At 60.7% G+C, this 57,671-nt stretch carries 44 protein-coding genes (2 of these 44 cut by a window edge); 14 read left to right on the top strand and 30 right to left on the bottom strand.

Annotated elements, in window-relative coordinates; all coding sequences use genetic code 11:
- From glpK to panB, 3 genes are all read right to left on the bottom strand, one after another.
- Positions 1-1,416: the 5' portion of a glycerol kinase GlpK gene (glpK, locus tag L1069_RS09410; protein WP_237455484.1), read on the bottom strand. 75 nt of this gene lie to the left of the window's left edge; the window shows 1,416 of its 1,491 coding nt (coding positions 1-1,416); its start codon is at positions 1,414-1,416; its stop codon lies off the left edge, out of view.
- Positions 1,417-1,483: 67 nt separating this feature from the next.
- A complete protein-coding gene (gene panC, locus L1069_RS09405; RefSeq protein ID WP_237455483.1) occupies positions 1,484-2,344 on the bottom strand; it encodes a pantoate--beta-alanine ligase in 861 nt (286 codons plus the stop codon).
- 8 nt (positions 2,345-2,352) lie between these two features.
- A complete protein-coding gene (gene panB, locus L1069_RS09400; protein ID WP_237455482.1) occupies positions 2,353-3,183 on the bottom strand; it encodes a 3-methyl-2-oxobutanoate hydroxymethyltransferase in 831 nt (276 codons plus the stop codon).
- A 163-nt stretch (positions 3,184-3,346) separates the two neighbouring features.
- Here panB and L1069_RS09395 point away from each other — a divergent pair, with 163 nt between their 5' ends.
- On the top strand, positions 3,347-4,825 hold the full coding sequence (locus tag L1069_RS09395; protein WP_237455481.1) for an ABC transporter substrate-binding protein: 1,479 nt from the start codon (positions 3,347-3,349) through the stop codon (positions 4,823-4,825).
- Positions 4,826-4,871: 46 nt separating this feature from the next.
- Here the strand turns inward: L1069_RS09395 and L1069_RS09390 are convergent, their stop codons facing one another.
- The gene (locus L1069_RS09390; RefSeq protein WP_237455480.1) at positions 4,872-5,990 is read right to left on the bottom strand and encodes an acetoin utilization protein AcuC; all 1,119 of its coding nucleotides are present in this window, start codon (positions 5,988-5,990) and stop codon (positions 4,872-4,874) included.
- Between the two features lie 195 nt (positions 5,991-6,185).
- Between L1069_RS09390 and L1069_RS09385 the strand changes: the two genes are divergently transcribed.
- The 5 genes from L1069_RS09385 to L1069_RS09365 are packed head-to-tail and all read left to right on the top strand — an operon-like array spanning position 6,186 to position 11,454.
- On the top strand, positions 6,186-7,133 hold the full coding sequence (locus L1069_RS09385; RefSeq protein WP_237455479.1) for an ABC transporter permease: 948 nt from the start codon (positions 6,186-6,188) through the stop codon (positions 7,131-7,133).
- A complete protein-coding gene (locus L1069_RS09380) occupies positions 7,130-7,945 on the top strand; it encodes an ABC transporter permease (protein ID WP_237455478.1) in 816 nt (271 codons plus the stop codon). Before L1069_RS09385 ends, L1069_RS09380 begins: the two co-directional genes overlap by 4 nt.
- Positions 7,942-9,534, top strand: coding sequence for a dipeptide ABC transporter ATP-binding protein (locus L1069_RS09375; RefSeq protein WP_237455477.1), 1,593 nt, complete (start codon positions 7,942-7,944; stop codon positions 9,532-9,534). Before L1069_RS09380 ends, L1069_RS09375 begins: the two co-directional genes overlap by 4 nt.
- On the top strand, positions 9,531-10,004 hold the full coding sequence (locus L1069_RS09370; protein WP_134831176.1) for a GNAT family N-acetyltransferase: 474 nt from the start codon (positions 9,531-9,533) through the stop codon (positions 10,002-10,004). Before L1069_RS09375 ends, L1069_RS09370 begins: the two co-directional genes overlap by 4 nt.
- Positions 9,997-11,454, top strand: a complete 1,458-nt coding sequence (locus L1069_RS09365) for an aldehyde dehydrogenase family protein (protein WP_237455476.1) — start codon at positions 9,997-9,999, stop codon at positions 11,452-11,454. Before L1069_RS09370 ends, L1069_RS09365 begins: the two co-directional genes overlap by 8 nt.
- 155 nt (positions 11,455-11,609) lie before the next feature.
- On the opposite strand, the gene pncB is transcribed toward L1069_RS09365, so the two are convergent.
- From pncB to pncA, 3 genes are all read right to left on the bottom strand, one after another.
- Entirely contained in the window at positions 11,610-12,899 is a 1,290-nt protein-coding gene (gene pncB, locus L1069_RS09360) for a nicotinate phosphoribosyltransferase (protein ID WP_237455475.1), read from the bottom strand.
- A 62-nt stretch (positions 12,900-12,961) separates the two neighbouring features.
- Complete coding sequence (locus tag L1069_RS09355) at positions 12,962-15,229, bottom strand: PAS domain-containing hybrid sensor histidine kinase/response regulator (RefSeq protein WP_237455474.1); 2,268 nt, start codon at positions 15,227-15,229, stop codon at positions 12,962-12,964.
- 74 nt (positions 15,230-15,303) lie between these two features.
- The gene (gene pncA / locus L1069_RS09350) at positions 15,304-15,900 is read right to left on the bottom strand and encodes a bifunctional nicotinamidase/pyrazinamidase (protein ID WP_237455473.1); all 597 of its coding nucleotides are present in this window, start codon (positions 15,898-15,900) and stop codon (positions 15,304-15,306) included.
- A 178-nt stretch (positions 15,901-16,078) separates the two neighbouring features.
- Here pncA and L1069_RS09345 point away from each other — a divergent pair, with 178 nt between their 5' ends.
- A complete protein-coding gene (locus L1069_RS09345; protein ID WP_237455472.1) occupies positions 16,079-16,990 on the top strand; it encodes a rhodanese-related sulfurtransferase in 912 nt (303 codons plus the stop codon).
- Positions 16,991-17,071: 81 nt separating this feature from the next.
- Here the strand turns inward: L1069_RS09345 and L1069_RS09340 are convergent, their stop codons facing one another.
- The 10 genes from L1069_RS09340 to L1069_RS09295 form a co-directional block, all read right to left on the bottom strand.
- Positions 17,072-17,740: a NapC/NirT family cytochrome c gene (locus tag L1069_RS09340; protein ID WP_237455471.1), complete on the bottom strand. Its 669-nt coding sequence runs from the start codon at positions 17,738-17,740 to the stop codon at positions 17,072-17,074.
- Entirely contained in the window at positions 17,740-18,225 is a 486-nt protein-coding gene (locus L1069_RS09335; RefSeq protein ID WP_129372418.1) for a nitrate reductase cytochrome c-type subunit, read from the bottom strand. Before L1069_RS09335 ends, L1069_RS09340 begins: the two co-directional genes overlap by 1 nt.
- Before the next feature lie 8 nt (positions 18,226-18,233).
- Positions 18,234-20,732, bottom strand: a complete 2,499-nt coding sequence (gene napA / locus L1069_RS09330) for a nitrate reductase catalytic subunit NapA (RefSeq protein ID WP_129372419.1) — start codon at positions 20,730-20,732, stop codon at positions 18,234-18,236.
- A complete protein-coding gene (locus L1069_RS09325) occupies positions 20,729-21,007 on the bottom strand; it encodes a chaperone NapD (RefSeq protein ID WP_129372420.1) in 279 nt (92 codons plus the stop codon). Before L1069_RS09325 ends, napA begins: the two co-directional genes overlap by 4 nt.
- Entirely contained in the window at positions 21,004-21,519 is a 516-nt protein-coding gene (locus tag L1069_RS09320; RefSeq protein WP_237455470.1) for a ferredoxin-type protein NapF, read from the bottom strand. Before L1069_RS09320 ends, L1069_RS09325 begins: the two co-directional genes overlap by 4 nt.
- A gap of 12 nt (positions 21,520-21,531) precedes the next feature.
- A complete protein-coding gene (gene napE, locus L1069_RS09315; RefSeq protein ID WP_237455469.1) occupies positions 21,532-21,681 on the bottom strand; it encodes a periplasmic nitrate reductase, NapE protein in 150 nt (49 codons plus the stop codon).
- Positions 21,682-22,441: 760 nt separating this feature from the next.
- Positions 22,442-24,223 (bottom strand): TniQ family protein, encoded by a 1,782-nt coding sequence (locus L1069_RS09310; RefSeq protein WP_237455468.1) that lies wholly within the window; start codon positions 24,221-24,223, stop codon positions 22,442-22,444.
- Entirely contained in the window at positions 24,220-25,206 is a 987-nt protein-coding gene (locus L1069_RS09305; protein ID WP_237455467.1) for a TniB family NTP-binding protein, read from the bottom strand. The genes L1069_RS09310 and L1069_RS09305 overlap by 4 nt, the downstream gene beginning before the upstream one ends.
- A 6-nt stretch (positions 25,207-25,212) precedes the next feature.
- The gene (locus tag L1069_RS09300; RefSeq protein WP_237455466.1) at positions 25,213-27,147 is read right to left on the bottom strand and encodes a Mu transposase C-terminal domain-containing protein; all 1,935 of its coding nucleotides are present in this window, start codon (positions 27,145-27,147) and stop codon (positions 25,213-25,215) included.
- Positions 27,144-27,854: a hypothetical protein gene (locus L1069_RS09295; RefSeq protein WP_237455465.1), complete on the bottom strand. Its 711-nt coding sequence runs from the start codon at positions 27,852-27,854 to the stop codon at positions 27,144-27,146. The genes L1069_RS09300 and L1069_RS09295 overlap by 4 nt, the downstream gene beginning before the upstream one ends.
- 459 nt (positions 27,855-28,313) lie before the next feature.
- Between L1069_RS09295 and L1069_RS09290 the strand changes: the two genes are divergently transcribed.
- Positions 28,314-28,721: a helix-turn-helix transcriptional regulator gene (locus L1069_RS09290; RefSeq protein WP_237455464.1), complete on the top strand. Its 408-nt coding sequence runs from the start codon at positions 28,314-28,316 to the stop codon at positions 28,719-28,721.
- Between the two features lie 1,358 nt (positions 28,722-30,079).
- On the opposite strand, the gene trpS is transcribed toward L1069_RS09290, so the two are convergent.
- Complete coding sequence (gene trpS / locus L1069_RS09285; RefSeq protein ID WP_237455463.1) at positions 30,080-31,081, bottom strand: tryptophan--tRNA ligase; 1,002 nt, start codon at positions 31,079-31,081, stop codon at positions 30,080-30,082.
- 462 nt (positions 31,082-31,543) lie between these two features.
- On the opposite strand from trpS, the gene L1069_RS09280 reads away from it, so the two are divergent.
- A complete protein-coding gene (locus tag L1069_RS09280; RefSeq protein WP_237455462.1) occupies positions 31,544-32,485 on the top strand; it encodes a toll/interleukin-1 receptor domain-containing protein in 942 nt (313 codons plus the stop codon).
- Between the two features lie 524 nt (positions 32,486-33,009).
- Here the strand turns inward: L1069_RS09280 and L1069_RS09275 are convergent.
- The 3 genes from L1069_RS09275 to L1069_RS09265 form a co-directional block, all read right to left on the bottom strand.
- Positions 33,010-33,387, bottom strand: a complete 378-nt coding sequence (locus tag L1069_RS09275) for a YhaI family protein (RefSeq protein ID WP_237455461.1) — start codon at positions 33,385-33,387, stop codon at positions 33,010-33,012.
- Positions 33,384-33,872 carry a hypothetical protein gene (locus L1069_RS09270; RefSeq protein WP_237455460.1) on the bottom strand — a complete coding sequence of 163 codons (489 nt, stop codon included), beginning with the start codon at positions 33,870-33,872 and terminating at the stop codon, positions 33,384-33,386. Before L1069_RS09270 ends, L1069_RS09275 begins: the two co-directional genes overlap by 4 nt.
- A gap of 535 nt (positions 33,873-34,407) precedes the next feature.
- Complete coding sequence (locus L1069_RS09265) at positions 34,408-35,724, bottom strand: hypothetical protein (RefSeq protein ID WP_237455459.1); 1,317 nt, start codon at positions 35,722-35,724, stop codon at positions 34,408-34,410.
- A 716-nt stretch (positions 35,725-36,440) separates the two neighbouring features.
- Between L1069_RS09265 and L1069_RS09260 the strand changes: the two genes are divergently transcribed.
- From L1069_RS09260 to L1069_RS09245, 4 genes are read left to right on the top strand one after another with little or no spacing between them, the layout of a single operon-like run.
- Positions 36,441-38,882: a type I restriction-modification system subunit M gene (locus L1069_RS09260; RefSeq protein ID WP_237455458.1), complete on the top strand. Its 2,442-nt coding sequence runs from the start codon at positions 36,441-36,443 to the stop codon at positions 38,880-38,882.
- Entirely contained in the window at positions 38,882-40,153 is a 1,272-nt protein-coding gene (locus L1069_RS09255) for a restriction endonuclease subunit S (RefSeq protein ID WP_237455457.1), read from the top strand. Before L1069_RS09260 ends, L1069_RS09255 begins: the two co-directional genes overlap by 1 nt.
- Before the next feature lie 41 nt (positions 40,154-40,194).
- Entirely contained in the window at positions 40,195-43,263 is a 3,069-nt protein-coding gene (locus L1069_RS09250) for an HsdR family type I site-specific deoxyribonuclease (RefSeq protein WP_237455456.1), read from the top strand.
- Positions 43,253-43,972 (top strand): SprT family zinc-dependent metalloprotease, encoded by a 720-nt coding sequence (locus L1069_RS09245; protein WP_237455455.1) that lies wholly within the window; start codon positions 43,253-43,255, stop codon positions 43,970-43,972. Before L1069_RS09250 ends, L1069_RS09245 begins: the two co-directional genes overlap by 11 nt.
- 96 nt (positions 43,973-44,068) lie before the next feature.
- On the opposite strand, the gene gyrB is transcribed toward L1069_RS09245, so the two are convergent.
- Together gyrB and L1069_RS09235 are read right to left on the bottom strand one after the other, a co-directional pair.
- Positions 44,069-46,486: a DNA topoisomerase (ATP-hydrolyzing) subunit B gene (gyrB, locus tag L1069_RS09240; protein ID WP_129372423.1), complete on the bottom strand. Its 2,418-nt coding sequence runs from the start codon at positions 46,484-46,486 to the stop codon at positions 44,069-44,071.
- 93 nt (positions 46,487-46,579) lie between these two features.
- The gene (locus tag L1069_RS09235; protein WP_129372424.1) at positions 46,580-47,170 is read right to left on the bottom strand and encodes an NAD(P)H-dependent oxidoreductase; all 591 of its coding nucleotides are present in this window, start codon (positions 47,168-47,170) and stop codon (positions 46,580-46,582) included.
- 109 nt (positions 47,171-47,279) lie between these two features.
- Here L1069_RS09235 and L1069_RS09230 point away from each other — a divergent pair, with 109 nt between their 5' ends.
- A complete protein-coding gene (locus L1069_RS09230) occupies positions 47,280-47,873 on the top strand; it encodes a TetR/AcrR family transcriptional regulator (protein WP_129372425.1) in 594 nt (197 codons plus the stop codon).
- On the opposite strand, the gene L1069_RS09225 is transcribed toward L1069_RS09230, so the two are convergent.
- From L1069_RS09225 to L1069_RS09195, 7 genes are all read right to left on the bottom strand, one after another.
- Positions 47,870-48,490: a LysE family translocator gene (locus tag L1069_RS09225; RefSeq protein ID WP_237455454.1), complete on the bottom strand. Its 621-nt coding sequence runs from the start codon at positions 48,488-48,490 to the stop codon at positions 47,870-47,872. The genes L1069_RS09230 and L1069_RS09225 overlap by 4 nt on opposite strands.
- A complete protein-coding gene (gene recF / locus L1069_RS09220) occupies positions 48,487-49,584 on the bottom strand; it encodes a DNA replication/repair protein RecF (protein WP_237455453.1) in 1,098 nt (365 codons plus the stop codon). Before recF ends, L1069_RS09225 begins: the two co-directional genes overlap by 4 nt.
- A gap of 78 nt (positions 49,585-49,662) precedes the next feature.
- Entirely contained in the window at positions 49,663-50,781 is a 1,119-nt protein-coding gene (gene dnaN / locus L1069_RS09215) for a DNA polymerase III subunit beta (protein ID WP_129372428.1), read from the bottom strand.
- Between the two features lie 294 nt (positions 50,782-51,075).
- On the bottom strand, positions 51,076-53,526 hold the full coding sequence (locus tag L1069_RS09210) for an FAD-dependent oxidoreductase (RefSeq protein ID WP_237455452.1): 2,451 nt from the start codon (positions 53,524-53,526) through the stop codon (positions 51,076-51,078).
- An 83-nt stretch (positions 53,527-53,609) separates the two neighbouring features.
- The gene (locus L1069_RS09205; protein WP_129372430.1) at positions 53,610-54,623 is read right to left on the bottom strand and encodes a helix-turn-helix domain-containing protein; all 1,014 of its coding nucleotides are present in this window, start codon (positions 54,621-54,623) and stop codon (positions 53,610-53,612) included.
- Positions 54,624-54,646: 23 nt separating this feature from the next.
- Positions 54,647-55,543 carry a homocysteine S-methyltransferase family protein gene (locus L1069_RS09200; protein ID WP_237455451.1) on the bottom strand — a complete coding sequence of 299 codons (897 nt, stop codon included), beginning with the start codon at positions 55,541-55,543 and terminating at the stop codon, positions 54,647-54,649.
- Positions 55,544-55,666: 123 nt separating this feature from the next.
- A protein-coding gene (locus L1069_RS09195; protein ID WP_237455450.1) for an FAD-dependent oxidoreductase crosses the window boundary here: on the bottom strand, positions 55,667-57,671 show its 3' portion. It continues 443 nt past the right edge of the window; the window shows 2,005 of its 2,448 coding nt (coding positions 444-2,448); the start codon falls outside the window, past its right edge; it ends in the stop codon at positions 55,667-55,669.

Genomic DNA, 57,671 nt, shown 5'->3' with positions numbered 1-57,671 from the left:
CGGCGCAAACTGGCGGTCTAGCTTCCAGGTGTCGGCGAACCCCGTCTGATCCGGATAGATCCCGGCCCGCATCCCCGCCAGCCAGGCGGCGCCAAGTGCTGTGGTTTCCTGCATCACCGGGCGGTCGACGGCGGCACCCAGGATGTCCGACAGGCTCTGCATCGCCCAGTCGCTGGCGCTCATGCCGCCATCGACGCGCAGGGTCACGGTGTGGTGGCTGTCGTCCTCCCAGTCGGCACGCATCGCCTCATAGAGATCGCGGGTCTGGTAGGCGACGCTTTGCAGCGCGGCGCGGGCAAATTCCGCCGGGCCGGAGTTGCGGCTGAGGCCGAACATGCCGCCACGGCATTCCGGCTCCCAGTAAGGGGCGCCAAGACCGGTGAAGGCGGGCACCAGGATCACGTCCTGTCCCGGATCGGCCCGCAGCGCCAGCTCGCCCGACTGTGACGCCTCTTCAATGATCCCCAGCCCGTCGCGCAGCCATTGCACCGCGGCGCCGGCGATGAAGATCGAACCTTCCAGCGCATAGGTCGGCTTGCCATCGAGCTGATAGGCGATGGTGGTCAGCATCCGGTTCTTCGACACCACCGGTTCGTCGCCGGTGTTCAAAAGGGCAAAGCAGCCGGTGCCATAGGTGGATTTCATCATTCCCGGCTGGAAACAGGCCTGGCCGATGGTGGCTGCCTGCTGGTCGCCGGCCACGCCCAGGATCGGCACAGCGCCGCCCAGGATCTCCGGGTCGGTGGTGCCGAAATCTGCGGCGCTGTCCTTGACCTCCGGCAGCATCTGCTGCGGCACATCCAGCAGATCGCTGATGGTGCGGCTCCAGCGGCCCTTGCGGATGTCATACATCAGCGTCCTCGCGGCGTTGGTGGCGTCGGTGACGTGCGAGGCACCGCCGGTCAGCCGCCAGATCAGAAAGGTATCCACCGTGCCGAACAGCAGATCGCCCGCCGCCGCCCGCTCGCGCGCGCCGGGCACCATGTCGAGGATCCACTTCACCTTGGTGCCGGAGAAATAGGGATCGAGCAGCAGCCCGGTGCGGTCGGCCACCATCTCAGCCTGGCCATCCTGGCGCAGCTGCTCGCAAATGGCGGCAGTGCGGCGGTCCTGCCAGACAATGGCGTTGTGAATGGCTTTGCCGCTGGTCTTATCCCAGACCACGGTGGTTTCGCGCTGGTTGGTGATGCCAATGCCCGCAATGTCCGCGGCAGACACATCCAGCTCCGCCATCACCTTGCGGCAGACGGCGATAGTGGTCTCCCAGATCTCTTCCGGGTCATGCTCCACCCAGCCTGCCTGCGGGTAGTGCTGGGTGAACTCCTGCTGCGCGCTGCCCGCGACCTGCATTCCCGCATCAAACAGGATTGCCCGGGTCGACGTGGTGCCCTGATCAATTGCCAGAATATAGGTCATCGGCTGCCCTCCAGTCTCCTCTGACCGGGGAGCATAAACGCAAAAGTGTTACCGCTGCCAGCCCCTACTAAGAATTTAGTTGAGGAACTTCGATATTATCGATCAGCCGGACGCCATCCATCCAGGCGGCGGCCAGCAGACGGGCGGGACGGGAGGGGCTGTCCAGCGCCTCCAGCGTCTGAGCGCAGCGCAGGTCGAAGTATTCCACGTCGCCGAATCCTGCCTCTGCCAGTGTCTGGCGCGCAGCAGTCTCCAGCGGCGCCCAGGCTCCGCCTGCTGATGCCTTGGCGGCGGCTACCCGCATCGCGGCATTCAGCGCTGCCGCCTTGGCAAGCCTGTCCTTTGGCAGCAGCAGATTGCGCGAGGACATGGCAAGGCCCGACGCCTCGCGCACGGTTTCGCAGCCGATGACCTCGATCGGGATATCCAGATCGCGTGCCATGCGGGTCACCACCATCAGCTGCTGGTAATCCTTCTGGCCGAAAAACGCCTTATCCGCGCTGGTTTGCAAAAACAGCTTGGCCACAACCGTTGCCACCCCGTCGAAATGACCGGGGCGGAATGGGCCTTCCATCACGTCCGTAATGCTGCCGGCGACCGAGACATTGGTGGCGTAACCCTCCGGGTAGATCTGGTCCGGGTCCGGGACATAGATCAGATCCACCCCCAGATGTGCGAGCTTTTGCGCGTCGTCAGCTTCAGTCCGGGGGTAGTTCTCCAGGTCTTCCGGCTTGTTGAACTGCTTGGGGTTCACGAAGATGGTCACGATCACCCGGTCGCAGGACTGTTTGGCTGCTGCGGCCAGTGACAGATGGCCGGCGTGCAGCGCGCCCATGGTCGGCACCAGGCCGATGGTTTCGCCGGCACGGCGCCATGCGGCTGTCTTGGCGCGCAGATCAGACAGGCGGCGCAGGATCAGAGCAGTCATGTCGGCAGTCATCCTTTGGAGGGCGCCTGATCGGCAAACACATGCTCAGCCGCCGGGAAGCTGCGGGCACGGACCTCGGCGGCGTATTCGGCAATACCAGCCTCGGCCAGCGGTCCAAGATCGGCATAGCGTTTCACGAACTTCGGCTTGAAGGCGGTGAAAAAGCCCAGCATGTCGTCGACCACCAGGATCTGCCCGTCGCAGCCGGCACTGGCGCCGATGCCGATGGTGGGGATTGCCACTTCGGCGGTGATCTTGTCAGCCAGCTTCTGCGGTACCTTTTCAAGCACCACGGAAAACGCGCCGGCATCGGCCACCGCACGGGCATCAGCCAGCACTGCGTCAGCTTGCGTATCGCGGCCCTGCACCTTGTAGCCGCCCAGCGTATTGATCGACTGCGGTGTAAGACCGATATGCGCCATTACCGGAATGCCGCGCCTGACCAGAAAGCGGATGGTTTCGGCCATCCCGACGCCGCCCTCCAGCTTGACCGCGGCGCAGCCGGTTTCCGCCATCAGCCGGGCGGCATTGCGGAATGCCTGCTGCGGGCTTTCTTCATAAGACCCGAAGGGCATGTCGATCACCAGCATCGCCTGTTCCAGACCACGCGCCACCGCCTGGCCGTGCAGGATCATCATCTCCATCGTCACGCCCAGGGTGGAGGTCAGCCCGTGCAGCACCATGCCGACGCTGTCGCCGACCAGCACGAAATCGCAGTGTTTGTCCATCAACCGCGCCATCGGCGTGGTATAGGCTGTCAGGCTCACCAAAGGTGTGCCGCCCTTGCGGGCCCGGAGGTCTTCGGCGTTGGGCGCCTGTTTCTTGGCTGTTGCGCTCATGGCTTCCTGTCCGCAGTTCGAATAGCGCCCGGATTACCAATTAACGCCGCGTGCTTCCAGTGCGCGAAATGCCACCCGCCCTTGATTACGCTCGGGAAACAGGGAAACTCGTTTCCAATAGGCGCCATTAAAGGCCCGTATTTTGCACACAGGGAGATTTCAGATGGCCTTCAAGTCCTTTGTAGTTGCTGCCAGTTCCGCGCTGGCCTTGATGGCGGGCGCCGCCTGGGCCAAGGACAGCGTCACCATCGGTCTGCAGCTGGAACCGCCGCATCTGGACCCGACCAGCGCCGCCGCACAGGCCATCGATTCGGTAGTTTACAGCAACATTTTCGAAGGGCTGACCCGGTTCATGGGCGATGGATCCGTGGTGCCGGGCCTCGCCGAAAACTGGGAAATCTCTGAGGACGGCACCGTCTATACCTTCCGCTTGCGTGCGGGCGTCACCTTTCACGACGGCAGCGCGATGGATGCGGAGGACGTGAAATTCTCGCTTGACCGCGCCCGCGCCGAAGACAGCACCAACGCGCAGAAAACGCTGTTTGAGGGGATCGTGTCGGTGGATGCGGTGAACCCGCAGACCGTCAAAGTCACTCTGGACGCGCCGAACGGCAGTTTCCTGTTCAATCTGGCTTGGGGCGATGCGGTGATTGTGGCACCGGAGAGCATCGAGGATATCAAGACCAGCCCGGTCGGCACCGGCGCCTTTACCTTTCAAGAATGGGTGCAGGGCGACCGGATCAGCCTGGCGCGCAATCCGGAGTATTGGGGCGAACAGCCCGCGCTGGCCTCGGCCACCTTTAAATTCATCTCCGATCCCACCGCTGCCTTTGCCGCGATGATGGCCGAGGATATCGACGCCTTTGACAACTTCCCGGCGCCGGAGAACCTGCCGCAATTCGAGGCTGATCCGCGGTTCCAGGTGCTGGTGGGATCGACCGAGGGCGAGACGATCCTGTCCACCAACAACAAACAGCCGCCATTCGACGACGCGCGCGTACGCCAGGCTGTGGCCTATGCCATCGACCGGCAGTCCATCATTGACGGCGCGATGTTCGGCTATGGCACCCCCATCGGCACCCATTTTGCACCGCATAACCCGGCCTATAAAGATCTGACCGGCACGTCATCCTTTGATCCTGAGAAGGCCAAGGCGCTGCTGGCGGAGGCTGGTCTGCCTGACGGGTTTGAGACCACATTGCATCTGCCGCCGCCCTCTTATGCCCGCCGCGGCGGCGAAATTGTTGCGGCGCAGCTGGCCCAGGTGGGGATCAAGGCGGAGATCATCAACGTGGAATGGGCGCAGTGGCTGGAATCTGTCTTTCGCGGCAAAAGCTTTGGCCTGACGATCATCAGCCATACCGAGCCGATGGACATCGGCATCTATGCCCGGCCCGAGTATTACTTTCAGTATGACAGCAAGCCATTCCAGGAGCTTATGGCGAAGCTGAACGCCACCACCGATCCGGACGCCCGCACCGCGCTGCTGCAAGAGGCGCAAGAGATTATCGCGGCGGATTACGTCAATGGCTACCTGTTCCAGCTGGCCAAGCTGGGGGTGGCCAAAGCCGGGTTGCAGGGGCTGTGGGAGAACGCGCCCACCGCCGCCGTCGACCTCAGCGCGCTTAGCTGGGCGGAGTAGCAGCAGGCATACTTTTGCCCGGCGGCACCGCCGGGCCCTCACCACGCTACAAACTCTGTCTAGCCCGCAAGTAAGCCACCCTCTCCCGGATTTCCCTCCGGACCTCCCCGCCCCGCGGCTGGTCGCGCAGCGTGGTGAACCAATGCTCCGGCGGGTTACGGCCCAGACGGTTGCCGTTGAACTGCAGCCCGCGCAGCACATCCTGGCCGGCCCCCGGCAGCCTCTTCGGAACATCAAACCCGTTCAGCGTGGCCCAGACCCCGGTCCAGAGCCGCCCGACCGACCACGGATTATAGCCGCCGCCGCCCAGCACCAGCAATCGCGGCGCCATCCCCATCAGCGCCCGCACCACCGCCCAATGCGCATTGTTCGACAGGTCCAGATGCGGCAGCGGATCCTCTGTCACCGCATCCGCCCCGCATTGCAGCACGATGGCATCCGGTGCGAAATCCTCCACCGCGGGCAGAATCAGCGCGTCGCGGATATGGGCCATCTCATCATCGTTAAAACCACGCGGCACTGGCATGTTCAGGGCCGAGCCGCCCGCGTCCTCAACCAGCGTGCCTGTCTTGGGCCAGAGGTTCTCCTCATGCACCGAGATCATCAGCACGTCCCTGTCGCCGGCAAAGCCATGCTCCACCCCGTCGGAATGATGCGCGTCGATGTCCACATAGGCGATCCGCCGGGCACCGTGATGGCGCAGGGACAGCATCGCCAGCACCGGATCGTTCAGATAGCAAAAGCCGTTGGCCCGGTCCGGCATCCCGTGGTGGGTGCCGCCCGCCGGGTTGTAGACGATGCCGCCCCCTGCCAGCAGCTCACCCGCCAGGATCGATCCGCCCGCGGCAGTGGCCGGGCGGCGGAACATCTCCGGAAACACCGGGTTGGAAATGCTGCCCAAATGGTGCCGCACCCGAACGTCTTCGCTTACAGACTGCGCCGCCTCTGCCGCTTGCAGCGCCGCAACATATTCGGGCGTGTGCCAAACAGTCAGCGCTGCCGGTTTCGCCCGGGGCGAATTCACATAGGCCTGATCCGGCAGCCAGCCCAGCGCCCGGGACAGATCCATCACGGTTGAGACCCGTGGCACCCGCAACGGATGCGTGCCGCCATAAGACGATCCGCGATAGATTTCCGATCCAATGAACAGGGGGCGCGTCAGCATAAGGCAGTGGTAGCCGGTTTCCGCCCGCAGCCAAAGCACATCGCACCGGGGCGGGCAGCCGCTTGCCCGGCGCGGTGCGCCTGTTGCCGGCGGGTCCGGTACAACTTCTTGACGTTGCGCGCTTTTATGCTCTGCCGCGCGTTTCTCTTCGCTGCCCACTGGACCGGACCGCCCGGCGCTCCTAACGTGGCGGGCATGTTGCGTTACGCCCTGAAACGCCTGTTGTCGCTGATTGCCAGCCTGGCCGTGGCCTCGCTGGTGATTTTTCTTGTGGTGGAGGTGGCGCCGGGCGATCCGGCCTCCTTCATGCTGGGGGTCAATGCACAGCCCGATACAGTCGCTGCGCTGCGCACCGAACTGGGGCTGGATCAGGGCAAGGCCGCCCGTTACCTTAGCTGGGCCGCCGGCATGCTGCGCGGCGACTTCGGCACCTCCTACACGTACCGCACGCCAGTTGCCGGCATGATTGCAGACCGGCTGTGGGTGTCGCTGCCGCTGGCGCTTTATGCGCTGACGCTCTCCACGCTCATCGCCTTTCCGGCCGGCATCTACGCTGCTGCCCGCCGCGGCAAGCCCGGGGACATGGCCGTGATCGGGGCTACCCAGCTGGGTGTCGCCGTGCCGAACTTCTGGTTTGCGATGATGCTCGTGCTGATCTTTGCCATCAACCTGCGCTGGTTCGGAGCCGGCGGCTTTCCGGGCTGGGATGCCGGGCTTTGGACCGGCGTCCATGCGCTCACCCTGCCCGCGATTGCACTGGCGCTGCCGCAGGCTGCGATCCTGACACGGGTGATGCGCTCGGCGCTGCTCGACATCCTGGCCGAGGATTTCATGCGCACCGCCCGCGCCAAGGGGCTCTCGCGCCGCCAGGCTCTTTGGCGGCATGGGGTCAGGAATGCCCTGATCCCGGTGCTGACCATCATCGGCCTGCAGTTTTCGTTCCTGCTCGCGGGCGCCATCATCATTGAGCAGGTGTTCTACCTGCCCGGCCTCGGGCGACTGGTGTTCCAGGCCATTTCCTCCCGCGATCTGATCGTGGTGGAGTCGGTGGTGATGCTGCTGGTCTTTGCCGTCATTACGGTGAATTTCCTGGTCGATCTCGCCTATGCGCTGGTCGACCCGCGCCTCAGGAGCCGGACATGACCCGCAACCTGATCCTTGGCGGCGTGCTGTCCTCGCTGGTGCTGCTGGCGGCGCTGGTGTCGTTTCTGTGGACGCCGTTCGACCACGCGGCAATGAACATCCCAGCCAAACTGCAAACGCCTAATGCGCAGCACTGGCTGGGCACCGATCATTTCGGGCGCGACCTGATGTCGATGATCATGGTCGGCGCCCGCACCTCCATCGCCGTGGCGCTGGTGGCTGTCGGCATAGGCATGGGCGCGGGTGTGCCGCTGGGGCTGGCCGCCGCCGCGCGCAACGGGACGTGGCTGGATGAGGGGATCATGCGCGGCAATGATCTGGTCTTTGCCTTCCCCTCGCTGGTGATCGCCATCCTGATTACAGCCGTCCTTGGCGCCGGCGCTGTCAACGCCATCATCGCCATCGGCATCTTCAACATCCCCGTCTTTGCCCGCATCACCCGCGCCGCCGCGCTGAGCCTGTGGGAACGCGAATTCATCCTGGCCGCCCGCGTCGCCGGCAAGGGCGCGGCACGGATCTCGGCTGAGCATATCCTGCCCAATGTGATGAACCTGCTGATCGTGCAGGGCACCATCCAGTTCTCGCTGGGTATCCTAGCGGAAGCGGGTCTCAGCTATGTCGGCCTCGGCGCCCAGCCGCCCACCCCTAGCTGGGGCCGGATGCTGGCCGACGCTCAGACAATGGTCAGCTTTGCCCCGCATCTGGCACTTGTGCCGGGCATGGCCATCATCCTGACCGTGCTGGGACTGAACCTGCTGGGCGACGGGTTACGCGATTTCCTGGACCCGAAACTAAGGTTGGCACGCGCATGACGCTACTGGATGTCACCAGCCTGTCGGTCAGGATCGGCGCTTTTCAAGTGCTGAAGGATGTCTGCTTCCACATCGAGCCGGGCGAGATCGTGGCGGTCACCGGCGAAAGCGGGTCGGGCAAGTCGATGACCGCACTCGCCATCCTGCAGCTGCTGCCGGACCTTGCGGAGGCCAAGGGGTACATCACGCTGAGCGGCACCCAGTTGCTGGAGCAGTCCGAGACGCAAATGTGCGCCCTGCGCGGCCAGTCCATCGGCATGGTGTTCCAGGAGCCGATGACCGCGCTGAACCCGGTCAAAACCATCGGTGCGCAGGTGATGGAGACGATCCTGATCCACAAGGCGATGCCCCGCAGGCAAGCCGAAGCCCGCGCCCGCGAGGTGCTGGAGCGGGTAGGCCTGCCGGCGGACCGTTTCCCCCTGTCGCGCTTTCCGCATGAGCTGTCGGGCGGCCAGCGCCAGCGGGTGGTGATCGCAATGGCCATTGCTTTGCGCCCCAAGCTGCTGATCGCGGATGAGCCCACCACCGCGCTGGATGTCACCACCCAGGCGCAGATTCTGGAGCTGCTGAAGGACCTGGTTCAGGACTATGGCATGGGGTTGATGATCATCAGCCATGACCTGGCCGTCGTCGCGGACCTGGCCGACCGGATCGTCGTCATGCGGAACGGCGGAGTGGTGGAAACCGGTCACACCACCTGGCTTTTGCGCAACATGCGGCATCCCTACACGCGGATGCTGTTTAAAGCCTCCAGCCATCAGGTGGCGCTGCCGGACCCGCCCGCCCCCGCGCCGCTGCTGGAGGTCAGGAATGCGGTCCGCGACTACAGAACTCCGCGCGAATCACTGTTTTCCAGACCCGGCACATTCCGCGCCGTGAACAATGTCTCCTTTACCCTGAACCGCGGCGAACGGCTGGGACTGGTGGGTGAGTCGGGGTGCGGAAAATCGACCCTGACACGGGCGATTCTAGGGCTGGAACCACTGCAGGGCGGGGAAATCCGCCTCGATGGAGAGCCTGTTGCGACTCACCTCAACCCGACGATTCGACGGAAAGTCCAGGTTGTGTTCCAGGACCCCTATGGCAGTTTCAACCCGCGTCACCGGGTGGAGCGGCTGATCACCGAACCTTTCCATTTGCTGCCTGATCCGCCAAGCGGAGCGGCGCGCGCCGGGCTTATTTCCGAAACCCTCGCCGCTGTCGGGTTGAACCCCGAAGATGCCGGCAAATACATCCACCAGTTCTCCGGCGGCCAGCGCCAGCGTATTGCAATTGCCCGCGCATTGATCACCCGTCCAGAGTTGATCATCTTTGACGAGGCGGTCTCCGCTCTCGACGTCTCGGTCCGGGCCCGGATCCTTGATCTGCTGGCGGAGCTGTGCGAGGCCTATGCCCTCACCTATCTGTTCATCAGCCATGACCTGAGCGTGGTGCGGACGATCACCGACCGCTGCCTGGTGATGCAAAAAGGCGAGATCGTCGAGCAGGGCGCAACCGGGGCCATGTTCAGCAATCCGCAGCATCCCTATACCCGGCAGCTGATTGCCGCCGCGCCGGTTCTTCCCGATCTGAATTCGGGGGCTGCATGACCCTGTCGCTGGCGCTGATCATGCCGCGGGAACAGGCCTTGCTGGCCGCAGCGATGGCTCCCTATTTCAAGGAGACAGCGCCGCACGCGGCGATCGATCCTACCGAGCGTGCAGGCCAGATGCTGCACCGCAAAGATGTGACCGCCTTCTGGCTGCGCAAGGACAGCACCCGCATCGGCTTTGCCATCGTGCTGAACCTGCCCGATGACCGGCGCGAATTGTCGGAGTTCTGCATTCTGCCGCAGCACCGCCGCCAGGGCTGGGGCCAGGAAGCCGCTTGCCTTATCCTGCAGGAGTTTCCAGGGCGCTGGCGCATGGGATTGTCAAAATCCTCGCGCCAGGCAGTGGCGTTCTGGGGCACATGCCTCAGTCTCCTGCCTGGCATCCGGGACTTGCGCGAGGGCGCGCCCTTCACCGGACATCAGATCAAAAGCTACACATTCGACGTTGCAGGAGCCCATGATGACTGACGCCTCCCCTCTCTGGTTCGATCCCGCGCTGTGCCTCATCGGCGGCGCTTGGCTTCCTGCCGCCAGCGGCGGAACCCTGCCTTTGGTGAACCCCTCGGATGGCAGCGAAATCTGCCGGATCCCCCGCGGCGGTGCAGCGGATATAGAGGCTGCGGTGCAGGCCGCAGATGCTGCCTTGGAGGGGGAATGGGGCGCGATGACAGCGCTGGAGCGCGGCCGCATCCTGACACGGATCGGACAGCTGGTGCTGGAACGGGTGGAGCAACTGACCGCGCTGGAAGCGATGGACGTGGGCAAGCCGCTGACTCAGGCGCGGGCCGATGCGCTGGCGCTGGCGCGCTACTGCGAATTCTACGGCGGCGCAGCGGATAAGGTGATGGGAGAGACCATCCCTTATTTGGACGGTTTCACCGTCTATACGCTGCGCGAACCGCATGGGGTGACGGGGCATATCGTGCCCTGGAACTACCCGATGCAGATCATCGGGCGTTCGGTGGGTGCGGCGCTGGCAATGGGCAATGCCTGCGTTCTGAAACCGGCCGAAGAAGCCTGCCTGACGGCACTGGCTTTTGCCCGTATCGCGGTCGAGGCCGGGCTGCCCGCCGGCGCGCTGAATGTGGTGCCGGGTCTGGGAGGGGAAGCCGGCGCGGCGCTGGCAGGGCATCCAAATGTGCAGCATCTTTCCTTTACCGGCTCGGTGCGCACGGGCGCACTGGTGCAGCAGGCCGCAGGCGCCAATGTGGTTCCGGTGACGCTGGAGCTGGGCGGCAAGTCTCCGCAGCTTGTGTTCGACGATGCGGATCTGGACGCCGCATTGCCGTTTCTTGTGAATGCAGGCATCCAGAATGCAGGCCAGACCTGTTCGGCCTCCTCGCGTATTCTGGTGCAGCGCGGGGTCTACGGCGAGGTGAAGGCGCGGATGGCAGATGCCTACCGTGACCTGAAGGCGGGGCCGGCAAAGGACGACCTGCAGCTGGGACCGCTGATCTCTGCCCGGCAAAAACAGATTGTCGAGAGCTATCTGGAGCAGGGCGCGAATCTGCCGGTTGCGGCCCAAGGCACCATTTCCCCGCAGGCGCCGGAAGCGGGTGCCTATGTCCGGCCCACTCTGTTTGCAGACGTGCCGTCGGATCATGCGCTGGCCCGCGAGGAGGTCTTTGGCCCGGTGCAGGTGCTGATCCCGTTTGAGACCGAAGAAGACGCCGTGCGGATTGCCAACAGCACCGATTACGGTCTGGTGGCCAGCGTCTGGACCCGAGACGGCGCACGGCAGATGCGGCTGGCAAAGCGTCTTCGGGCCGGGCAGGTGTTCCTTAACAATTACGGCGCCGGCGGCGGCGTTGAACTGCCCTTTGGCGGTGTCGGGAAATCCGGCCATGGGCGGGAAAAGGGGTTTGAAGCGCTCTATGGGTTCTCGCAGCTCAAGACCGTGGCCGCCCATCACGGTTAGGCCCCGCTGCCGCAAGAGGTTTTGCGCCGTGCGTTGCACAATGCCCGGCAGGCCGCGCGTCCAGCGCGGTCTGCCGGGCCCAAGGGGCGCCCTTGCTCTTCAAAGCAGGGGCAACGCGCGGGAGCCAGCCCGTTCTTTGCAGCGCAGGAAGAGAGTCAAACAATAACGTCCAGCCGTTCCTGAGAACCGACTCCGAACACTTGCTTGTAGCGCGCAATCTCCTTTGCAGGCCCCATTGCCTTTTCCGGATTGTCCGACAGTTTCACGGTCGGGCGGCCATTGGCGGCAACCGCCTTGCAGACCAGCGAAAACGGCGCCAGCGCGTTATCCTTCACCAGCCCGCGGAAGTCGTTGGTCAGCAGCGTGCCCCAACCAAAGGACACCTTGGTGCGGTTCGAGAACTGCGCGTGCAGGTCCTGGATCTGCTGCACATCGAGCCCGTCGGAAAAGATCACCCGTTTCTCCGCCGGATCCTCGCCGCGGTCCTGCCACCAATTGATCGCAACCTCCGCGCCCTTGGCCGGATCGCCGCTGTCGATACGGATGCCGGTCCAGCCGGCCAGCCAATCGGGCGCACGGTCCAGGAAGCCTTGGGTGCCGTAGGTGTCGGGCAGGATGATGCGCAGGTTTCCCTCGTGCTCGTCATGCCAGTCGGACAGAACGTCATAGGGCGCTTGGGCCAGCTTCGCGTCATCTTCAGCCAGCGCGGAATAGACCATCGGCAGCTCATGGGCATTGGTGCCGATCGCCTCCACTTCTCGGCGCATCGCGATGAGACAGTTGGAGGTGCCGGTGAATTTGCCGCCCAGCCCCTCGTGCATCGCCTGCACGCACCAGTCCTGCCACAGGAACGAGTGCCGCCGCCGGGTGCCGAAATCGGCGATGGTCAGCCCGTCCACGTCCCGCAGGCGATCGATCTTTTCCCAGACCTTGGTCATGGCGCGGGCATAGAGCACTTGCAGCTCAAACCGGCCCATGCTGTTGATCACCGCACGGCTGCGCAGCTCCATCAGCACCGCCAGCGCCGGGATTTCCCACAGCATCACTTCGTGCCATTTGCCCTCGAAGGTCAGCTCATACTGATCGCCCCTGCGCTCTAGATGATAGGGCGGCAGGCGCAGGCCTTCGAACCATTCCATGAAGTCAGGGCGGAACATCTGCCGCTTGCCGTAAAAGGTATTGCCGCGCAGCCAAGTGCTTTCACCGCGGCTGAGCGACAGCGAGCGGATGTGGTCGAGCTGTTCGCGCAGCTCGCCCTCGTCGATCAGCCGGGCCAGCGGCACCTGCGCGGAACGGTTGATCAAGGAGAAGGTCACTGTCGTGTCCGGCTTGTTGCGAAACACCGACTGGCACATCAGAAGCTTGTAAAAATCCGTATCAATCAGCGATCGGACAATCGGATCGATTTTCCATTTGTGATTGTAGACGCGGGTTGCAATATCCACCGGCAGCCTCGTGCATAAGGGTCACTGATTGATAGGATAGCGCGCCTGCAGGAGCAAGGAAATCAACCCGCGCGGCGGGCTTGTGCTTGCGGTGCCAATTGGCCCAGCACCTCCAAAAGCACACCCCGGTTGATCGGCTTGCTCATAAAGTTATCCATGCCGGCATCCAGGCAGGCCTTACGGTCAGACTCAAAGGCGTTGGCGGTCAGGGCCACAATGGCCGGCTGCGGGCGGGCCCTGGCCCGGATCATCCGGGTGGCCTCCAGCCCATCCATTTCCGGCATCGACATATCCATCAGAATGATATCGGGCGCAAAATCCTCAAAACGCGCCACTGCCTCGCGGCCATCCTTGGCAAAGGCCAGCTCTACCGGGACGGATTGCAAGAATTTTTCAATCAGCACCCGGTTCACCGCGTTGTCCTCGGCCACCAGAACCCGCAGGCCGTCCAGTGCGGGGGAACCGTCCGGATAGGCCGGTGCCGCGGGCGCCTTTTCGGGTTCGGGCTGAGGTGTTTGCAACTGCAGCCGCACCGTAAAACAGGACCCCAAGCCCGGTTCCGACGTGACCGTGATACTGCCGTCCATCGCTTCCGCAATGCGGCGGGAAATGGCCAGCCCAAGCCCAGTACCGCCAAAACGGCGGCTGATTGCAGCATCCGCCTGAGAAAAACGCTCAAACACCGTGCCAAGCTTTTCCGCGGCGATGCCAATTCCGGTATCTGCAACCGAGAACACCAGGTCGCGGCCTGTCCCTGACGCCGCCGGTTCGGCATCTAGTGTCACCAGCACCCGTCCCTGATCCGTGAATTTGATCGCATTGCCGGTGAGATTCATCAGAACCTGCCGGATCCGCCGGTCATCCCCCCGCAGCAGGCTGGGCACACGACCGGTGATTTTCAGTACCAGCTCCAACTCTTTGGCGTCTGCCTGGGCCTGCAGCAGGCGGATGGTTTCCTCAAAACAGGCGTGCGGATCAAAATTGACCCGGCTGAGGTTAAGCTCCTCGGCATCCATTTGCGAAAAATCGAGCACATCATTTATCAGCGCCAGCAGGGTATCCGCCGAACTGAGGATGGTGTCTGTGTAAAGCGTTTGCTCTTCGTCCATGCTGCTTTCGCGCAGCAACTGGGCCATGCCGATCACACCATTCATCGGTGTACGGATTTCGTGGCTCATCGTGGCCAGAAAATCAGCCTTGGCCCGGGCGCCTTCCTCGGCAGCGATACGGGCCTGCTCCAGTTGCTGGGCATGTTCCTTGGCGGCGGTGATGTCCCGCTCCACTGCGATCAAGGTCTCCAGTTCGCCGGCAGCGTTCAGCATCGGCACCTGGCTGGTCTCGATCCAGACCAGCCGGCCGTCCTTGCAGCGGTTGCGGACTTCCACCCGCAGAGGGCGCGCATGGAGAACACTGTCTTGCAGCTGGCGGATTGTCTCAGCGTCCGTCTCGCCGCTGTTCAGCAGATCGCCGGGCAACTGACCCTGCGCTTCGTCAAAGCTGTAACCGGTGATGCGGGTGAAACTGTCGTTCACCCAGGTGATGCGCCCGTCGCGGTCCATCAGCATCACGCTGTCGTTGGCGCTTTCAGCAACCAGCGCCAGACGCTTGGCCTCCATCTTCTGGTCGGAAAGCCGGACATAGGCGGCTTCCAGTTCCTCCTGCTGGAGCGCCTGAGACAGCAAAGCGCTGCGGGTCCGGCTGAAATTGCGCCTGACATAGGTCAGAAACCAGAAAAAGGAGGCATAAAGAACTGCCAGCCCTGCCAGATGAAGGAAATACTCAGGTGCCAGAACCGGGGTTCCAACGATCTCCACGGCCAGAAAGGCAACCGGCAGTACCGCATAGGTGACAAGTCTGGTTATGACTGCAAGCGGATGATACGGCAGCACCAGCCCGGCATTGATCGCCATCCCGGTAAGCAGACCGATTGTAAAAAGCGGCTCATTATGGGCGTGCGGCACCAATCCCGGCATTTCGACCCAGAACGGCACCGACGCGGCCGCGCCGAGCGCCAAGGCGTGCAAAAAGGCGGTCAGCGCCGTCAGCAGCCGCAGCCCCCCTTCGCTCATCCCGCGGCGGACCAGATGGTCTGCCTGGCGCAGCAGAAGGCAGTCCGCAACATCCCCGGCAAGCGCAATCGCAAACGCCAGCAGCGTATAGAGCGGCGGCACGACCAGCCCAAGAACGGCAAAAGCAAAAAGCATGAACAACAGGCGGGCCCCGAACGCGCGGACACGGCCGCGGCAATAGCGCAACAGCAGCTCAAGCGAGCCGTATCGTTTTCTAAAGTTGGCCAGCGGTCCATTGCCGGTCCAGTCCGAAGTGTCCATCAATCAGCCTTGGCGTCTATCGGGGTGCCCGCACAGCATAGCAACGCCTTTATTAATATTTCGCCCCAATCTCCTTAAGATTGCAGGATTATGTTATTGCTCTCCATTCTCTCCAGCGCCGCCTGCAGCGATCCGTCCAGATCAATAGCGCGGCAGGCCGCCAGCTCAACCGTTACGGAAAAGCCTAGCCGCGCCGCATCCAGAGCAGTGAAGGCAACACAGAAATCAGTGGCCAGTCCAGCCAGGGTCAGCGCAGTGATGCCGCGGCTGCGCAAATACCCCTCCAGCCCGGTGGGGGTGGAGTGATCGTTCTCAAAGAACCCCGAATAGCTGTCAATCCCTGGCCGGAAGCCCTTGCGGATGATCAGGTCGCCATCGGTGCGCAAACCCTTGCGAAATGCGGCACCATCGCTGCCCTGCACGCAGTGATCCGGCCACAAAACCTGGGTGCCATAAGGCATATTGGTCGTTTCAAACGAGTTCTTTTCCGGATGTGAAGACGCAAAGGAGGAATGCCCCGCCGGGTGCCAGTCCTGGGTCAGGATCACGGCATCGAACCGGTCCATCATGGCGTTTACGGGGGCCACCACCTCATCCCCTCCGGGCACGGCCAGCGCGCCCCCGGGGCAGAAATCATTCTGTACATCCACGACAATCAGAGCCTGGGTCATCGGCAATTCCTTTGCTGGGCACACAATATGTAGCGGCGGCGGCGGATCTTGGAAACTCCCGCCGGGCAGTCGCGAACCGGTGCAGCAATTAACATGCATCCAAAGCCCTTATTTTACTGGCTCATCGGCGGCGGCTCTTTCTCTTGAATTACCCGCGCCATGGTTCTAAGGGCGGGGTATGTACACAATTGCTGCCCTCTATCACTTCACCCGTTTCCCCGATCCCGCCGCGATCCGTCCGGCGCTGCTGGAGCTATGCCAGGCGCAAGACGTCAAAGGCTCGCTGCTGCTGGCGCAGGAGGGGATCAATGGCACCATCGCCGGACCGCGCGCAGGTATCGATGCGGTGCTGGCCCATATCAAGGGCTTGCCCGGCTGCGCGGATCTGGACTGGAAAGAAGCCACCGCCGCTGAGCCGCCCTTTGGCAGGATGAAGGTGCGGCTGAAGAAAGAGATCGTGACGATGGGCCAGCCGAACGTGGATCCGCTGGCATCTGTTGGCCATTACGTTGAGCCGGAGGAATGGAACGATCTGATCCGGCAGGACGATGTTGTCCTGATCGACACCCGCAACGATTACGAAGTGGCGATCGGCACCTTTGAAGGCGCGATTGATCCCATGACCGAGTCGTTCCGCGACTTTCCGGCCTGGTGGGAAAAGAACAAGGACCGCTTTCACAACAAGCGGGTTGCGATGTTCTGCACCGGCGGCATCCGCTGTGAGAAATCGACCAACTACCTGCTGGGCCAGGGGGTAGAGGACGTCTATCACCTGAAGGGCGGCATCCTGCGCTATCTGGAGGAAATGCCAGCGGAAAACAGCACCTGGGAAGGTGAATGTTTTGTCTTCGACAACCGGGTGTCGGTCGGCCACGGGCTGGTGGAAGGCCCGCATGAGCTGTGCCACGGCTGCCGCCGCCCGATCCTGCCCGAGGACAAGGCGCGCCCCGGGTTTGAGCAGGGCGTCACCTGCCATCAGTGCATCGATCAGACCTCGGAAGAAGACAAGGCGCGGTTCCGTGAGCGGCAGAAGCAGATGATGCTGGCCCGCAAACGCGGCGCGGATCATCTGGGCAGCATCCCTCTGTAAACCGCCGGACAACAGACACCAAAAAAGGCCGCTGCCCATCGAGGCAGCGGCCTTTTTAGTTGTTTGCGGGGGCTGGCAGCGTCAGTCGCTGCTCAGCCCCAGATAGCTGCGGGTGCTGGCCAGCAGGCCTTCACCGTGGACCGGGGCCAGTAGACCGGCATGATCTTCGCCTTCGGCGGCGCTCATGTCGGGCAGCTGGTGGGCGATGCCTTTGTGGCAGCTGATGCAGGTTTTTTCACCGGTGAACAGGAAGCGTTCATGCGCATCCGCAGCCCGTTTGGACTGGCGGGTGATGTCCATCGACTCGTCCGAGTGGCAGTTGCGGCATTCCAGCGAGTCGTTGGCCTCAAGCCGCGCCCATTCGTGCTGCGCCAGTTCCAGCCGGTGCTCCAGGAATTTCTCGCGCGTGTTGATGGTACCGAAGATCTTGCCCCAGACCTCCTTGGAGGCCTGCATTTTGCGGGCGATCTTGTTGGACCATTGATGCGGCACGTGGCAGTCCGGGCAGGACGCCCGCACGCCGGAGCGGTTGGAATAGTGGATCGTCGGCTTCAGCTCCTCAAACACGTTGTCGCGCATCTCGTGGCAGCTGGTGCAGAAGGCCTCGGTATTGGTGACCTCAAGCGCGGTGTTGAAACCGCCCCAGAAGATGATCCCCATCACAAAGCCGCCCATGGTCAAGAAGCCAAGCGAGAAGAAGGCGCTGGGGCGGGTGATGATCCACCACAGACGTTTTAAGAAACCCCACATCAGTCAGACCCGCCCTGTTTCGAGTGCACGTAGTCCAGTACCTGATCGACATCGACAAACTCGTTTTCAACCAGCGGCCGGGCATTGGTCTGCACGACGTGGCACTGGGTGCAGAAATACCGCCGCGGGCTGATCGCGCCCAGCGTCTGGCCCTCGCGGTTCATGAAGTGGGTGACCGAGATCATCGGCGCCTGGCTGACCTCAACCGCGGTGCGGCTGTGGCAGGTCAGGCATTTGTTGGAATTGAGATCCACCTGATAATTGTCGGTCTTGTGCGGGATCAGCGGCGGCTGATCCGGGTAATTGCGCACCTGGCGGATGTCGGTGTTGACGATGCCGGGGATCTGGGTGGCTTCGCCCTGTTCACCCAGCGGCGCGTTGTTGCGCAGCGTGGCGACCTGATTCTGGGCAAAAGCTGGTGAAGCCATAAAGACCGGGGCCAGCAGGATCGGAGCGGCCAGGATGGCGAGACGGAGATGTTTCATGACGGGCCTCACACTGCTTCGATACGGACTGCGCATTTCTTGTAGTCCGTCTGTTTCGAGATCGGATCGGTGGCATCCAGCGTGACCTTGTTGATCAGCCGGCGCGCATCGAACCAGGGCACAAACACCAGACCTTTGGGCGGCTTATTGCGGCCGCGGGTTTCAACCCGGGTGCGGATTTCACCGCGCCGCGAGATGATCCGCACTTCGGTGCCGCGCCGGAACCCCTGGGCCTTGGCATCGTCCGGGTGCATGTAGCACAGCGCGTCGGGGACGGCCTGATACAGCTCTGGCACCCGCTGGGTCATCGAGCCGGAGTGCCAATGTTCCAGCACGCGGCCAGTGGCCAGCCATATCGGGTATTCCGCGTCCGGGCTTTCCGCCGGCGGCTCGTAGGGCAGCGCAAAGATCACCGCTTTGCCGTCGGGCTTGCCATAGAACTCGTAGTCCGAGCCCGGGGTCACATAGGGGTCTGAGCCTTCCTTGAAGCGCCAGCGGGTTTCCTTGCCGTCGACCACTGGCCAGCGCAGCCCGCGTTCCTCGTGGTAGCGGTCAAAAGGTGCCAGATCGTGGCCGTGGCCGCGGCCGAACTCTGCATATTCCTCGAACAGACCCTTTTGGAGATAGAAACCAAAGTCTTCGGATTCGTGGTTGCCGTACTCTTTGGCTTTCTCGGTCAGTTCAAACTGGTCAACCTTGCCGTTGGCAAACAGCACGTCGAACAGGGTCTTGCCTTTATACTCCGGGTTGGCGTCCAGCAGCTCGGCCGGCCAGACCTCATCGGTGGTGAAGCGTTTGGAGAACTCGGCCAGCTGCCACAGGTCGGACCTGGATTCACCCGGTGCATTGACCAGCTGGTACCAGAACTGAGTGCGGCGCTCGGCGTTGCCATAGGCACCTTCTTTCTCCACCCACATCGCGGCGGGCAGGATCAGATCGGCGGCCTCTGCGGTCACCGTCGGATAGGCATCCGACACCACGATAAAGTTGTCGGGGTTGCGGTAGCCCGGCAGCCCTTCCTCCATCATGTTGGGGGCGGCCTGCATGTTGTTGTTCACCTGCACCCAGTAGCAGTTGATCTTGCCGTCCTTCAGGTCGCGGTTCTGTTTCACCGCGTGGGAGCCGACCCAGCCGGGCACGGTGCCTTCAGGCAGATTCCAGATTTTTTCAGCAAAGGCGCGGTGTTCGGGGTTCTTCACCACCAGATCCGCAGGCAGGCGGTGCGAGAAAGTCCCCACTTCGCGCGCAGTGCCGCAGGCCGACGGCTGGCCGGTCAGCGAGAACGGCGAGTTGCCGGGGGTGGAGATTTTGCCGGTCAGCAGGTGGATGTTGTAAAGCAGGTTATTGGTCCAGACACCGCGGGTGTGCTGGTTAACGCCCATGGTCCACAGCGACATGACCTTGGTGTCGGGATCCGCATAAAGCTTGGCGATCTTCTCCAGAGTCTCGGCCGGAACACCGGACATTTCCTCAGCTTTTTCAAGCGTGTATTCGGAGACGAATTCGGCGAACTCCTCAAAGCTCATCGGCTCGGAGCCGCCTGCCTTGTCGTTGTTCTCGGCGGCCTGCTCCAGCGGGTGTTCAGGGCGCAGGCCATAGCCGATGTCCTGATTGCCACGGCGGAAGTTCACGTGTTTGCCGACAAAGTCCTTATGCACCGCATCATTCTGGATGATGTAGTTGGCGATGTAGTTCAGGATCACCATGTCGGTCTGCGGGGTGAACACCGCCGGGATGTCGGCCAGGTCGAAGCTGCGGTGGGTAAAGGTCGACAGAACCGCCACCTTCACATGCGGATGGCTGAACCGGCGGTCGGTGATGCGGGTCCACAGGATCGGGTGCATCTCGGCCATGTTCGAGCCCCACAGCACAAAGGCGTCGGCGTTCTCGAAGTCGTCATAGCAGCCCATCGGCTCGTCGATGCCGAAGGTGCGCATGAAACCGCCCACAGCGCTGGCCATGCAATGGCGCGCGTTGGGGTCGATGTTGTTGGAGCGAAAGCCCGCCTTCATCAGCTTGGACGCGGCATAGCCCTCCCAGACTGTCCACTGGCCGGAGCCGAACATGCCAATGCCCTCGGGGCCTTTTTCGGCCAGGGTCTTCTTCCACTTCTCGGCCATGATATCAAAGGCTTCATCCCAGGAAACCGGGGTGAATTCGCCTTCTTTGTCATATTCGCCATTGGTCTTGCGCAGCAGCGGCTGGGTCAGACGGTCGGCGCCATACATGATCTTCGAGAGGAAGTAGCCCTTGACGCAGTTCAACCCGCGGTTCACCTCGGCCTGGGTGTCGCCATGGGTGGCAACCACGCGGCCGGCCTTGGTGGCGACCATGATCGAACAGCCGGTACCGCAGAAACGGCAGGCCGCCTTGGACCATTTCAGCTCGGTCACATTGGCGTCGGTGACAAGGTTCTGTGCTGCCGCAGGGATCGGCAGGCCGGCGGCAAGTGCCGCAGCTGCGGCTGCCTGCGCCTTGATGGCGTCGCGGCGGGTAAGTCCGGTCATTGGGGGACTCCTTCTTCAATAGCGAGATCCTGCGCATCGCAGGTTTGATGAAAGACAAGCGCCGCGCTGGCGACACCGTCGAGAAGCTGAATTCTGGCCAAGGCATCGCCGATGACCCGGTCGCTTTCGGCCTCGAACAGGACGACGATCTTGCCCGAGGGGTCGGCTTGCGAAATCTCGGCGCCTGCCATGGATTTGATGTCGGCAAGGACGGCCTCCATGTGTACAGGGTTGCTGCGCACCAGCAGGCTGGAAATATGGATCTCTTCTGTCACGCGGGCGTCCTTTGCTGGCGGGGATCGCAGAGTGCGATGGCATTGTTGGGACAGGTGGACAGGCAGGCACCGCAGCCGGTGCAGGCGCCGGGATCCACCTGAATGGCGCCGACCGGGCGGACCGACAGGTCCATCCGAAGGGCACGAGGGTCGCAAATGTCGGTGCACAGCTGGCAGGCGATTCCGGCGGCATTCAGGCAACTGCTGGTGATCTCCACCGTCACCGGCCAGGGCGCTGGCTGTGCCAGATCGAACACCGCTTGCGGGCAGGCTTCGGCACAGGCGCCGCAAAATGTGCATTCGCCGCCGTGGAAACTGATCCGCGGGCGGCTGCGGCTGTCGAATTCGATGATGTTCTCCGGGCAGCTATCCACGCAGGCATTGCAGCCGGTGCACTGCGCCTGCACCCGGGCCTCATCCGTCCAGGGCGGACGGAATTCCGGATCCGGGCGGGCCACTTTCCCGGTCAGGAAGGCGCGCCGCGAGGGGGCTGTGCTGGCATGTGCTGGCATTGGCCTGGCCTCTTACCCGGCCGGCGGTCCCAGGAAGATCTGGGAGATCCAGATGACCAGGCCGTATCCGCCGACCAGTCCCACCGCCAGTACCGGCGCCAGAACCACGGCAAGGAACAGGAAGGTGTTCCGCTCTTCGGCTTTGCTTGGCTGTTCGGACATTTTTTGTCCTCCTTGGCTCGTACAAATGTAGCGCAGCAAGCCGGCCGGAAAAGGCCGCATCTGATTCCGGTTTTCTGAACAGTGCCGCGTCGCTGGCAGGAGAATGCGCAGGACGGCCGTACTGCACTTTGATCTGAATCATTTCCCGGGCGGTAGATTTGGCAAAACCAAACATTCAAACAATCGAAATTAACGATATCAATATTTCCAGAGCGCTTCCAACCGCGAACATCGCAATCCTATTTGGGACACGCCTATGTCTCGGGAATTGTTTGGGAAGTGCCGCCAGCCAGCCTCGTGCCGCTTGGCATGTGAAGGCGTACTGAATTTGATCATCACAATTGAGATGCCATTCGGCCGCAGGTACCGGGGCCAGAAAAACGCCTGCCGCGACGTGGCAGGTGAAGTCCTCGCAGCAGCGCTTATGCGCAAACCTTTGGGCCAATCGCGCAAAGTTATGGGGATCGCGCACGGCTGCACGCGATCCTACACCTGATGTAGGACACCGCGTAACCGTGCGCACCCTGCCCTAAATCATTGAAGGAAATCGTCGGTTCAGGCCCAATAGTTTGCGCACTATTCGCCCAAAGATTTGCGCGTTTTGCCGACAATATTGCGCATCACATGTGCCGCTCAGCGTCGGCAACCGACTGACATTTTGATACGCCGATTCAGGGCGGCAGTCCAGCGTTCAGAAACGCCGAAAGCCGCCAAGGCATTCCTTGGCGGCTTAGATATAGTGCGCGAGCAGGCGTGTCGGTCAGGTTGGTGGAGACGCAATCATCCGTGCGATGTCACCGGTCCGTATCAGATGTCCGCGGGATGATGTCCCTACCGGCTGCGACCCTACTGAGGAAATTCCGCGATCAGCGAAGGAAGCGAGTATCTTTCGTGAGGTTGTTTTGGCTTCCTTCGCCAGGTCAGAGACCACCTGGAATTCACAATGGAATCGCGAGAGTCCCTCCTCGGTAATCTGCCAGACGTCGAACGAACCTCGCTTCCCTCTGGTCGCTTGAAGCAAGCCCTGCTCGCACCATCCGGTGACGCATTCGGGTTTCCATCCCGAGAATCTCGCAACATCTCCGGCCGTCCATGACCGTGTGCCGCCGTGTTCTTGCAAGACACGGTCGATCTCCGCCGCGCTGAAGAGAGCGTCCCCGAGGCTATCATCTTCACCGAACTTCGCCGCTCGCAGCTCTTGGTCAGCGATGAGACGATAGATCTTCAGGATTGCGGTCCGATCTGTCGTCCTACGCAGGTTGATCTTTCGAAACGCCACCAACCCGCCGGGTCCGGCATTTTCGTCGCGGCTCACCTGGCGGACTCGGTCCACCGCAGCACAGATGTATTCGAGGTCAAAATCACCGTCTAAGCATGGGTGTGCCGGCATCCTACAACCTTCATCGAAGAACATCGCCTTCTCCATAAGCTCGAACTGTTTCCTCGAAACGCCGAGGGTGTTCCGAACCCTCTCCTTGGTCGCGGAACGTGCTCGTAGCTCACCAACCACCTCGACGTCTTCGATCCTGACGATCGTATGAAGGTGGCCGGTGCCCGATCTTCCTTGGGAGCCCACCAACGTTCCGTCCCGGACAGCCTCGACAATCCTCTCGCCCCGAATGCCCAGCAAATCTCCAGCCTGGGCCGCACTCACCCACGTCGAGCCATCCTGGTGTCGATTGGTCTTGTATGCATCTCCACACACTGTGCCGACGACGATGAGGCAACGAGAGAGCAATGCCTCAGCCAGGTCGCCTTTCTGCTTGAGAAGACCGCGATACCAGGCGCCCAAGCGTATAGCGGCCGTCAGGCCGTCCGCACCCGGGGCGTTCCATCTCTGCACTACGTAATCGTCGTATGCCTTCGGCCAATCAAGCAGAAGAGGTTCGACACGCGCCAGCCGCTCGCGTGCCTCTGCAATAGTCTTTGGGTAAGTTGCTTTGCCTTCCTTCCCGGTTCGCGCTCGTGTCATGTACGCGCAAAGAAACCACACGGTGCGAGCCGTGTGCAGACCCTCTTCAGGGCTGAGGTCAATGCCGGCAATGAGACCCGAGCGCCCCGCTATCATTTGCGCGAATACGACCTCGAGAGCGCTGCCCGGCATAGCATTCGCCTCACCATAGGAAGCGCCGCACAGGCAGCCCGCATACCCGTCACCGAGCAAGGTTAGAGCGTCACCGCAACCAGGACATTCATCAATTAGCTGGCATCCGTGCTCGGCACATGCCGTGACCATGGCGTGTCGCCACTCTTTCCGCCGAGGTTGTTGAGCGGCAATACACGCTGGGCAAACCGGGTCGCGGTGCATTCGATGGAACGACCAATCGAGGGCTGCGTCTTCTGGCTGCGTGGCAGGCAGGATCTGTTCCAGAGTGGCCAAGTCGAGATCGAGATCCGCAGCCAGTCGCTCAGGCTCCTCGACTGTCGCGCGCCCGTAGGTCTGCCCGAGCATCGTCAAGAAGCCGCCTGCCTCAGGGAATCCTTCCGCATCTGAGCGCCGTTTGATGTAGCCGAGGAGGCTTTCATTTGTGTCAGGGATCATGCCGCCAGCGCTCCTTCGTCCGCGGCCCGGAAGGCGTCGAGTTCAAGCGATGAATTCGGGTCGGGTAGCTGCAATCCCGCGTCCCTCATGACCTTCGCGTAAGACCGAAGAAGGACGTCATCCTGCGGAGGATCGGGATCGAAGATCGGCGCAAGACGAGAGAGCCCCTGAAGCCTCACGCCGGCCGCCTTGCACATATCCGAAAACGCCAAGACGCTGTTCCTCGTGGAGGATCGAACGGCGACCTCGAGCAGTTCGATCACCATGCCGATACGCCCTCCCGACGCCGCGAACAGGCGCCGAGACATGTCGATCCAATCGAATTCGAGTGAGATACCGTGCTCTTCCAGGTAATCGAAGATACTGTAGATCACCGTCGTAAAATCATCCCGGTCGTCCGGATTCGTCCAGCGGTAAGGATGGAGCTCGATCGTGGCCATTGACCGCGCTGCAAACTGCTCATTCTCGTCGATCAAGCGCTGGAACTTCGGCAGGCCCATCAGGATGAGAATGACACCCGACCGATCGACAATGGTCTTGAAATGATCAGCAGCAGCGCGTCGAGTGAGGTTCGCGCCTGGCTCGGCGCAGTGGCTACACTCATCGAGGGCCACGATCCGAACGTCACGCTGTTCGAGTAGATCATACATCCTGTCTTGCAAGAGTGAGAGCTTGGGGTTCGCTCCGACCCGCCCCATCGTTCGAATGACCGATGCGTAGATCTCCGCATCGTTCGGTTTGGGCGATACTACGCCGGAAAGAAAATCCGGGGTTGGGATCATGTATCCGGGACCGGACCGATCCTTCGCTACCTGGCTTTTGACAGCTGACATGAGGTCGGATTTTCCGTCGCGGCTCGGGCCAAGAAACGGGATACATGTGCCATCCGAGCCGGCCAGCTCGATTGCCTCAAGCATCTGGTTCAGCGCCACGTCGTATCGGGCATGTGAGATCCGTAGATCCCTTAGTGAAATATCATTCATGATTTATCATCCTCGTGCGGAAATCCGATTGCGCCGCTTTGGAGCACACACCGGCATCATGGGGCGGGAAGCATCGTATCGAGGCACTGGGCCGCTCGAGCCGCTACTGCGCTCGGTGATCTCGGCATCGCGACGCTTACGCTGAACCGCATGGCGGTCTTTGCGCGCCTTGGTCGTTGCCTTAGATGGCTTGTGGTGCTTACCCGCCACCAGGGCCGCGAGGACCTCAGATGCAGGAAGATAATCGTCTGGATCACGCCGATTGAGGGCAAGGATACGGTCCCGTTCCGCGACGGAAATCGCGGGCATGTCGGGGTCTTTGCATGGAACGTAAAATGCCTCGCCAGATTTTGGATGAGACACGATTACCTCTCGGATGTCGGCCGGATTGATGCGGACCTCGACCTCCAGTTTGCCCTTCGTATTTTTCTTCAGCTCCCGCAGCTCCCAAGCGGAATACTGAACGTATCCCACTTCGATTCCGTAATTGTGGACGGTTCTCTTCTCCACGTGGTGGAAGAACAGCTGCGCAAGATGTTGTTTACTGGGCGGCTCGGGAACGTAGGCTTCCGCTGACAGGCGCTGCCAGCTTTCGATCGGGCTTTCGCGGCGCTTCAGCGGCGATTGCACACGTCGGCGCGGCAGGCCACCATATACGTCGTAACGCCAGACTTGAACCTTCTGAACGAACTCGTCGAAGGTCCAGCATGCCTCCGCCTTTGCCCGCTCATAGCGATCCTTGGTAGACATTTCCCGGGTTTGCGTGGCGCCGTCGAGCTTCGTCACGAACGTCTTGAGGGTCGACATGGCGCGTTCGACGAACGGTTTCTTCTCGGGATGTCCTGGAATGTTCTTTTGCAGCTCGATGGCGGTCATCGATAGAAGGCGATTGATAATGCTGCCCGAGTTCTCGGAGCCTTGGTCCGCCACAACGGTCAAGGGATGGCCTGCCACAAGCACCCGGTTCGTGATGCCGAAGCGATCAAAAAATGCTTCATCATTGCCTGTCATGGCCTCGTAGAGCGTGGTTGCGGTGGTCAGCCCGGTGGGGTTCTCCAGAGAAACCACAAGTCCGACGATGAAACCGGTCGCCGCATCTACCACCAGCGTAACCCATGGCCTGATCAGCTTGCCATCGTAGATCACGAAAATATCGGCCTGCGTGGAATCGACCTCAAGCCGATCGTAGGCGTGATCAATTTTCTGAAAGCTGCCAGCCTGGAGCAGGGCCTTTCGCGCAGCCCTTTTTCCGCGGCGCTTTTTGATGACGTCAGAATGAGGAATGTAGCTTTCAAGTATCGATTCCACAGCCTTTCGACCGCGGTTTCCAGGCTCTTCGTCTGGCCGATCTTCAGAGAAACGCTTCAGATACTTGATCTGCGCTTGCCGAACCAGGTCCGTCATCGTCATGCGATCCGATGCGAGATATGATTCCTCAAGAAGATCAAGGACGACCTCGAGAAAGATATCGTCGTAGCGGACCGTGTAATTTCCGGACTGATCTCGCTTATCTACCAAGGCAAGCCTGCCCATCGCACAGTATTCTGTCCGATACTTCTGGATCGTGCGGACAGCAGGGAGCTTTGAAGCACGCGAAGCGAAACGCGAATCTTTCTGTAACTCGATGCCGATTGCGCTCCTTATCTCATTCCACGTGAGGCCCAATTCTTGGTAGCGGTCAACCAATTCAAGGATGCGCTTGCGGTAAGCTGCTTCCGACGTCTCCTCGTCGGTCATAATCCGGTCACAGAACACCGGCTCTTGGCCCTCTGACACATTTCCGAGTGCAATCTGCCGATGAAAATCCTCAAGAGGAATAGAGGTTTGCGACCCGTTCAGATCAAGGACCACGGCCGGCTTCCCCTGGACGCGCCCAATCACCCGGTAGAGGGTCTCGCCGTTCCGGAGATGACGGCCGTCATATGCTTGTAGCTGGTTCATAGCGGCAGAACCTCAAGGTGTGCTACAGCGCCATTGACGCGGACGAACGTCGTCCGATCAGCGAAGGGAGCGAGCGAAAGGTCCGTTGCGAGGAGCCCTTCGAAAAGTGCTGCATAGACCTCCGAACGCGTCACACCGAAAGCCCGTTGCGCATGGCCAAACGACAAGCTGCATGGGAACTGCGCTTTGATCCACGCACGCCTTGCAGTATCCAGCTGCCGGTCCGGAAGTGCTCGGAGAGTTCGGAGATTACGGTGATGCGCCCGGGTGAATATTGTCTCTGGCACCACAACCAGCCGATGGCCGAGTTCTTCCATGGCCACGGGCACGCGGCCGAACTCGGGATTGCTGCGAAGCCACCGGCTGTGCTTCCCTTCGACGAAAACGCTTCGGCCGCTCACAAGCTCGAACAGGAAGTCTGGTGTGTAGACCCAGGGCTTATAGCGCGTCCCGTGAAGTGCTTCTGTCAGTGCGGCCTTCGTCGGGTAAGCTTCGCCAGTATTCAGGTCAAAGGTGACCGGTTGGGGGACGATCCGGCGAACCCTCGGGTCGACCTCTGCTGCCACAAGTAAGATGGATTCACCGAGGCTCTCAGTGTCGACGATACCCGTCGCCTTGCGAGAGGCTTGACGGTTCACCTTCTTTTGCAAGCCACGCTTGTAGATCGTGCGAGCGGGATCATTGTCAGTGATGTTTTCGAGCTGCATCCCTTGGACCTTTTCTTGGGTCTTAATTTCCTGCGAGAAGAGTGGGGCGACCCGGTGGCATCGAAAAACTGATAGGCCGGCTCGAGATCAAGAATCTTTCAAGGCACTGTTTTTAATTGATTCTTTTCTTGCATGCCGGGGCCGACACAGGGATTTGAGCGAATTTTCGTTTCGGGCCGCCAAATTCCTGACAAAAAGAATTAGTCCTATAGGGCTATTCGAGGAAAAGCGCGTTCGGTGAAGGAAGCGGACGTGATTCGGTCAGAGAAAAGAATCGTCGACTGAATCCAGCGAAGATTTCGCTGCTTCGAGGCAGCCCAGCAAAGAGAACTCCATGCGATGCAGACGCTTCAGGATGAAGTGGATTTGGCCAAATCCGTTGGTGCGAGTCAGTGAAATGCCTCTCTGAAGAGCATAGCAAATGTGCTATACTGGGTTTCCATGCTGGAGGTCCTCGTCATGACTGAGAAATGCCCGTCCCTTCGAAGCGAGCTTTGCCGTGCGCGCCCGGAGCTCGCGGAGCACCAAGCCAAGAACGTCCGTAAGCGCGGGATCGCTGTGAGGCTACGCGCTCTGCGCGATGCGCGGGGACTGACACAGGACGAAGTGGCTGCGGCAGCCGGAATGACGCAATCGATGATTGCAAGGCTGGAAGCCCTGTCCGGGCCGGTGCCGAGCCTCGAGTCGATCGAGCGCTACGTTGATGCGTGCGGGGGTCATCTGGCACTACTTATCTCGGACAAGCAGATCGATAGCGAAGATGCGTTCAAAGATGCTTTCGCGAAGGCGAAGGGCCGCATCTCTACGGATATCGAACTCGGTATCGAAGACCGCCAGCCGCATCACAACTCCCGGACGAAGGCATGAGAGATTGGAGCCAGTGTCCTCTCGGCTTGATGCAGCCGTTCGCATTCGGCCGTCTTGTCAGACATACGAACAAATAATGAACTGCATCCAGGACAATTGGCGATGTCAGACAGCAACTTTCCCGGGGCGGACCCTCTGCCTGCCACCTCGCGGAGAGCGCATCGGCGTCATCTCCGATACTCACGGGCGAAGGGCTCAGAGGAGATGAAGCCCAAACTCGGTGCTGATCTCCTCCATCAACAACCTGCGATTGGGGCCGCGGCCCGGGAGCACCGGGAAGACGAACCTGATGCTGCGGTAGAAGCGCTAAATAAGAGTTTGGGTGAAGGTCACTCTCGAATAGGATCTGGCCCCTTTGATTTGACAAGTTTACCTGGTCAGTTCTTGGGGCCAGGGTCATCCTGCCAATTTCGTGGCTTCAAAACCCCTTGCCATCGACCGCGCGGGCTGCGCGATACGCAGATCATTTTTCCCTCATATTTCAATCACTTACGGAACTATGAGCGATGATAACATATTGCACCTTACGGTTCCAACAATTCGGTGATGTCGAAACACCCAAAAAACTCGTCTCTGTTTTGATGGCTCTTTCCGAGGTCTGGAACATGTGGGCGAGGAAAAAACTGCTTTCCAGCCCTCAACATTCGGATCATGTGATTTCTCGGCCTGTCCGCCGGCGCGGTGGGGCAGCTGCCGTCCGGCACGGAAGAACCGCCCGTAAAAATGGGTCACCGCTGTCAAAATTCGCTCACTTCTCTTTGCAATCGTCAAAAAGTAGTCACCGCAGAATGTGGTCGAACGTCCTTCAGTTCATCGCGCGCCATTTGATTACTCAGGGTTCCCGCCGTCTCTGCTATCCGAAACGGTGAACCTCGCGATCCAGGGGCTGCACGTTCACACGATTCACGACCGCAAAGGATAACTGGCCGATCCGGAAGCTGAGGGGTGGGCCGTCGTGATCTCGGAGCATTTGCACGAACAGCATTGACGACAACGGCTCCCCCCGCTGGCTGCCCCCGGAGCAGCCGACCCACGGCTTTTCCGCCCACCGATCACGCTGGCTTTCCTTTGGGCGGAGGCAGGCCGCCCACACGCCGTGATCCATCCCTTGCCTGTTTAGCGCACTACTGCCTGTTCATCGCAAACTGGATGCCCCTCGCCTGCTGGATGCTGGCCATATGGCCTTCTGCCCCGTCAAAGTGCAGACGGCCCATTGCGGTCACTCGCCACAGTAACCGGGCGCTGTGGTGCGACCCGTCAGAGGGGACATTCGCTGCTCCCGCGAGATCGTACGACATGCGAACTCAAACAGTGCCGGACGAAACGGACCTTGATCCGGATCGTCCGACGCCGCTCACTTACATCTGGAACAAACCCAAGGCATTCACCACCTCACGCTTTGTCGCCTCGGTGCGCTCACGCGCCCGTTCCGTGCCCTCTTTGATTACCTCAAGAACGTATCCCCGGTTTTCGGAGAGCTGCGCCCTGCGCTCACGAATTGGGGAAAGAAGGTCCTGGAGAATGCCTTCCAGACGCGCCTTGATCTTGCTATCGCCAAGCCCGCCGCGCTGATACTGTGTCTTGAGTTCGGCAAGCCCGTCCTGGTCCTGATCGAAGGCGTCGAGATAAGTAAAGACGACATTGCCCTCGATGCAGCCCGGGTCTTCGACACGCAGGTGGTTCGGATCGGTGAACATCGCCCTGACAGCATTTCGGATCTCCTCGGACGACGCAGACAGCGCAATGGCGTTGCCACCGGATTTCGACATCTTGGCCTTACCGTCGATACCGGGCAACCGGCCCGCCCTGGGGATGATCGCCCGAGCCTCGGGTAACACGGCGCGACCTGCCGTTGCGTTGATGCGACGCACGATCTCGTTCGTTTGCTCGATCAGCGGGGCCTGATCCTCGCCGACCGGAACGACAGTCGCCTTGAAGGCGGTGATGTCCGCCGCCTGTGCCGCCGGATAACAGAGAAATCCGGCGGGAATATCGCGTCCGAACCCGCGCGCGCGGATTTCATCCTTGATCGTCGGGTTCCGTTCAAGCCGCGCGACCGTGACAAAGTTCAGGTAGAGCATCGACAGCTCGGCCAGCGCCGGAAGATGCGATTGAAGGCAGATGACCGTTCGACCGGGATCAATGCCGACGGCCAGATAATCCAGCGCGACCTCGATCACGCTGCGCCACACTTTCTCTGGATCATGTGCGTTGTCGGTCAGGGCCTGATTATCGGCCAGCAGAAGGAATTGTTCATGGCTGTCCTGGTAGCGCAGTCGGTTTGCAAGTGAGCCTGCGTAGTGCCCGATGTGAAGCGGCCCCGTGGTGCGGTCGCCTGTCAGAATGGTCTGTCTGTTCATTTGCGTCTTCTCATGAAACGAGAGGCCGCGCATCGGGAAGCTTGGAAAACAAAAGGCCGCCCATGCGGCGGCCTCGGAATACGTTTGGTCATCCGGCCACCTTGTCAGGAGGCCAGCCACCAAGTCATTGCGATGATCGTAGTGATTTCCATGAAATACTTCATATCGTCGGCACGATCGCGCGTCAATCGAATGGTAGAAAGGGCTCACAACCGACCTCGGATACGACGCAGAATTGGGGCCATGACGAAGAGATGCGCTGGTATAAACGGCCCATTCCGGACATTGGCAGACTGGGAACAGTACGTTGCCGCTACTCCAAAGCAGCCGTTGGCGCCCCACCTACAAGATGTGAAATTCGAACGACGCTTTGACGGCACGAACAAACACTTGCAGCTGTTGCGGCTTATCAGAGACATGACTACAATGCGAACAAACGAGCAACATTTTCGAGGTAAGCTAATGCGGGCATTCATTTCCTATTCCCACCATGACAAAGCCGCGCTTGACCGGCTGCACGTACATCTCAAGAACCTTACAAGGGATGGACAAATTGAAACGTGGTATGACCGCGACATCTTGGCTGGCAGCGAACTCGACGCCGAGATCGAACGGGAAATGGAAGCAGCCAACCTATTCCTGCTCATGATCAGCCCAGACTTCATCGCGTCTGATTACTGTGTAGAGCGCGAAATGAAACGGGCGCTTGAACGCCATGCAGCCGGGAGTGCCCGCGTGGTGCCTATCATCGTGGAGGAGTGCGACTGGAAGGCAATGGGTGAATTGCGCCTGCTCAAGGCGGTGCCCACTGACGGAAAAGCGATCAGCGGATGGGCCAACCCGAATACGGCCTACCTTAATGTGGTGCAGGAATTGCGCCGGATCATCGAAGCGGAAAACGCACCTGCGCCCATAGGTAAGGCCTCGCCTGAACCAGTAGCCCCGCGACCAGCGACGGCACGCTATCGTGCGAAACGGGAGTTTGACGAGATCGACCGAGGCGACTTCCGCGATGCTGCGTTCGCCATCATCAAGGATTACTTCCAACGCGCGACCGAGGAGATTGACTCAATTGACGGATTGCGTGGCCGCTTCGCAGATAGAGGAGCGACCTCCTTCGGAGCGACGGTCGTGAACGCCGGGAAGCGGAACGGGACGGCCCACATCACAGTACATTGCCGCAACTCGCACGTTTCCCTGGGTGACGTCTACTATTCGTTCAACGAAAACGCTGGTGACAATACCGCGAACGGCGGGTTTAATATCTCGTCGGACGACTACGAGCAGTTCCTGATCCAGACAATGAACATCTTCGGCAACGCCGATAAGCGGCTGACGCCAGAGCAAGCGGCGGAGGCGCTCTGGAACGAGTTTATCGGCAACGCGGGCATCACCTATGACTGAGCGCATCCGTTTCCGTTGCAAAAACTGCGGCCACCGCTTCGAAACAGAGGTGCTTGACGAAGACGAGCGCCGGGAGGCCCGCCGCGAAAGTCGACCGACCAACGCCGTGCATTGCCCAGTGTGCAACCGCACTGACATTCGCAGAGGGTGGGATTGACGGCCCGGACCTGCCACTCGAAACGCACGCCGCGAACGGCCGGTCCTCAGCCTTCCACAGCACGCGTCCTTGGCGCTGCATCAGCCGGATCTCATGCTCGCGGCGAGGGAACCAGACCTTCTCCTCGGTCCATGTGAGTAGTAGATTTGATGGAACAGGGTTGCCGTCAAATAGAGCCCACCTTGGAGAGACTGCGAACCGGCCCTACGCATCTTTTTTCTAAACAATAATTGTTGCCGGTGACGGTAAGTTTTTGCCGCAGCGCATTCAGTCAAGCTACCGCGAAAGCAGCCATCATTAAATTAAGATCCTGACAGATGATGCTACCAATGTAGAGTTACACCGCCACCGTCATTTGACTGCGGCATCAACGCTCCCGCCGCGCGATCATTTTGAGTTCCACTGACGGGCTTTTTCCAAAACTATCAACGTAAGCCTCACACACGTTGGTCCATTGATCGTTTTTATAGAAGGCCAAAATAATTAATTTCAACCCTTGATAGCTTACTCCAAGTTTTTCGTCGAAATCACGCTCAAACGATCCGCTGTTCATCGTACCGCCTTGTTCGAGGCGCTTATCCCAGTCCTCAAAAATATCATGAGCCTGACTGATATCAGCTGGGCCCCAATCATTCCCAAGTATGAGGGCTTCGACAGGATGCTTGTCGAAGTCGATAGACTCGCCAAGGAGCTTCACATGGTAGCGCAGCTTTTCGATGGCTTCGATGATTTCGGCTTCGGTCATTGTTGCTCACCAGTTCTGATAGCTTTCGATTTTAGCTCAGAAATAGCATCTTGAACAAAGATTTGAAGGTTTTGCCACTCCGAACTGTTCGGTTCTGCGGGTAAGGAGGAATGGTAGCTGTTAAGATGGCCCTGCGCCGCAACTAATAGCTCTCGCCCTCGGCTCCCCACTCCAACTTTTGGCAAAGCGCTTAGGGCTGTATCAAACTCCTGTCGCATCGAGTCTATTTTAGGCGCAAACTTGTATCCCCGAAGGGAGACTTTATCGGGAGACACATCTCGGATGTGTTCTTGTGCTGTTTTTAAGCGCTCCGCCACAGCTGCTAATTGTACTGTAGCCATCGCTGCCTTCGCATTTTGGCTTGATGCATACGCTTTTTTAGCCTGAGCGATGGCAACGATCATACTGATAATTGATGCAAGGGTGCCGACCACTGTAATCCAGAGTGACCAATTCAACGTTATAATCCAGCTCGGCAGACCCATATGAGTAGCTCTAATGCTTGTGTGGGATCGAATTCAACCCTGGATACAGCTGTAAGACAGGAAGAGCAAAGGAAGTTCTCTGTCTTCTCGGAGTTCCAGAAGACGGGCCCGATCCTGACCTCGCCGCGAAAATCATGAAGGTCGTCTCTGATCCAGGTGCAACTGGTTGGCCGCCGACGTTTCGCAACTTGGCAAAGCCCGCTTCCTGCGCACCGCGGTCATTCATGATTGGCGCAGCGGACGTCGGCTCACTGCCCGACCTGCATACGAACTCGTCGTGGCTACGGGCCCCGCCAGGGCTGCCTGCGGTGTGCTGAAAGCGGTCATCGGCGGCTGCGCGCAGCATCGGTCATTTTGCGGACCTCAGCTATGCGGAATAGAGCGGAAGCCCGGTGAATAGCAGCTCTCGACGACGAACGGAAACGGTCAATTTCGGGCGCCGATCACCCCCCCACGGCGTCAGTTTTCGATGCTGGTTCACAGTGTGCGAGCGACGCGAAGACGGCAGCGGCCCGGAAGAACCGCGAATGTTATGCTAAGCGGGTGACGTCAGCGCGGACTCGATCGCGACGACAGCAGCATGTCCGCCGGATAGTGTGCGCTCGATTAGGGCTTGCAGATGCGCGGTCGTCGCACCGCGCGTTCCGACATAGCCGGACTGCACAAGTTCGGCGAACCCTCCCGACCGCAGATAGTGGCCGTCGAGTTCGCGGTAGCTGAGCCGTATGCCGCCCCTCGGACCTGCGAGCTTGTTTTCGGCACGTAGCCTCTCGAAATGGTCGAGACTGACCAAAAAACCAGCAGACTTGGCCTCGGCGTTCCGGCGCATGAACTTCAAAAAAAAGGCACCGGCGTTCAAACGGTAGGGCCCGCTTGGCGACATATCACGATCAAAGCGCTTCATCCGCGCAATCTCGTCTTCAAGCTGCTCATCGACCCGCAACAGCCAATCGTGGCCATCATCGACCTGGACGGTGGACGATCCGGACTTCACGGATCGCTTCCGCGATGTCCCTCGCTCAAGCATCTTATATTGCACCATGACTATCGAGCCGCGCCGACGGTTCAGATAGATCAGATCGACCCCGAACAGCTCTTCGAGCGGCCTCTTGTTTGCGGTCAGAACCTCGAGGGCGCGATCCCGCCCCTCAAACCTCGCACGCCCAGTCAGGTCGCTGTCGGCGAGCCGAAGGCCTGAGATCGAGCGCGCATCGTGCTCTATTACGGCATCTTCGAGCAGTCGCACTGTGCCGAGAGCCGTCGCGCCGCCCTCGTTCAGCGCAAGATGGGATGCTTCGTTCGAGCCACCAAAGGCCTTGATTGCCAAGCGGACCGCGTCGTCCTGTAGCGCGCGGGCATCGGTGATCCGCCCCGGTCTTTGTATGAGCGTCGCGATGCTCCTGAGAGCGCCAAGGGCCTCTTCTGACGCGGCGAGCTGCATGAGGAACGCCAAGCCCAACTTGGGCGAGAAACTATGAAGCCCAGGCTCGAGATCCCGCATGTCATCGCGCCTTCGACGCAGGGAAGGAGCATTAATAGCGTTGAGAAGGCGATTATAGCGCGGTCCGACAACCGACTTCACATGATCGAACACCACGCGGGTTTCAAAGGTCGACGTGGCGCTCTTCGAGCTAATCAATCCGACCGCCAGAGTCGGCGCGTTCTCGGTCAGAATGATGGCGAGCGCATTCTTTGCGACTTCACCGACCTCATCATGCGGAAAATTCTTCGAGAACCGACGACCGCCTCGCCGACTCTTATCAAGTGCGGTCGCGTCGGCCTCATCGAGACTGAGGACTACGATCCGCTTTTTCGAAAGCTCCTTGAGGTCCGGTGGCAGCCCCCCGGTCATGAATGCGTCTCGACGCTAATTCCCGCCTCCAAGTCGGCGATCTCCTCCACCATCGTTTTGAACTCCATGGGTTTTTCGAAGAACTTCTTCTCGCATGGCTCGGTAGTTGGTCGCAAGCTTTGACCGCAGCGGTTCCGCTGGCGTCAGGACGAAGCCGCCCTGCCGGGCGTTGCCATACTGCGCGCAGAAGCCGTAAGAGCCGTAACTTGTTGCTGGACCACCGACTCGCGGCGCGAGCGGAGGTGGGGCTGATAACGTGCCCATCCCGTCGGCCGATGGCGGCGGCGACATCGGCCTGCGCGATCGGAAACAATGTCCCGATTGCCATGCATTATCCCGATGGCGTCACCAGCCCGTCATCGTGACAGAGCCGGAAAAATCCAGTTTCCGGCGATCCAGGGTTGGGAAGCAGTGCACCGGGGTCCTCGGCATCACTGAAGATGAGAGATCCGGTGACGCGCGTAAATGCCTCGGCAACTGACGCAACGCGCAGGCACCATAGCCGCCGTGGGTGCCGTGTGCAGCGAACAGCCGCTTTCCGCCATACCGGAAGATAAGTAGTCCAGTGACTGAAACCCGAATGAAGAATAGTTGGGTCGTCGCTGGAGTTGATAATGCATTCGGCGTCGCCTTGCAGGTAAGCTCCGGCTCGGTTCATAGTGCCCGAAATCACAGTTCGTCCGGCCCCGCCCGGCGCCAACAAACCAAGGCAATAAATGGCTATCAAGAAAAGCGACATCTACCGCTCCCTATGGGACAGCTGCGACCAGCTCCGCGGCGGCATGGATGCGTCTCTCTATAAGGATTACATACTTACGCTCCTCTTCCTGAAGTATGTCTCGGATCGGGTCGGGAAGCCGGATGCTCTCATCGAGGTCCCCGACGGCTGCTCCTTCGAGGACATCCGGAAGCTTCGCGGCACCAAGGATATCGGTGAGCGGATCGACATTGCCATCGCAGGAATCGCAGAGGCCAACGACCTCAAGAATGTCATCGACCGCGCCTATTTCAACGACACCGAGAAGTTCGGGCGCGGGGCCAAGATGGTCACGACCCTCACCGCGCTGATCAACATTTTCAGCCGGGACGAGCTTAACTTCAGCCGAAACCGGGCCGACGGCGACGATATCCTGGGTGATGCCTACGAATACCTGATGCGGAACTTCGCAACGGAGTCCGGCAAGAGCAAGGGGCAGTTCTATACCCCCGCCGAAGTCTCGCGAATAGTGGCTGCCGTCGCAGGGGTAAACCGTGCGAACAGCCCCCAGCAGACCGTCTACGACCCGACATGCGGGTCCGGCTCCCTGCTTCTGAAGGCGGCCGACGCCGCCGATGTCCCCCTGACGATCTACGGGCAGGAGTTCGACATCACGACCCGCGGCCTTGCCAAGATGAACATGATCATGCACGGGCGGGAGGATGCAGAGATCGCCCAAGGGGATGTCATCGGTGAGCCCCAGTTCAAAGCATCCGAGACCGAAATCCAGACTTTCGACTTCGTCGTCGCCAACCCGCCGTTCTCTGCCAAGGCGTGGGGCTCCGGCCTAACGAACGACACCAAGTTCGGACGCTTCGAGCTCGGCATGCCGCCCGAAAAGAACGGCGACTTCGCGTTCCTGCTGCACATCCTTGCGTCCATGAAGGCCACCGGTTCGGGCGCGGTCATCCTGCCTCATGGTGTCCTCTTCCGCGGCAACAAGGAAGCCGAACTGCGCGAGAAGATCCTCAAGCGCGGCTATATCAAGGCGATCATCGGCCTGCCTACGAACCTCTTCTACGGCACCGGCATCCCCGCCTCGATCATCGTGCTCGATAAGTCTCAGGCCAGCGTCGAGCGGCCGGTCTTCATGATCGACGCCTCCAAGGGCTTCATCAAGGACGGAAACAAGAACCGTCTGCGAGAGCGGGACATCCACAAGATCACCGACGCCTACACCAAGCAGGCCGAGATTGCCGGTTATTCTCGTCTCGTCCCCTACGAAGAGATCGTGCGCAACGACTTCAACCTGAACATCCCGCGCTACATCGACGGCTCCGATCCGGAAGATCTCCAGGACATCGAAGCCCACCTGAAGGGCGGCGTTCCGAACCGGGACATCGACCTGCTGTCAGAGTTCTGGGAGGTCATGCCGGGCGTCCGCGCCACGCTCTTCGGACCGAACCCGCGCGATGGCTACTCTGACCCGCTGGTCGAGCCGGAGGAGGTCCGCACGACCATCCGCAACCATCCCGAGTTCGCGGCCTTCAGGGACCGGGTGCATGCGATCCTGGATGGGTGGGCCGGGCAAAATGCTCCGCTTCTGGACGGCATCCAGATGGGCGACAAACCCAAGGCGCTGATCCACACGATTGCTGAGGACATGCTGAACCGCTTCACCGGGGCGCCGCTGATCGACCCATACGAGGCCTATCAGCGGCTCATGTCCTACTGGGCCGACACCATGCAGGACGATGTTTTCATCATTGCGCACGACGGCTGGGATGCGGCGAAGGAGTTGCGCATCGCGCGGCATGAGAAATCCGAGGACGGCAAGAAGACCAAGTGGCTGGAAGAGGCTGATCTGACCGTAAATGGTCAAAGGCTCGTCGCCGATGTGATCCCGCCGAAGCTGGTGGTCGCCCGCTTCTTTCCGGAGATGCAGAAGACGCTCGACATACGCCAGGCGAAGGTCGATGAGCTGGGGGCTGAGCTTGCCGAGCTTGTCGAGGAGCATGCTGTGGAGGGCGGCCTCCTTGAGTTTGCCCTGTCCAGCTCCGGGAAGCTGACGGCAGCTTCCATCAAGGACCGCCGCCGGTATGGTCAGCCGGACCCGGAAGAGGATGCCCTTCTCACCCGCGCTAATAAGCTCCTGAAACAGGAGAAAGATGCGAAGAAGTTGGTCACGGCGGCTGAAGCAGCCCTGACAAAGGCGATCCTGGAGAAATACCCTGAGCTGACCGACGAAGAGATCCGGTCTCTGGTCGTGGATGACAAATGGCTGACTGACGTCGCCGAGCTGATCGAGGCTGAGATCGAGGCGCGGACCGAGCATATGACGGCTCGCGTTCGAGTGCTTACGGAGCGATATGGACAGACGCTTTCAGATCTGGCGGATGCCACACAATCACTGTCTCTCACAGTGATGGATCATCTGGCGAACATGGGGCTTGAGGTCTGATGGATGGCACGGTGTTGAGTAGTCCCTTCAAAAAAAGTGAAGTCGGATTCATTCCCAATAACTGGAATCTCGAGAACTTGGCATCGCTTGTCGATCCCGACCGTGGAATTCGGTATGGTATCGTGCAACCAGGGAAGTTTGATCCAAATGGCCGCTTTCTGATTAGAGGCCAAGATTACTCGCGAGGCTGGGTAGACTCTTCGGAGTTCTTTCGTGTCTCGGACGCAGTGGAACGGCGCTATAGAAATGCCCGTGTCGCAACTGGCGATTTGATCATCACAATCGTGGGGGCAAGCACCGGCGAGGTAGCGAAAGTTCCCGCTTGGTTAAATGGTGCAAATCTTACTCAGACCACTGCGCGAGTAGCGATCGACGAGAAAAGGGCCCACCCTGACTTCGTTTTTCACATGTTGCGAAGCCAAGTCGGCGCAACGAATGTTTCAAGCTATGTAAAAGGTGGAGCTCAGCCAGGGCTCAACTGCGGCGATGTCGAAAGATTTCTTTTACCAGTTCCGGAGAGCCGCGCAGAACAGGAAGCCATCGCCGAGGCGCTTTCTGATGCGGATGCGCTGATCGAGGGGCTGGAGCGGCTGATCGCCAAGAAGCGGCTCATCAAGCAGGGCGCGATGCAGGACCTCCTGACCGCCATGCGCCGCCTTCCGGGGTTCTCGGGTGAATGGGTGGAGACCAACCTCCGCAAACTACTCAAGAGCGCGCCTTCCTATGGGATCAATTCGGCCGCCTGCGCACTTGGGTCAGGTGGATACGACTATCTGCGTATCACTGACATCAACGAGCATGGTCAATTGCGCCAAGACGGGCGAGCGGAGGTCTTGCACCCCGCTGCCGCGCACTACTTTCTCGAGCCCGATGAAATCGTTGTCGCGCGAACCGGCGCAAGCACTGGCAAGTCACACCGGTATACTGGCCCGAGGGAGCGAACGGTTTACGCCGGTTTCCTTATCAAATTGGCCCCTGCGACAATCGAAATCGTCTCCGCTTATCTGTTTCAGTTCATGCAAACAGACGCCTACTGGACATGGATTGGGGAAAACTCTGCGCGCAGTGGACAACCGGGCATCAACGGCCAGCAGTTGGCAGGGATGACCTTGGTCATTCCGCAAGACACCGATGAACAGCAGGCAATTGCCGACGTCTTGAACGACATGGACGCCGAAATCCAAGCTCTCGAAACCCGGCTCGAAAAAGCGCGGCAGGTGAAGGAGGGCATGATGCAAAACCTTTTGACCGGTCGGATCAGGCTGGTCTGACGACATTTTTCAAAAAGTGATTTTAGAGTGGAGGCAGGGACATGAGCACCATCGGCGAGGCGGAACGCAGGGCGCAGACCCGGGTGATCGACCTGCTCTCGGACAAGCAGACGGATGCCACCGGCGGCCTTGGCTGGCGCTACCTCGGCGATTGGCAAAAACGTGACGGCAACGCCAACATCGAGGAGGAGCTGCTGCGCCCTTGGCTCCTGTCCCGTGGCTATACACCCGAGGTGGCGGCCCAGGCCATCACCCTGCTGAAACGCGAGGCGCGGATGGAGGGCACGAAGCTCTATGAGGCGAACCAGAGTTTCTACGAGATGCTCCGCTACGGCGTCCCCGTCACCCCGGGGCCGGGCGAGGCCCCGGTCACCGTCCGCTTTGTCGACTGGACCGATCCAGCCGCAAACGACCTGGGCGTCGCCGAAGAGGTCGCCATCAAGGGCAAGGACCCGAAGGCCTGGAACAAGCGGCCGGACCTGGTGCTCTATGTCAACGGCATCGCGCTCGGCGTGGTGGAGTTGAAAAAATCCACCGTTGGTGTGGGCGAAGGCATCCGCCAGACCCTCGACAACCAGCGACCGGAGTTCATCCGCCATTTCTTCACCACCGTTCAGATCACATTTTCCGGGAATGACAGCGAGGGGCTGCGCTACGCCCCGATCCAGACTCCTCAGCCTTACTGGCTGGCCTGGAAGGAGGAGAGTGACATCTCTGCCCGCCTTGACCGCGATGTGACCCTGATGATCGCCCCCGCGCGGTTCCTTGAGTTGATCCACGACTTCACGCTGTTTGACGGCGGTATCAAGAAGATCGCCCGCCCCAACCAGTATTTCGCAGTGAAGGCCGCTCAGGAGCGCGTGAGAGCCAAGGAGGGGGGCATCATCTGGCAGACCCAAGGGTCCGGCAAAAGCCTCATCATGGTGATGCTGGCGCGCTGGATACGGGAAGCCTTTCCCGACGGTCGTATCCTGGTTGTGACCGACCGCAAGGAGCTGGACGGCCAGATCGAAGAGGTGTTCGGCAACACCGGCGACAAGGTGCGCCGCGCCCGCAGCGGCAACGACCTCATGGCTGCTCTCGCCGATCCGAAGGATCGTGTCATCTGCTCGCTCGTCCACAAGTTTGGCAAGCGGGAAGAGAACGAAATGGAGTCGCTGATCTCCGATATCCAGACCGCCAATATAGGGGCGCCTGTCGGCGAGTTCTTCGTCTTCATCGACGAGGCCCACCGCACGCAGTCCGGAAAACTTGCCAAGGCCATGCGGAAGATCCTGCCCGAGGCGATGTTCATCGGCTTCACCGGCACGCCTCTGCTTCGGTCGGACAAGGGCACTTCGCTGGAGACCTTCGGGCCCTACATCGGCAAGCCATACCGGTTTGATGAGGCCGTCGAAGACGGCGTGGTGCTCGACCTCCGCTACGAAGCCAGAGATATCGACCAGAGGATCAGCGCGCCTGAGAAGATCGACGCTTGGTTCGAGGCGAAGACGAAAGGCCTGACGCCCGTCGCGAAGGCCACGCTGAAGCAGCGCTGGGGCACCTTGCAGCGCGTTCTGTCGAGCCGCGACCGGCTTGAAGAGATCGCCAAGGACATCATGGTGGACATGGAGATGAAGCCGCGCCTTCAGGCGAACATGGGGAATGCCATGCTCGTCGCGGGTTCTATTCCTGAAGCCTGTAAGTTCTTCGAGATCTTCCGGAAGTGCGGGTCTGCCCTCGCCGACAAGTGTGCGATCGTCACCTCCTACAAGCGTGCCGCCCCCGAGCTGACCGGGGAAGAGACCGGGATGGGCGAAACCGACAAGCAATATGTCCACCGCGTCTATACCGACCTACTGGGCGAAACATCGGAGGAGGATTACGAAGAGGAGGCCCTGAGGCTCTTCAAAAAAGAGCCGGGGCGGATGAAGCTCCTGATCGTCGTCAGCCGCCTCCTGACCGGCTTTGACGCGCCTACCGCTACCTACATCTACATCGACAAGCAGATGCGCGACCATGGGCTATTTCAAGCCATCTGCCGCGTGAACCGGCTGGACGGTGACGACAAGGACTTCGGCTACATCGTCGACTACAAGGACCTTTTCCGGAACATCGAGAGCGCAGTTGATGACTATACCTCCGAAGCTTTCGATGCCTTCGATAAAGAGGATGTCGACGGGCTGATAACCGATCGTTCAGAGCAAGCAGATCTGGACTTGCGAGCCGCACGGGATGCTTGGCTCGGCCTCATGGACCGTGTGGAACAGCCGAAAACAGACGACGAAATCTACGCGTATTTCTCCAGCCCGGATGGGATCGACACTGATCCGGACGCGGAAGAAAAAGCGCGGCGCCGGCAAGCTCTCTATAAAATCGCAGGCAGCTTCGCGCGCGCCTACGCCAATGTCGCAGCCGAACCCGCAGGTTCGGGTTTCAATGATCTGGAGCTTGCCGAGTGCCGAAAGGAAGTCGAATACGCCATCGGAATCCGTGATGCCGTTCGGCTGCACAGTGGCGATGCTGTCGATATGAAGCTCTACGAGCCCGCCATGAGGCACCTGATCGACAACTACATCCGGGCAGAGGATTCGGAGGTCGTATCGCACCTGGATGACATCAGCTTGATTGACCTTGTCGAGAGCAAGGGTGCTGCGATGGAAGATGAACTTCCGGCAGCTTCAAAGCGCAAACGCGAGAACATTGCGGAAGCGATCGAGAACAATGTCCGAAAGCTCATCATCGAAGAAACCCCGGTCAACCCTCGCTTCTACGAGAAGATGTCCGATTTGCTTTCCGACCTCGTAATCCAGAGGCGAAACGACGCCATCGAATACGCCGAGTATCTTGAGCGCATCAAAGAGATGGTAACGCAGGCGAAAGCCGGCCATGGCAATGTGTATCCGGAGAGCATGTCGACGGCGGGGAAGAAGGCACTCTATGACAATCTCGACAGCGATGAGGATTTGGCGATCAAGGTCGACCAAGTTGTCCGAGACACAGCGCCTTATGGGTGGCGGGGCAACGCCATGAAGGAACGAAAGGTCCGCCGTAGTTTGGAGCCATTCTTCGACGACATCGCGAAAAGGGAGCGGATCTTCGAGATCTTGAAGAACCAGAATGAGTATTGAGATCGCTGAGATCGGCGGCGTTGATGTTGAAATCGTCCGCAAGAACATCAAGAACCTGCATATAGGGTGCTACCCTCCCGCCGGCAGAGTGCGGGTTGCAGCCCCCGAACGGGTAAGTGGCGAAGCCATTCGCGTCGCCGTGCTAACGAGAATGTCCTGGATTCGCAGGAAGCAGGCTCAGTTCCTGGGCCAGCCTCGTCAGCCAGTTCGGAAGTATGTCTCAGGCGAAACGCATTTCTATTTTGGTCGTCCGCTTCGGCTCGAAGTTGAGGAGTGGGACAAGCAGGTCCATCGTATCGTGCGATCCGGGTCCGACCGACTGATCCTCAAGGTTCCTTTCGCGACAGATACCGTTCAACGGGAACGCTGGATGGCCTCTTGGATGAAGAACCGTCTTCGTGACTGGGCGCTTCCGAGGTTCGACGCCTGGACCGCACGGCTGGGAGCGCATCCAGATTGGTGGGGCATCCGCCCCATGAAAACGAAATGGGGCAGCTGCAACGCCGAAAAACGGATCATCTGGTTGAACTCTTCGCTCGTGAAAAAGCCTGAGGGCATGATCGACTATGTGATCTTGCACGAGCTCGCTCACCTGATTTCGCCTCGGCACGATCAGAGGTTCACTGCCGTTCTCGACCGGGAAATGCCACGGTGGCGCAATGTGCGCAAAGAGCTCAACGCTCTTCCCCTGGAGGCATGGATCGACTGAAATGTGCGACGCTCCGCGCCGCCGCCGCGCAATCCTTTGGGCAAATCGCGCAAACTTATGAGGATCGCGCACGAATATGCGCGATCCTACACCTGATCAGAAATCCAGGTTTTCGACGCTAAGCGCGTTCTTTTGGATAAACTCGCGACGGGGTTCGACAACATCGCCCATCAGCTTGGTGAACAGATCATCCGCCTCGATCATATCGTCGACCCGCACTTGCAGCAGTGTCCGGGCGTCCGGGTCCAGGGTCGTCTCCCACAGCTGGTCCGGGTTCATCTCGCCCAGGCCTTTGTAGCGCTGCAGCGAGAGACCCTTTTCGCCTTCATCAAGGATCGCCTTCAATAGATCCAGCGGACCGTGAATAATCTGGCTGCGGTCGCGGCGGATCAGCTGAGAGGCGGTGCCGTAGACTTCCTGCAGGCTTTGGGTGAAGCTGCCGGTCTTGCGCGCCTCGCCGGAGCGCAGCATCGGGCCGTCCAGGGTACGCACTTCCTCGACTCCGCGCAGGATGCGGGCCAGGCGGATGCCGTGATCCTGGGTGATCCGGCCCTGCCAGCCGCGCTCATATTCCAGGGCAATGGCGTCCAGCCGCGCCGCGACCTTGTCGGCCACGCCCTGCAGGTTGGAATCCACCGCACCGGGCACAAAGGCACCGGCCACTGCGGCTTGCTCCAGGATGTGGCGCGGGTAATGGGTCGGGAAAGCATCCAGCACACGTTTGAGCTGGCGCGCCTCGTCGACCACGCGGGTAAGGTCGGCACCGGCCATCTCGGAGCCGTTACCGAGTTTCAGCAACGCGCCGTCGACACCTTGGTTGATCAGATAATCATCCAGCGCCGCCTGATCCTTGAGGTAAACCTCGGATTTGCCGCGCGCGACCTTATACAATGGCGGCTGCGCAATGTAGAGATAGCCGCCCTCGATCAGCTCCGGCATCTGCCGGTAGAAGAAGGTCAGGAGCAATGTCCGGATATGGGCGCCGTCCACGTCCGCATCGGTCATGATGACAATCTTGTGGTAGCGCAGCTTTTCAATCTTAAATTCGTCCCGGCCAATACCGGTGCCCAATGCCATCACCAGGTTGCCGATCTCCTGGCTTCCCAGCATCCGGTCAAAGCGTGCCCGTTCAACGTTCAGGATCTTGCCGCGCAGGGGCAGGATTGCCTGGGTCCTCCGGTCCCGGCCTGTCTGGGCGGAACCGCCGGCCGAGTCCCCCTCGACCAGGAAGACTTCGGTTTTGGACGGGTCTTTTTCAGAGCAATCCTTCAGCTTGCCAGCCAGATAATTCACGTCCATAGCAGTTTTGCGGCGGGTCAGTTCGCGCGCTTTGCGGGCGGCCTCGCGGGCCAAAGCGGCCTCGACAATTTTGCCAACGATTTGCTTGGCCTGGCCGGGGTTTTCCTCAAACCACTCTGCCAGTTTTTCCCCGACCAGGCTCTCGACCACCGGGCGCACCTCGGATGACACCAGCTTGTCCTTGGTCTGGCTGGAGAATTTCGGATCCGGCACTTTCACCGACAAAACACAGGTCAGCCCCTCGCGGGCGTCATCACCAGTAAAGGAGATCTTTTCCTTCTTCGCGATGCCCGAAACCTGCGCGTAGTTGTTGATCGTGCGGGTCAACGCGCCGCGGAAGCCTGCAACATGGGTGCCGCCATCGCGCTGCGGGATGTTGTTGGTAAAGGGCAGCACAGTTTCATGATAGCTGTCATTCCACCACATGGCGATTTCGACAACGATTTCGTCCTTTTCACCGATGATATAAACCGGAGTTTCCATCACCGGGGTCTTGTGGCGGTCCAGGTATTTGACGAATTCCTTGACGCCGCCGTCATAGAACAGCTCCACTTCCAGCCGTTCCGCCGGGCGTTCGTCGATCAGGATGATGCGCACGCCGGAGTTCAGAAAAGCCAGTTCCCGCAAGCGCTTTTCCAACGTTTCAAAGACATATTCGAGGTTGGAAAACGTATCCGTCGAGGCCATGAAGCGCACTTCGGTGCCGGTCCGGTCGCCGCAATCGCCGACCACCTCCAGATGCTTGGCTGTATCACCGCGCTCAAACCGGGCAATGTGTTCCTTGCCGTCGCGCCAGACGCGCAGTTCCAGCCAGTCAGACAGCGCGTTCACCACCGAAACACCCACACCGTGCAGGCCGCCGGAAACTTTGTAGGAGTTGCTGTCGAACTTACCGCCGGCATGCAGCTGGGTCATGATGACCTCGGCCGCGGAAACGCCTTCTTCCTCGTGGATACCCACCGGAATGCCGCGGCCGTTGTCGCTGACGGATACGCTGGAATCGGCGTGAATTTTCACCGTCACGTGGTCCGCGTGGCCTGCCAGCGCCTCGTCGATGCCGTTGTCCACGACCTCATACACCATGTGGTGCAGGCCCGAGCCATCGTCGGTGTCCCCGATATACATGCCGGGGCGTTTTCGAACCGCCTCCAACCCTTTGAGAACCTTGATGGAATCCGCGCCATATTCTGCGGGGGCCTGCTCGTTTCCGGACATTCACATCTTCCTGTCTTTGCTTCAGGATTTTATACGGAGTCTGGCCGGGATTGTCACGCGCAAGCCCCCTTTTTTCAGGGCTGTATCAGACGATTATGCTGCTAAGGCGCCAAGCTCCGACGCGGTGCTCAGCCAGGCTGCGCGCTCCTCCGCACTTGATCCTTGCAATGCGCCGAAATGGCAGGTCTCTACCGGATCAATCCCCACGAAATTCATTATCTGCCGCTCCACCTGAACATGCGCTGCATTGCCGTAGAACTGCTCCATCAAGTCAGGCGGCGTGTCCGACGCCACCATCACCCGGCCCGATTTTCCGGCCAACAGCGGTTTCGGCAGGCCATCGGTCACAATGCGCGGGTCAAACGTGCGGCCGGGAAGCAGAATCCGGTCAAACAACCCCTTCAGTTTCCCCGGCATCCCGCCCCACCACAGCGGAAAGGCAAGGACCACATGCTCTGCCCATTCAAAGTCCGCAAGCACTGCTTCGATCTGCGGCTCCAGTTGCTTAGCTCCGGAAAACCCGGCCTGGCCGAAATCTGCGTCGAACTCCAGCTGCGACAGCTTGTGCAGGCGCACATCGTGCCCCGCACCTTCTGCTGCAGATGCGTAGGCTTTGCAAAGCGCCTGCGTAAAAGTGTTCTCAGCCGGGTGGCCGTTCAAGATCAGTATTTTCCGGGCAGACATGTCATTCTCCATGAGTTAAGTTGACCACGGTCACTTTATTGAAATAAAAAGTGACCGTGGTCAATTATAAAAGTGACCGCGGTCAATAACGAACCCGTGAGGATGAGGCATGACACGCGCTCCACAAAAGCGGCGGCTGGAAACCCGCGCAAAACTGCTCAGCACCGCAACCGTCATTGTCCAGGAACAGGGCTATAGCGGTTTGCGGGTTGAAGATGTGGTTGCCCGGGCCGGTGTTGCCAAAGGCACCCTGTTTTCCCATTTCAAGGACAAGGACGGGCTGCTGGCCGTCCTGATCGGGGAGGAAGTGACACGGTTGCTTGACGGGATGGAGGCCGCAGGCGCGCCGGCAGATGTAGCGGATCTGACCGCCCGGCTTGCACCGCATCTTGATTACGTCGCGCAGGACCGGGTGATTTTCGATCTGCTGCTGCGCTATTCAGGCACCACTGCGGATGAGCCGGATGAAGTTGTCACTGCAAGCTTCACCCGGCAGGTCGCCTTGCTGACAGGCTGGCTGCAGGACATGCAGGCGGCGGGCAGGGTTCGCCGGAACCAGCCGCCGGAATTGCTGGCGGAAGGCATCCAGGCGTTTCTGAACCATGTGCTGGGCTTGTGGTTCTGCATTGAGCATGAGACTGCAGCGCGCCCGGCCCAGACGCTGGAACCTTACTTGCAGGCCTGGTTGCAACCATCCGCCTAAAGGAACGGGATCGCCAGCCCCACACAGATCAGCAGCCCGCCGGATACCAGGTTGATGCGCCGCAGGATCCGGGGCGAAGCAATCGCCCGCCGGACCCGGTGCACCATCCCTGCCAACGCAAGGTTCCCTGCCAGCGGAACCGCAAAAGACAGCACCACAATGGCGGCAACATCTGGCCAGGTTGTGCCTGACAGATCAAAGAAACCGGGCAGAACGCCCATGTAGAACAGGATTGCCTTGGGATTGCCCAGGATCACAGCAATTCCCGCCATGAACCCGGCCCAGACGCCCGGCCGGGTGAGGGCGCGGCTTTCCTGAACCGCTTCACCCGCGTGACGGATCAGCAGCCCGCCCATGCCGAGGAACATCAGGCAGGCCAGCCAGCGCAACAAGGTCATGATGCCGGTGAATTCGGAAACCACCCAGGACATGCCGCCCACCGCCACCAGCGGCCACAGAATATCGCCGCAGGCAACCCCCAGCGCCAACGGCCAGGCCGCCGGAAACCCGCCGGACACCGAGCGCGCCATCAGCGCCAGCCAGACCGGGCCGGGCGTCAGGAACAAGATCAGCAGCGCCCCTGCATAAAGCGACAGATCCCAAGCGGTGACAGTCATTTTTGCGTCACCTCCGACCCGCTGCCGCTGTCAGAGACTTCCAGCATCTGGGCACGGCCTGCCAGCTCGCCAAACAGCTCCGGCCCGGTGCCCGTCATCCAGGCCTGGGTTCCCAGAGTGCAGATCTCGTCATAAAGGACCGCACGGCGGCCAGCATCCAGATGCGCGGCAACCTCATCCAAAAGCAGGATCGGCGGCGCGCCCTCGCGCTGCGAAAGTGCCCGTGCGTTGGCCAGGATCAGCGACACCAGCAGCGCTTTCTGCTCACCGGTCGAACAGTCCTTGGCCGGGATGCCCTTAGCCTGGTAGGTGCCGATCAAATCGGTTCTGTGCGGCCCGACAAGGGTCCGGCCCGCCGCCAGATCCCGGAACCGGCTTTCCTCCAGCGCCTCTTTGAAATCCGCCTCGGTGGACGGCATACTGCCTTCGGATTGCAGCAGCTCCAGCTCAGCCGCGGGAAATACGGTTCCGGCCTCGGCCTGGGCAATCTGCAGCAGTTCCACCGCTTGCACGCGTGCCGCATGGATCCGGTGCCCGGAGGCGGCCATCCGCTCTTCCAGCACCCGGTACCATGCGGCATCGCGCACCTGCTCCTTCAACAACCGGTTGCGCTCGCGCATCGCCTTTTCATAGGCCAGCGAGGCCTCGGCATGGGCGGGTTCAAAGCTCAGCGCGATCCGGTCCAGAAAGCGCCGGCGGCCTTCTGCCGCTTCAATCCACAACCGGTCCATCGCCGGGATCAGCCAGACCACCCGCGCCACCTGGCCCAGCGCGATCTGGCTGGCGGGCTTATTGTCGATTTTCACCTGCCGGGCACTGCCGCCTTCGGACCAGGTTTCCACCTCATAGGCCTGCGAGGGTGCCCGCAGCTCAGCCTTCAGTTTCCACCCCAGCGCTTCGGGCTGGCGTGCCATCTCTGCCGCACTGGCCCGGCGCAGGCCCCGGCCGGGCGAGAACAGCGACACGGCTTCCAGGATATTGGTCTTGCCCGCCCCGTTATTGCCGTGGATGGCGACCGGACGCCCGTCCAAACGCAATTCCGCCCGCAAATGCGAGCGGAAATGGGACAAGGTCAGGGCAGTCAGGGCCAGCACGCGGCGCGCTCCCGTTTCATCTTTCCAAAAATACTCGCGTCCCGCCGCCCGGCAGGGGAGGCAGCGCCGTCAGGCGCTTCAGACACGCATCGGCATCACGACGTAAACAGCGCTTTGATCGCTGCCTTCGCGCATCAGGGTCGGATCGCCGGAGGAGTTGAACATAAACACAGCGTTTTCGCGGTCTACCTGGTTGGCAATTTCCAGCAAGTACTTGGCATTAAATCCGATTTCCAGGCGTTCGTCGTTATAGGCCACCGCCAGCTCTTCTTCTGCGGCACCGCTGTCAGGCGCATTGACCGACAGGATCAGACGGTCCTCTTCCAGCTGCAGCTTCACCGCGCGGGAACGTTCGGACGACACGGTTGCAACCCGGTCCACGGCCTGGGCGAACTCGGAGGCATCCACTTCCAGACGGCGGGTGTTGCCGGCCGGGATCACCCGGGTGTAGTCCGGGAAGGTGCCGTCGATCACTTTGGAGGTCAGGGTGATGTTCGGGGTGGCAAAGCGCACCTTGGTTTCCGAGACCGACACCGCGATGTCCATGTCATCGTCGTCCAGCAGTTTGCGCAGCTCACCCACGGTCTTGCGCGGCACAATCACGCCCGGCATGTCCTCGGCGCCCAGCGGCAGCTCGGCGTCGATGCGGGCCAGGCGGTGGCCGTCGGTGGCCACGGCGCGCAGAACCTTGCCGCCATCGCCCGATGACACATGCAGATAGACACCGTTCAGGTAATAGCGGGTCTCCTCGGTCGAGATTGCAAATTTCGACTTGTCGAACAGGCGGCGCAGCACTGCGGCCTTGGCTGCGAAGTTCGAGTGGTATTCCGACGAAGCCATCACCGGGAAATCCTCGCGCGGCAGGGTCGCCAGCGAGAAGTTGGAGCGGCCGGCCTCAACGGTCAGGCGCCCGGTTGCGGCGTCGGCGCTCAGTGTGACCAGCGCGCCGTCAGGCAGCTTGCGGACAATCTCGTGCAGGGTGGTGGCGGCCACGGTGGTTGCCCCGGCGCGTTCCACCTGGGCGGGGGCCTTGTCGACCACCTCGATATCCAGATCGGTGGCGCGGAACTGGACACTGTCGCCTTCGGCTTCGATCAGCACATTCGCCAGAATCGGAATGGTGTTGCGGCGCTCGACCACCGACTGTGCCTGAGCCACAGCCTTGAGAAGCGTGCCGCGTTCGATGCTGATCTTCATGTCCCAAATCCTCTCCGTCTGGCCCCATGTCACTGGCCGGGACAAGCAACCTACCTGTTTACCCCTGCCGTACAAGGCTTTTGTGGATTTCTCCAAGGGATTCCCGGCGGGGTCAAGAGGCGGTGGGCAGCTGGGCCGCGAAACCGGAAGAAACGTTGCAGCAGAACCCGGAATTGTCCCCGCGGGGACAGAGCTGCAAAACTCAGGTTGTCCCCGTGGGGACACCTACGGAAAACGCCCCGGCGCTTGGACCGGGGCGTCATACGGAACAGGTTAAACCTTTGGAGAGGCGGCTTAGGCCTTCACCCGCTCCGATTTCGGATCATACATCGGCTTCAGCGACGCCTCGGCCTTCACTTTCACACCGCAAACGTCGATCTCGTAGGTGGAGGCCAGCACATCGGCAGCCTTTTCGCCTTCGCACGGCACGTAACCCATGCCGATGGCAGCACCCAGGGTATGGCCGTAGCTGCCGGAGCTGAGGTAGCCCACATATTTGCCGTCACGGATGATCGGCTCGTTGTGGAACAGCAGCGGCTCGGCATCGGTCAGTTTGAACTGAACCATACGGTTTTTCGGGCCGCTCTCCTTACGCTCCAGCACTGCTGCCTTGCCGATGAAGTCGTCCTTGTCGGTCTTCACCGCAAAGCCCAGGCCTGCGTCGATCACATTGTCCTCGCAGGTGATGTCGTGGCCGAAGTGGCGGAAGCCCTTCTCGATCCGGCAGCTGTCCATCATATGCATGCCGCAAAGCTTCAGCCCCATGTCCTGGCCTGCCTCGTACAGCGTCTCAAATGCGTGACCCGCCATGTCGGCACCGACATAGATTTCCCAGCCAAGTTCACCCACATAGGTCACGCGGTGCACACGGGCGAGCCCCATGCCCAGTTCAATCTCCTGCGCAGTGCCAAAGGGGTTCACCTCGTTGGAAAAATCGTTGGGCGAGACTTTCTGCAGCAGTTTGCGGGCGTTTGGCCCCATCACCGCCAGCACGCCTTCGCCTGCGGTCACATCAGTGATCACCACCCGGTGGTCGCCCAGATGGCGCATCATCCAGGTCTGGTCGGCCAGACGGGTCACCGCCGGGGTCACCACCAGATAGGCGGTCTCCGACAGGCGAGTGACGGTCACATCGGCCTCAATCCCGCCGCGGGCGTTCAGGAACTGGGTATAGACGATTTTGCCCGCAGGCACCGACAGGTTGGCGCCGCAGATGTAGTTCAAGAAAGTTTCGGCATCCGGACCTTCGACGCGGATCTTGCCAAAGGAGGACATGTCGTACATGCCGACGTTTTCGCGGACAGCCTTGTGCTCAGCTGCCGAATTCTCAAACCAGTTCTGGCGCTTCCAGCTGTACTGGTATTCGCGCTCCTGGCCTTCATTGGCGAACCAATTGGCACGCTCCCAGCCGCCGATTTCGCCCATCACCGCGCCATGCTGCAGCAAGTGATGGTGGAACGGGGTGCGGCGCACGCCGCGGGCGGTGGCCTTTTGACGGTAGGGATAATGGTCGGCGTACAGAAGACCCAGGGTCTCTTTCGAGCGCTCATACAGGTAGTGCTTGTTGCCCTGGAACGGGTGCATGCGGGAGATGTCCACGTCGCCAAGGTCGAACGGTTTCTGGCCGTCTTCCATCCACTGCGCCAGCGCCATACCTGCGCCGCCCGCCGACTGGATGCCGATTGAGTTGAAGCCAGCCGCGACCCAGAAATTGTCCATCTCGGGCGCCAGGCCCAGGTGATAGGCATCATCCGGGGTAAAGGATTCCGGACCGTTAAAGAAGGTGTGGATGCCGGCCTCGGCCAGCATCGGCATCCGGTTGCAGGCCGCTTCCAGGATCGGCTCGAAGTGGTCGAAATCCTCGGGCAGCTGGTCGAATTCGAACGTGTCCGGGATGCCGTTCATCGCCCAGGGTTTGGCGTTCGGTTCAAACGCGCCGAGCAGGATTTTTCCCGCGTCTTCCTTGTAGTAGGCACATTCGTCAGGCACCCGCAGCACCGGCATCTGGGTCAGACCGGTGATGCCTTCGGTCACGATGTAGAAATGCTCGCAAGCATGCAGCGGCACGTTGACGCCCGCCATGCGGCCAACCTCATGCCCCCACATGCCTGCGCAGTTCACCACCATGTCCGCCTCGATATGGCCCTGGGACTGGCCGTCGTCACTGGCCCAATCGACGCCGGTGACGCGGCGGCCGTCCTTGGAGATGCCGGTGACCTTGATCCGTTCCTTAACTAGCGCGCCGCGCTGGCGGGCGCCTTTGGCCAGGGCCAGCGCGATGTTGGCCGGATCCCCCTGCCCGTCTTTCGGCAGCCACACGCCGGCAGTAACATCGCCGACATTCAGGTGCTCATAGCGGGTTTTCACTTCCTCGGGGGAGATTTCCTCAACCTCGACACCGAATGCGCGCGCCATGGCGGCCTGGCGGAATATCTCTTCCTTGCGTTCTTCGGTCAGGGCAACGGTGATCGAGCCGCAGCGCTTGAAGCCGGTGGCGACGCCGGTTTCCTCTTCCAGCGCGCCATAAAGCTCCTGGCTGTATTTGGCCAGCTTGGTCATGTTGGCAGTGGCGCGCAGCTGGGCGATCAGACCCGCGGCGTGCCAAGTGGTGCCGGAGGTCAGCTGCTTGCGCTCCAGCAGCACCACATCTTTCCAGCCCAGTTTGGTCAGGTGATAGGCCACCGAGCAGCCGATCACGCCGCCGCCGATAATAACCACGCGGGCCTTGTTGGGAAGATCGCTCATATCATCGCTCCACAGTCAGTGTTTGCGTCTGATTACCATGAAAAGGCGGCGTAAAATGCATCAAAAACGCCAAGCTTCCCTCGCTATTCTCCGGCTTTGAGGATATTTCCGGAACCGTCCTCCCCCAGCCGGCGGCGCTTGCGCAGGGTAAAGGGGGTGATGCCGAAGAAGCTTTTGTAGAGCGAGGAGAAGCCATTCGGAAAGCCGCAAGCAAGACCGATCTCCCGCACGCTCATGGTGGTGTTCAGCAACAGATTGTTGGCCTTGGAAAGGCGCATTTCGCGGTAGAACCCGTTGGGCGTGGTGCCGAGGAAGGTCTTGAACTTGCGCTCCAGCGAGCGGGTGGAAATGCCAAGCTCATCCACGATTTCGCTGATCGGCACCGGTTCCTCGATATTGTCCTGCATGATGCGGATGCAGTGATCCAGGTCGCTGTCGCCGGTGATCGTCGGCTTGGCGCCGGCAAAGGGCTGCAGCGAGGAGAAGTCGCGCACCTGCTCGTGCAGCATAATGTTGGCAACGGTCATCTGCGCCGCGGCCGAGGTCAGCCGCCCGACCAGCGCCAGCACGATATCCACGGTGGACCCCATGCCGGCGCAGGTCACCACCAGCCCGTCTTCGCTGGCCAGCGCATGGCTGGAATCGTTCAGCCCCATACGTTCGCGCAGCAGCGCGGAGTTTTCCCAATGCGTCGTCAAGCGGCCGGCCGCGCCGCCCTGATCGCGGATGTAGCGGGCCGCAGCCTCGGCCAGCAGATAGACCTTGCCGCCGCGCGAGGTGTAGCTGGAAATCACCCGGCCCAGGCTGAGACCGGGGTGGTCCGGATCCGAGTTGCCAAGGAAGAAGGCAAAATCCGCAGCAGGCTTAACCGCAAAAGGTTCGGTATCAACACTGAGGCCCGCCTTGCAGCCGACGCGCCCGCCCTGCAGGGACCGCATGGTCCATTTGAAAGGCGGCTGCGCCAGCACCCGGTTGGCGATCCGCAGCACTTCGACCACAGCCGACATTTCCGTCAGCACAAATCCTTCGCTGACAATAATGTCGATACTCCAGACACGGGCCGGATCCGCGGTTTTGAGATTGTCCTGCGTTGCCATGCTGATCCCCCTGTCAGACGATGTCAGACGATCCGATGCCCGGCCGCGCGCAGCTGCCGGGCCAGTTCGGCGATGTGTTCCGGGCCAACCTCGCAGCAGCCGCCGGTGATGGTGGCCCCTTGCGCAACCCAACCCATGGCAAATTCCGCATAGGCCACTGGCCCCAGGTCCTGACGCTGTTCCAGCGCATCCACGGTGGGGGCGTCCTTCAGGAAGCCCTCAGATATCCGGGTGAAACCGTTGGCATAGGCCCCGTAAGGTTTGCCAAAAGCTTTGACGATCTCCAAACCCTCGCCGATGACTTCGGGCCGGGAACAGTTGAGCAGAACCGCATCGGGCTGGAATTCCTCAACCAGCGGGGCCAGCGCGGCAAGCGGCTCACCCGAGCGCAGCAAGGTGCCGTCCTCGTCTGAAACAGAGGCCGCCAGCCAGACCGGTTTGTCCGTCCCCGCACACCCCAGCAGCGCGCCTTTGGCATGTTCCAGCGAGGCGACGGTTTCGATCAGGAACAGATCCGCCGAAGGCTCCAGCAGTTTGACCAGTTCTGCATAGACTGGTTTCGCCTCATCAGGCGGCGGGCAAATGTCAGGCCGGTAAGATGCGATCAACGGACCAAGCGCTGCCGCGACACGGCCCGATCCATGGGTGTCCCGCGCGGTTGCCGCTTGCGCGGCGGCTTTGTTCAGAAGCTCTGTGAAATGATCTTCCAGACCGGCGCGCTGCAGCCGGTCGCGCAGCACCGCATAGGTGTTTGTTGTGGCAATCGTGGCGCCTGCGGCAAAGTAATCGGCATGGATGGCGCCGACCACCCCGGGCCGGTCAACCATCACCGCAGTGGACCACAAAGGGGTTGCGCGGTCGCCGGACCGTTTGACAACCTCCTGCCCGATCGAGCCATCCAGAAGCGTGATCTCAGCCATAGCAAACAGTCCTTTGTGCGGGTTGCCTTACGCCGCCAGGATACAGGAAACGATCCGGCGGCGCAGGCTGTCTTTTATTAAGTACCAGCCCGGATCATTGCGGTCCGGGCTGATGCCATTTGATCAGGCGCGCAGGCGCTCGTTGGCCGGATCCCACAGCGGTTCATCTTTTTGAACCACGGCACGGCATTTCTGCCCGTAGATCTCTACCTCCAGCTCGGTGCCCGGCACGGCCAGTTCGCTGCGCACCATGCCCAGCGCGATGGAGGCGCCCACGCGATAGCCCCAGTCTCCGCTCGTGGTCTCGCCCACGATCTCGCCATCCTTGGAGATGCAGGACATGTAAGGCGCATCCGCATCGCCGGCTTCGACGATCATGGTGACAAAGGACTTTTTCACGCCCTGCTGCTTTTCGCTTTGGATTGCGGCCTTGCCCGGGAAATCCTGCGGCTTGTCGAGTTTGACAAAGCGCTCCAGCCCGCCTTCGAGCAGCGAGTAATCGGTGCTGAGGTCACCCTTCCAGGTGCGATAGCCCTTTTCGATCCGCAAGGAGTTCAGCGCATACATGCCAAACGGTTTGGCGCCGCCTTCGATCAGCGCCGCATAGATCCCGGCCTGATGCGCGTTGGCGCAGTGTACTTCCCAGCCGAGTTCGCCGGCATAAGATACGCGCGCCAGGAAGGCAGGTTTACCCGCGACCGTGGCCTCCTGATGGGTCAGCCAGCCCAGCGACAGGTCGGCGTCAGAGATGCCCGCAAACAGTTCCCGCGACTTCGGACCGGTGACAATCATCGTCGCAAAATCGGTGGTGCGGTCGGTCAGGGTCAGGCCTGCGGGCAGCGCCTTGCGCAGGATCTCGAAGTCATGCCACTGGGCCGAGCCTGCGGTGATCATGGTGAAGTGGTCTTCACCATGACGAATACAGGACATCTCGGTCAGGATCCGGCCGCGGTCGTCCGAGACATAGACCAGGTTCATCCGGCCGACCTTGGGCAACCCGCCGGTCACCAGGCCGCGCAGGAATTCCGCGGCGCCTTCGCCATCCAGATTGAAGCGCGAGAAGCCCGGCAGATCCAGAACACCGACGCCGTCACGCACGGCTTCGCATTCTTCCTTGATCCGCTGCTGCCACGGGCCGGAGCGGCCCCAGGTGTGAGTGGCTTCTTCAGAGGTGTCATCACCCTCTTTGGCAAACCAGTTGGCGCGCTCCCAGCCGTTGTAGACACCCATCTGGCCACCCAGTTCCTTGATCTTCCCGTGCACCTGGCTGACCTTCTTACCGCGCGCGGCCGGCCATTCGTGCTGCGGGAAGTGCATGGCGTATTCATTACCGTAGACTTCCATGCCTTTCTGATCGCAGTAATCCTGGTCGGTGTAGTCGGTGTAGCGGCGCGGATCGACCGCCCACATGTCCCATTCAGTCTGGCCGTCAACGATCCATTCCGCCAGCACCTTGCCGGCGCCGCCGCCCTGGGCAATGCCAAAGGTGAAGACGCAGGCCTCAAATGCGTTGTCGACACCCGGCATCGGGCCGATCAGCGGCAGGCCGTCGGGCGCATAGGGGATCGGGCCGTTGATCACGCTGCTGACGCCGGAGGACGCCATCAGCGGCACCCGCTCCATCGCGTCGGTCACGATATCCTCGATCCGGTCCAGATCGTCCGACCACAGCTGGAACGAGAAGTCGTCCGGCATCTGATTGTCCTCGGTCAGCCACTCCCCCTTGCAGTTCGGCTCATAGGGACCAAGATTGTAGCCGTTCTTTTCCTGACGCAGGTAATAGGACACGTCCACGTCGCGGATCAGCGGCAGCTTCTTGCCGTGTTCCTTGCTCCAGGCTTCCACCTCGGGGATCTGCTCGGTCAGCAGATACTGGTGCGACATCACCATCATTGGCACGGTGCGGCCGCCGTATGGCTTGAACCACTCACCAATACGCTGTGCGTAATAGCCAGCGGCGTTCACCACATAGTCACATTCGATGTCGCCCTTTTCGGTGTGCACGATCCAGGTCTTGTCTTCCTGTTGCGTGACACCGGTTGCCGGGCAGAAACGGATGATCTTCTGGCCCATGTCACGCGCGCCCTTGGCCAACGCCTGGGTCAGCTGTGCCGGGTCGATGTCGCCA

The sequence above is a fragment of the Leisingera sp. MMG026 genome (assembly GCF_021654205.1).
Taxonomy (GTDB): domain Bacteria; phylum Pseudomonadota; class Alphaproteobacteria; order Rhodobacterales; family Rhodobacteraceae; genus Leisingera.
The sequence above is the reverse complement of the archived record's forward strand: the minus strand, read 5'-3'. Positions and strand labels throughout refer to the sequence as shown.

Excerpts from the sequence above, each read along its gene's own strand:
- L1069_RS09280 (WP_237455462.1), top strand. The coding sequence starts at position 31,544 with ATGCGGGCATTCATTTCCTATTCCCACCATGACAAAGCCGCGCTTGAC.
- L1069_RS09320 (WP_237455470.1), bottom strand. The coding sequence starts at position 21,519 with ATGCCAGCACATGCCAGCACAGCCCCCTCGCGGCGCGCCTTCCTGACC.
- L1069_RS09235 (WP_129372424.1), bottom strand. The coding sequence starts at position 47,170 with ATGTCTGCCCGGAAAATACTGATCTTGAACGGCCACCCGGCTGAGAAC.
- L1069_RS09275 (WP_237455461.1), bottom strand. The coding sequence starts at position 33,387 with ATGACCGAAGCCGAAATCATCGAAGCCATCGAAAAGCTGCGCTACCAT.
- trpS (WP_237455463.1), bottom strand. The coding sequence starts at position 31,081 with ATGAACAGACAGACCATTCTGACAGGCGACCGCACCACGGGGCCGCTT.
- L1069_RS09395 (WP_237455481.1), top strand. The coding sequence starts at position 3,347 with ATGGCCTTCAAGTCCTTTGTAGTTGCTGCCAGTTCCGCGCTGGCCTTG.
- L1069_RS09380 (WP_237455478.1), top strand. The coding sequence starts at position 7,130 with ATGACCCGCAACCTGATCCTTGGCGGCGTGCTGTCCTCGCTGGTGCTG.
- L1069_RS09270 (WP_237455460.1), bottom strand. The coding sequence starts at position 33,872 with ATGGGTCTGCCGAGCTGGATTATAACGTTGAATTGGTCACTCTGGATT.
- L1069_RS09245 (WP_237455455.1), top strand. The coding sequence starts at position 43,253 with ATGAGTATTGAGATCGCTGAGATCGGCGGCGTTGATGTTGAAATCGTC.
- pncA (WP_237455473.1), bottom strand. The coding sequence starts at position 15,900 with ATGACCCAGGCTCTGATTGTCGTGGATGTACAGAATGATTTCTGCCCC.
- L1069_RS09260 (WP_237455458.1), top strand. The coding sequence starts at position 36,441 with ATGGCTATCAAGAAAAGCGACATCTACCGCTCCCTATGGGACAGCTGC.
- L1069_RS09295 (WP_237455465.1), bottom strand. The coding sequence starts at position 27,854 with ATGCAGCTCGAAAACATCACTGACAATGATCCCGCTCGCACGATCTAC.
- L1069_RS09290 (WP_237455464.1), top strand. The coding sequence starts at position 28,314 with ATGACTGAGAAATGCCCGTCCCTTCGAAGCGAGCTTTGCCGTGCGCGC.
- L1069_RS09300 (WP_237455466.1), bottom strand. The coding sequence starts at position 27,147 with ATGAACCAGCTACAAGCATATGACGGCCGTCATCTCCGGAACGGCGAG.
- L1069_RS09375 (WP_237455477.1), top strand. The coding sequence starts at position 7,942 with ATGACGCTACTGGATGTCACCAGCCTGTCGGTCAGGATCGGCGCTTTT.
- L1069_RS09385 (WP_237455479.1), top strand. The coding sequence starts at position 6,186 with ATGTTGCGTTACGCCCTGAAACGCCTGTTGTCGCTGATTGCCAGCCTG.
- L1069_RS09265 (WP_237455459.1), bottom strand. The coding sequence starts at position 35,724 with ATGACCGGGGGGCTGCCACCGGACCTCAAGGAGCTTTCGAAAAAGCGG.
- L1069_RS09390 (WP_237455480.1), bottom strand. The coding sequence starts at position 5,990 with ATGCTGACGCGCCCCCTGTTCATTGGATCGGAAATCTATCGCGGATCG.
- L1069_RS09340 (WP_237455471.1), bottom strand. The coding sequence starts at position 17,740 with ATGTGGGGTTTCTTAAAACGTCTGTGGTGGATCATCACCCGCCCCAGC.
- L1069_RS09230 (WP_129372425.1), top strand. The coding sequence starts at position 47,280 with ATGACACGCGCTCCACAAAAGCGGCGGCTGGAAACCCGCGCAAAACTG.
- L1069_RS09335 (WP_129372418.1), bottom strand. The coding sequence starts at position 18,225 with ATGAAACATCTCCGTCTCGCCATCCTGGCCGCTCCGATCCTGCTGGCC.
- L1069_RS09205 (WP_129372430.1), bottom strand. The coding sequence starts at position 54,623 with ATGGCAACGCAGGACAATCTCAAAACCGCGGATCCGGCCCGTGTCTGG.
- gyrB (WP_129372423.1), bottom strand. The coding sequence starts at position 46,486 with ATGTCCGGAAACGAGCAGGCCCCCGCAGAATATGGCGCGGATTCCATC.
- L1069_RS09370 (WP_134831176.1), top strand. The coding sequence starts at position 9,531 with ATGACCCTGTCGCTGGCGCTGATCATGCCGCGGGAACAGGCCTTGCTG.
- napA (WP_129372419.1), bottom strand. The coding sequence starts at position 20,732 with ATGACCGGACTTACCCGCCGCGACGCCATCAAGGCGCAGGCAGCCGCA.
- panB (WP_237455482.1), bottom strand. The coding sequence starts at position 3,183 with ATGAGCGCAACAGCCAAGAAACAGGCGCCCAACGCCGAAGACCTCCGG.
- L1069_RS09345 (WP_237455472.1), top strand. The coding sequence starts at position 16,079 with ATGTACACAATTGCTGCCCTCTATCACTTCACCCGTTTCCCCGATCCC.
- L1069_RS09250 (WP_237455456.1), top strand. The coding sequence starts at position 40,195 with ATGAGCACCATCGGCGAGGCGGAACGCAGGGCGCAGACCCGGGTGATC.
- L1069_RS09210 (WP_237455452.1), bottom strand. The coding sequence starts at position 53,526 with ATGAGCGATCTTCCCAACAAGGCCCGCGTGGTTATTATCGGCGGCGGC.
- L1069_RS09365 (WP_237455476.1), top strand. The coding sequence starts at position 9,997 with ATGACTGACGCCTCCCCTCTCTGGTTCGATCCCGCGCTGTGCCTCATC.
- L1069_RS09355 (WP_237455474.1), bottom strand. The coding sequence starts at position 15,229 with ATGGACACTTCGGACTGGACCGGCAATGGACCGCTGGCCAACTTTAGA.
- dnaN (WP_129372428.1), bottom strand. The coding sequence starts at position 50,781 with ATGAAGATCAGCATCGAACGCGGCACGCTTCTCAAGGCTGTGGCTCAG.
- napE (WP_237455469.1), bottom strand. The coding sequence starts at position 21,681 with ATGTCCGAACAGCCAAGCAAAGCCGAAGAGCGGAACACCTTCCTGTTC.
- L1069_RS09225 (WP_237455454.1), bottom strand. The coding sequence starts at position 48,490 with ATGACTGTCACCGCTTGGGATCTGTCGCTTTATGCAGGGGCGCTGCTG.
- L1069_RS09310 (WP_237455468.1), bottom strand. The coding sequence starts at position 24,223 with ATGATCCCTGACACAAATGAAAGCCTCCTCGGCTACATCAAACGGCGC.
- panC (WP_237455483.1), bottom strand. The coding sequence starts at position 2,344 with ATGACTGCTCTGATCCTGCGCCGCCTGTCTGATCTGCGCGCCAAGACA.
- L1069_RS09255 (WP_237455457.1), top strand. The coding sequence starts at position 38,882 with ATGGATGGCACGGTGTTGAGTAGTCCCTTCAAAAAAAGTGAAGTCGGA.
- L1069_RS09200 (WP_237455451.1), bottom strand. The coding sequence starts at position 55,543 with ATGGCTGAGATCACGCTTCTGGATGGCTCGATCGGGCAGGAGGTTGTC.
- L1069_RS09305 (WP_237455467.1), bottom strand. The coding sequence starts at position 25,206 with ATGAATGATATTTCACTAAGGGATCTACGGATCTCACATGCCCGATAC.